This window comes from Enterobacter sp. 04-C-12-SI-ECC (assembly GCF_047530715.1).
Taxonomy (GTDB): Bacteria; Pseudomonadota; Gammaproteobacteria; order Enterobacterales; family Enterobacteriaceae; genus Enterobacter; species Enterobacter bugandensis.
Genome location: NZ_JBLKDI010000005.1, coordinates 115,343 through 173,013, shown reverse-complemented (window position 1 = coordinate 173,013; position 57,671 = coordinate 115,343). Strand labels below are relative to the sequence as shown.

Below are 57,671 nucleotides of genomic sequence, written 5' to 3'. Positions count from 1 at the left end.
GCGTTGGTAATAAAGCGCAGGCGGGCCAGACCGCTGAGATCCTCGCTCCAGTGATTCGGCATATCGCCGTACATGGCATCAAGGAAGAAGGGGTACGAGTCGCTCGCCAGCACCGCCTCAACGTCACGCGCGCAGGTTTTAGCCGTCTCAAGATCCCATTGCGGGGTGATCCCGGCATGAGCCATGACCAGCTTTTTCTCCTCATCGACCTGCAGTAAAGGCTGGCGGCGCAGCCAGTTAATCAGTTCGTCCGCGTCTGGCGCATCCAGCAGGGGAGAGAGACGATCTTTAGGTTTGTTGCGGCTGATCCCGGCAAAGACGGCCAACAGGTGAAGATCGTGATTGCCCAGCACCATGCGCACGCTGTCGCCCAGAGATTTGACGAAACGTAAAACCTCAAGCGAGCCCGGGCCACGCGCGACTAAATCGCCCGTCAGCCAGAGCGTGTCCTGTCCTGGCGTAAAGTCGACCTGTTTTAACAATGCGATCAGTTCATCGTAGCAACCGTGAACGTCGCCAATCAGATATGTAGACATTAGATTAATGAATGAGTGTGGTTACGGCGAGACGGAACACAGGAATAGCAACGTGGAACACATTGCCATCGACGTCGACCATTTCATAATGGCCTTGCATGGTACCCAGCGGCGTTTCAATTACCGCGCCGCTGGTGTACTGATACTCTTCGCCAGGGGCGATGTGGGGCTGTTCACCGACCACACCTTCACCCTGAACTTCAATTTCGCGGCCATTGCCGTTGGTGATAAGCCAGTAGCGCCCGCGCAGCTGCACAGGCATCCGCCCCAGATTGCGAATGGTCACGGTGTAAGCAAAGACAAAACGCTCTTCATCCGGCGAGGATTGCGATTCAACATAGACGCTTTGTACATGGACACATACGCGGGGCGAATCAATCATGGCTTAACTCTCCTTCGGCGGCGCATTTTCGCTGATGTAATTAGCCAGCTTGCAGTACTGCTCTACGGAAATGTTTTCCGCACGCATTGCCGGGTCGATCCCCAGCTCTGCTAACACCTCAACGGTAAACGAATTGCTGAGGCTGTTACGGATCGTTTTACGGCGCTGGTTAAAGGCTTCCGTGGTGATGCGGCTCAGTACACGCAGATCTTTAACCGGATACGGTTTCGTTTTGTGCGGCACAAGGCGCACAACCGCAGAATCTACTTTCGGTGGCGGCGTGAACGCTGATGGCGGTACTTCGAGTACCGGGATCACGTTGCAGTAATATTGTGCCATCACGCTTAAACGACCATACGCTTTACTGTTCGGCCCTGCAACCAGACGGTTAACAACCTCTTTTTGCAACATGAAGTGCATGTCGGCAATGGCATCAGTATAGCTAAAGAGGTGGAACATTAGCGGCGTGGAGATGTTATACGGCAGGTTGCCGAACACGCGCAGCGGCTGGCCCATTTTTTCCGACAGTTCGCCAAAGTTCATGGTCATGGCATCCTGCTGATAGATGGTCAGCTTTGGTCCGAGGAACGGGTGCGTTTGCAGGCGTGCGGCCAGGTCACGGTCCAGTTCGATAACGGTCAGTTCGTCGAGGCGTTCGCCTACTGGCTCGGTCAGTGCGGCAAGGCCCGGGCCGATTTCGACCATAGCCTGACCCTTCTGCGGATTAATAGCAGAGACGATGCTGTCGATCACGAACTGATCGTTGAGAAAGTTTTGCCCGAAGCGTTTACGGGCTAAGTGGCCCTGATGGACTCGATTAGTCATTGAGTATTAACAATCATTTTGATGGCGAGATTAAGCGCCGTAATAAAACTGCCGACATCCGCTTTCCCGTGGCCTGCCAGATCCAGCGCAGTGCCGTGGTCAACGGACGTTCGAATAAAGGGTAAACCGAGGGTGATATTCACCCCGCGGCCAAAGCCCTGGTATTTTAGCACGGGCAGACCCTGATCGTGGTACATCGCGAGGACGGCGTCGGCATTATCCAGGTATTTTGGCTGGAATAGGGTGTCCGCAGGCAGCGGCCCGCTGAGATTCATCCCTTTGGCGCGCATTTCTTCAAGCACCGGAATAATGGTGTCGATCTCTTCGGTGCCCATGTGACCCCCTTCACCCGCGTGCGGATTCAGGCCGCAGACCAGCACATGCGGCTGCGGGATCCCGAATTTTGTCTGCAGATCGTGATGCAGGATCCCGATGATCTCCCGCAGCAGTTCCGGGGTGATGGCATCAGGAATGGCCTTGATCGGTAGATGGGTGGTCACGAGAGCAACGCGCATCGCTTCCGTCGCCAGCATCATCACCACTTTCGGGCTGTGCGAGCGCTCTTCGAAAAACTCGGTATGCCCGGTAAACGGTATGCCCGCTTCGTTGATGACGCCCTTATGCACGGGGCCGGTGATCAGAGCGGCAAATTCCCCCTTCAGGCAACCGTCGCAGGCGCGGGCAAGGGTTTCCACGACGTAGTGGCCATTTTCCGTGCTGAGCTGGCCTGGAACAACGGGAGTACGAAGGGGAACAGAAAGAAGAGTGAGCGTACCGGCCTGCTGTGGTGCGGGCTGTTGGCCTTCAACGTAAGGGATGAGCGTTAAGGGCAGACCGAGCAGATTCGCCCGGTCTTGTAACAGTGTTGCATCCGCGCAAACAACCAGTTCTACTGGCCAGCTGCGCTGGGCGAGCTGGACAACGAGGTCAGGCCCAATCCCGGCTGGTTCGCCGGGAGTGATAACAACACGATGCTGTTTCATTAGTTGCTCAGGACTTTCACGTAAGCACTGGCGCGCTGTTCCTGCATCCAGGTTGCCGCTTCTTCGGAGAACTTACGGTTAAACAGCATACGGTAGGCTCTGTCTTTCTGCGCCGCATCCGTTTTGTCCACGTTGCGGGTGTCCATCAGCTCGAGGAGATGCCAGCCAAATGAAGAGTGAACCGGGGCACTGATCTGGCCTTTATTCAGCTTCATCAGCGCATCGCGGAAGGCAGGATCGTAAATGTCCGCAGCCGCCCAGCCCAGATCGCCGCCCTGGTTCGCAGAGCCAGGATCCTGAGAGAACTCTTTCGCTGCATTGGCAAACGACGTTTTACCGCTCTTAATATCTACGGCAATTTGCTCCAGCTTCGCACGCGCCTGATCGTCAGTCATGATCGGTGACGGCTTCAGCAGAATGTGGCGAGCGTGAACTTCAGTCACGGAGATATTCTGGCTCTGACCGCGCAGATCGTTCACTTTCAGAATGTGGAAGCCCACCCCTGAACGGATTGGACCGACGATATCGCCTTTCTTCGCCGTGCTCAGCGCCTGAGCAAAGATAGATGGCAACTCCTGGATACGTCCCCAGCCCATCTGGCCGCCTTTCAGGGCCTGTTGGTCAGCAGAGTAGGTGATAGCCAGCTTGCCAAAGTCGCCGCCGTTACGCGCCTGGTCGACAATTGAACGTGCCTGACTTTCTGCTTCCGCAGCCTGATCGGACGTTGGGTTCTCTGGCAGTGGGATCAGAATGTGGCTCAGGTTCAACTCTGTGCTCGCATCGTTCTGGTTGCCCACCTGTTTTGCCAGCGCATCCACTTCCTGCGGCAGGATCGTGACGCGACGACGCACTTCGTTGTTACGCACTTCTGAAATCAGCATCTCTTTACGGATCTGGTTACGGTAGGTAGCGTAGCTGATGCCGTCATAGGCCAGACGGCTGCGCATCTGGTCCGGCGACATGTTGTTCTGCTTTGCAATGTTAGCGATAGCCTGATCGAGCTGCTCGTCAGTCACCTTCACGCCCATTTTCTGACCCATCTGCAGGATAATCTGATCCATGATCAGACGCTCCAGAATCTGGTGGCGCAGCGTGGCGTCATCCGGAAGTTGCTGACCCGCTTCGCCCGAATTGAGCTTCACGGATTTCATCAGACCATCAACGTCACTTTCGAGCACGACGCCGTTGTTAACGACAGCGGCGACCTTATCAACAACCTGGGGGGCCGCGAAGCTGGTATTCGCAACCATAGCGACACCAAGCAGCAGCGTTTTCCAGTTCTTCATACTTTTTCCATTTCAATTAACCGCAAAGCGGATTACGTTGTAAATCAAGCACATTACAAAGAACTACTGTACGGCAGAATGTTCGAACGCAGCATCTGATGCGTACCCAGGCCGTAGTTGGAGCTCAGGCCGCGCAGTTCGACATTAAAGCCAATCACGTTATCGTATTTGCTCTGATTGTTTACAGTGTTCCAGCCGTTCAGCTTACGCTCGTAACCGACGCGCAGCGCGTAACAGCAGGAGTTATATTGCAGACCTACCATCTGGTCCGCTGGCTTATTCGCATTAGTGTCAAAGTAGTAAGCGCCTACGATTGACCAGCGGTCGGCGATAGGCCAGCTTGCTGCACCACCAACCTGCGAGATGCCGTCTTTATACTGTTCTGCGCCTGCATAAGAAGGCAATGTTGCCTGAATATATTCCGGGCTGGCATAACGATACGTCAACTGTACCATGCGGTCTTCATCGCGACGGTACTCAATAGCGGCACTGCTTGTGGCGATATTATCGAGGCGAGTGTCATATTGCACACCACCGCGCAGGCCCCAACGGTCAGTCATGCGCCAGTACGTATCTCCCGCCCATACCAGCGATCCCGTTTTGTTGTCTTTCTCCCACTGAATGTTGTCATCGCCGGTGCGAGACTCGGTGAAATAGTAGATTTGACCAACAGAAACGTTAAAACGTTCAACGGCGGCATCATCATAAACGCGCGTTGTGACGCCAGTCGTTAACTGGTTAGCGGAGGCGATACGGTCCAGACCGCCGTAAGTACGATCGCGGAACAGGCCGCTGTAGTCAGACTGCAGCAAAGACGAGTCGTAGTTTTGAATATTGCTCTGATCGCGATACGGCACGTACAAATACTGCATACGCGGCTCAAGCGTCTGGGTATAACCATCCGCCAGCAGGCCCATATCACGCTCGAAGATCAGCTTCCCGTCCATTTTGAACTGCGGGAGCGTTCGGTTAACCGACTCTTCCAGATGCGCATTGTTCGTGGTGTTGTAATTATCAACATTTTTTTGCTGATAGTGGGTCGCCATCAGCTTGGCTTCGGTATTCAGGCTTGCCCAGTCGTTAGACCACGGCAGATTGATCGTCGGCTCCAGGTGAACACGCGTAGCTTCCGGCATGTCCGAATCCGTGTTCACGAAATGTACCGCCTGAGCGTAAACCCGGGTGTCGAATGGACCTACATTATTCTGATACCAGTTAACGTCCAGCTGCGGCTCTGCACCATAGGTAGGCGTGGACTGGTCAGAGAATACCTGGAACTGTTTGGTTGAGACGGTTGCATCAAAGTTCTGCACCGCATAGCCTACGCTGAACTTCTGCGTGGCATAGCCATCCGTGCTCGAACCGTATTTAGACGAGAAGTCGTTAAAATAAGATGAGTCGCTAACTTTGGTATAGTCAACGTTAAAGCGCCACACCTGATCCATCACTCCGGCATGCTGCCAGTAGAATAGCCAGCGGTGTTTATCGCCTTCTGTAGGGTGCTCATCCTGGAAGACCTTATCCGACGGCAGATAATCCAGCTCCATCAGGCCAGCACCGGCCTGAGTCAGATAGCGGAACTCGTTTTCCCACATGATGTTGCCGCGCTTGTGGATATAGTGCGGCGTGATCGTGGCGTCCATGTTGGGCGCGATGTTCCAGTAATACGGCAGGTAGAACTCAAAGTAGTTCGTGGTGCTGTATTTGGCATTCGGGATCAGGAAGCCCGAGCGACGCTTGTCACCCACGGGAAGCTGGAGATAAGGGCTGTAGAATACCGGCACCGGACCCAGCTTAAAGCGTGCGTTCCAGATCTCTGCGACCTGCTCTTCACGGTCATGGATAACTTCGCTCCCGACCACGCTCCAGGTATTTGAACCTGGCAGACATGATGTAAAGGAGCCATTCTCCAGAATCGTATAGCGGTTTTCACCGCGCTGTTTCATCAGGTCTGCTTTACCGCGTCCCTGGCGACCCACCATCTGGTAATCACCTTCCCAGACGTTAGTATCTTTGGTATTCAGGTTTGACCAGGCTTTCGGACCTTTCAGGATGACCTGATTGTCGTCATAGTGCACATTACCCAGCGCATCCACCGTTCGTACCGGCTCGACCGCGCCTTCCGGCTGCTTCTGGTGCAACTGCACTTCATCAGCCTGCAGGCGGCTATTGCCCTGGTTAATATCCACATTGCCCGTAAACGTGGCATTGTCAGGATAAGTACCTTTGGAGCTATCGGCAGTAATGGTTACCGGCAAGCTATTTGTATCGCCCTCCACCAGTGGGCGATTATAACTTGGGACGCCAAGCATACACTGCGAGGCGAGATCGGCCGCCAGCCCCTGTTGACTGTACAGGGCGGAGCCAATCATTGTGGCCAGGAGGGTGGGGATACGTTTTTTCATACGTTATATTTTATTGTTCCGTCATCAGTGGCTACGGCTTACAAACGCTCAGAGACTATCTTACTCATCAGCGCAGTACCAGCGTTAATCCTGCCCGTTTGCGCGCCAGAGTGTTAGGCTCGCTATCGAATGACGAGTATGATAAAGCAAATTATAGGCGATGTCCTTCAATTGACCGTGGCTTGAACACTGTGATGATGACGTTGCGTCGGCAGGGAATATGACTATCCGGGGAGTATATGCAGTATTGGGGTAAAATAATCGGCGTTGCGTTCGCCATCATCATGGGTGCCGGGTTCTGGGGAATTGTGCTTGGGCTTATCATTGGCCATATGTTTGATAAGGCACGCAGCCGCAAAATGGCCTGGTTTGCCAATCAGCGCGAGCGCCAGTCGCTCTTTTTCTCCACCACCTTTGAGGTCATGGGGCACTTAACCAAATCCAAAGGCCGCGTGACCGAAGCGGATATTCAGATTGCCAGCGTTTTTATGGATCGCATGAACCTGCATGGTGAGTCCCGCCTGGCGGCGCAGAATGCGTTTCGCATCGGTAAATCTGATAACTATCCGCTGCGTGAAAAGATGCGCCAGTTCCGTAGCATTTGCTTCGGACGTTTTGATTTAATTCGGATGTTTCTGGAAATCCAAATCCAGGCGGCGTTTGCCGACGGCTCGCTTCACCCCAATGAACGCGATGTCCTGTACGTTATTGCGGAAGAACTGGGTATCTCCCGTATGCAGTTTGACCAGTTCCTGCGCATGATGCAGGGCGGCGCCCAGTTTGGCGGCGGCTATCACCAGCAGTCTTCCGGCGGTGCATGGCAGCAGGCGCAGCGTGGCCCGACGCTGGAAGATGCCTGCAACGTGCTTGGCGTGAAGCCCACGGACGATCAAACCACGATTAAACGTGCCTACCGTAAGCTGATGAGCGAGCATCATCCTGACAAGCTGGTGGCGAAAGGTTTACCGCCGGAAATGATGGAGATGGCGAAGCAAAAAGCGCAGGAAATCCAGAAGGCGTACGAGCTCATTAAAGAGAAGAAAGGTTTCAAATAAGAAAAAGCCCGACAATGTCGGGCTTTTTTTTCAGAAGTCCACCGGGGCTTTAAACGTCATCGCGTTACCGAAAGTAGGGTGGGTGATGGTGAGCGTCTGCGCATGGAGCTGCAGGCGTGGCGCTAACGCCAGGGCCTCTGGCGGGGCGTAGAAGCGGTCACCCAGAATCGGGTGACCCAGCGCAAGCATATGCACGCGCAGCTGGTGTGAACGTCCGGTAATCGGCTTAAGCATGACGCGCGCGGTGTTATCCGGCGCGTACTCCAGCACTTCATATTCGGTTTGCGCGGCCTTGCCGGTTTCATAACACACCTTCTGCTTTGGCCTGTTCGGCCAGTCGCAAATCAGCGGTAAATCCACCAGCCCTTCCGCCTGCGCCGGGTGGCCCCAGACGCGGGCAACATACTGCTTCTTCGGCTCGCGCTCGCGGAACTGACGCTTCAGCTCGCGCTCCGCCGCTTTATTCAGCGCCACCACAATCACGCCGCTGGTGGCCATGTCCAGGCGATGGACGGACTCGGCCTGCGGATAATCGCGCTGAATGCGCGTCATCACGCTGTCCTTGTGATCATCCAGACGGCCCGGCACGGACAATAGGCCGCTCGGCTTGTTGACCACCATAATGTGTTCATCCTGATACAGAATGACCAGCCAGGGATCCTGCGGCGGATTATACGGCTCCATCACCATCTTGCGCTCCGTTTACTGATGCGTCACAACGATAAGACGCAGGGCGTCGAGACGCCATCCCGCCTGATTCAGGCTTTCCAGCACCTGCTGACGGTTGCTTTCAATTGCTGCCAGTTCGTCGTCGCGGATGTTCGGGTTGACCGCTTTTAACGCTTCCAGACGGGACAGCTCGGCAGACAGTTTCTCGTCGGCTTCATTGCGCGCGGCGTCAATCAGGTCTCGGGCCGCTTTTTCGATCTGGATTTCGCCCTGCTGGAGAATGGCGTGCACGTCCTGCTGCACCGCGTTCACCAGCTTGCTGCCGGTATGGCGGTTCACCGCGCTCAGCTGGCGGTTGAAGCTTTCGAACTCCACCTGTCCTGCCAGGTTCGTACCGTTTTTATCCAGCAGCAAACGCACCGGCGTTGGCGGAAGGAAGCGGTTGAGCTGCAGCTGTTTCGGCGCCTGCGCTTCCACAACATAGATCAGCTCCAGCAGCAGCGTGCCTACGGGCAGCGCCTTGTTTTTCAACAGGGAGATGGTGCTGCTGCCGGTATCACCGGAGAGGATCAGATCCAGCCCGTTGCGGATCAGCGGGTGTTCCCAGGTGATGAACTGAGCATCTTCGCGGGACAGCGCCACGTCACGCTCGAAGGTGATGGTACAGCCATCTTCCGGCAGACCCGGGAAATCGGGCACCAGCATGTGGTCTGATGGGGTTAACACGATCAGGTTCTCACCACGATCGTCCTGGTTGATGCCGACGATATCGAACAGGTTCATCGAGAAGCCGATCAGGCTGGTGTCGTCATCTTGTTCTTCAATGCTCTCGGCAAGCGCCTGCGCTTTTTCGCCACCGTTGGAGTGGATCTCCAGCAGGCGGTCGCGGCCCTGTTCAAGCTGCGCCTTCAGCGCTTCATGTTTCTCGCGGCAGGATTTAATCAAATCGTCAAAACCGTCGGTATTTTCCGGCGCGGCCAGGTAACCGATCAGATCGCCATGCACCTGGTCATAAATGGTGCGACCCGTTGGGCAGGTATGCTCAAACGCATCCAGACCTTCGTGATACCAGCGAACCAGAACGGACTGGGCGGTTTTCTCCAGATACGGAACGTGGATCTGAATATCATGCGCCTGGCCGATGCGATCCAGACGTCCGATACGCTGCTCCAGCAGATCCGGGTTGAACGGCAGATCGAACATCACCAGATTGCTGGCGAACTGGAAGTTACGCCCTTCAGAACCGATTTCGGAGCACAGCATCACCTGCGCGCCGCTGTCCTCTTCACTGAACCACGCCGCCGCGCGGTCGCGCTCGACGATGGACATGCCTTCGTGGAACACGGCGGCACGAATGCCTTCGCGCTCGCGCAGAACTTGTTCCAGCTGCAGCGCGGTGGCGGCTTTGGCGCAGATCACCAGCACTTTCTGGGAGCGGTGCGCGGTCAGGTAACCCATCAGCCACTCCACGCGCGGGTCGAAGTTCCACCAGGTGCCGGTATCGCCTTCAAATTCCTGATAAATCTGTTCCGGGTAGAGCATGTCACGCGCGCGCTCTTCCTGAGTTTTGCGCGCGCCCATAATGCCGGAGACTTTAATCGCCGTCTGATACTGCGTCGGCAGCGGAAGCTTGATGGTGTGCAGTTCGCGTTTTGGGAACCCTTTCACGCCGTTACGGGTGTTGCGGAACAGCACGCGGCTGGTGCCGTGACGGTCCATCAGCATGTCGATCAGCTCTTTACGCGCGGATCCCGCATTCTCGCTGTCGCTGTTCGCAGCCTGCAGAAGCGGTTCGATATCCTGCTCGCCAATCAGATCGCTCAGGGTGTTGAGTTCATCGTTTGAGAGACGTTTACCCGCCAGCAGCAGCGCGACGGCATCCGCAACCGGACGGTAGTTGTTCTGCTCTTCCACGAACTGAGCGAAGTCGTGGAAACGGTTTGGATCGAGCAGGCGCAGACGGGCGAAGTGACTTTCCAGACCGAGCTGCTCCGGCGTTGCGGTCAGCAGCAGGACGCCGGGCACGCGCTCGGCAAGCTGTTCAATCGCCATATATTCGCGGCTTGGGGCATCTTCGCTCCACACCAGGTGGTGCGCTTCGTCGACGACCATCAGGTCCCATTCGGCATCGCACAGATGCTCAAGGCGCTGCTTGCTGCGGCGCACGAAATCCAGCGAGCAGATCACCAGCTGTTCGGTTTCAAACGGGTTGTCCGCGTCGTGCTGCGCTTCGGCATAGCGCTCGTCGTCGAACAGGGAGAAGCGCAGGTTAAAGCGGCGCAGCATCTCCACCAGCCACTGGTGCTGGAGGGTTTCAGGCACGACAATCAGCACGCGCTCGGCAGCGCCAGAGAGCAATTGCTGGTGCAGGATCATGCCTGCTTCGATGGTTTTGCCCAGGCCCACTTCGTCGGCAAGCAGCACGCGGGGCGCATGGCGACGGCCCACGTCATGGGCGATATTCAGCTGGTGGGGGATCAGGCTGGTGCGCTGACCGCGCAGGCCACTCCACGGCATGCGGTACTGTTCGCTCTGGAACTTACGCGCGCGGTAGCGCAGGGAGAAGCGATCCATACGGTCGATTTGCCCGGCAAACAGGCGGTCCTGCGGCTTGCTGAACACCAGTTTGCTGTCGAGCAGTACTTCACGCAGGATGACGTTCGTCTCGTCGGTATCAAGACGCGTTCCGATGTAGGCGAGCAGTCCATTCTCTTCTTTTACGTCTTCAACCTTTAGCTGCCAGCCTTCGTGGCTGGTCACGGTGTCGCCCGGATTGAACATTACGCGGGTCACAGGGGAGTCATTGCGAGCGTACAGGCGGTTTTCACCGGTAGCAGGGAAGAGGAGGGTAACCATGCGCGCATCAACGGCAACGACGGTTCCTAATCCAAGTTCGCTTTCTGTATCGCTGATCCAGCGTTGACCAAGTGTAAAAGGCATAGTTGTTCGGCTCTAATCTTTAATTGCAGGCAATAGTTCGACCCCCGTCAAAAAAGACGGTCATCGAAAAATGGGTCCGGGAATGGAAAGGGCGCTATGGTACTGGATGGCAGCCATTTCGTCACGCGTCAAAATAGGCCAAGTTGCCCTGTCACAAGTGTAGCAAAATCGTCGTCGATGAACGGTAAAATTCCCTCCGCAACCGGCTGAAGCTGGCGGGTCAGGTAGTGATCGTAATCGAGAGGCGACTGCTGGTAATCAACGGGCTCCGGCCCGTTCGTTGTCCAGACGTATTTTATCGTCCCCCGGTTCTGATACTGTGGCGCGCGGCCACGGCGTACATTCTCTTCGTCCGCCAGGCGCGCGGCGCGCACGTGGGGCGGAACGTTGCGCTGGTACTCCGCCAGCGGGCGGCGCAGGCGCTTGCGATACACCAGCTGGTCATCCAGCTCGCCGGCCATCAGGCTGGCGATCGTTTCGCGCACGTAGTCCTGATACGGCTCATTGCGAAACACCCGCAGATAGAGCGTCTGCTGGAACTGCTGGGCCAGCGGCGTCCAGTCAGTGCGCACCGTCTCCAGCCCCTTAAACACCATTCTCTGCTTTTCACCCTCCTGGATCAGTCCGGCGTAGCGCTTCTTGCTGCCCTGGTCAGTACCGCGGATGGTGGGCATTAAAAAGCGGGCAAAGTGGGTTTCAAATTCCAGTTCTAATGCGCTGGTTAACCGCTCTTTTTGCAAATGTTCCTGCCACCAGTCGTTTACGAAGGCCACCAGCTCTTTGCCGATTCGTGAGGCGTCGTCTTCTGAATGTGCGCCCTTAAGCCACACAAAGGTTGAATCCGTGTCGCCGTAGATAACGTCATAGCCCCGGGATTCAATCAGCGCTTTGGTCTGACGCATGATGTCGTGTCCGCGCATGGTGATGGACGACGCCAGACGCGGATCGAAGAAGCGGCAGGCGCTGGTACCCAGCACGCCGTAGAAAGCGTTCATAATAATTTTCAGGGCCTGCGAGAGCGGCTTGTTGCCATGACGTTTCGCCTCGTCGCGGCCGTGCCAGATGTTCCCCACAATCTCCGGCAGACAGTGTTTTTCGCGCGAGAAGCGTGCTCCGAGAAAACCTTCGGTGCTGTGCGCGTCGTCTGGCTGCGCCATCCCCTCCACCAGCCCCACCGGGTCAATAAGGAAAGTGCGGATAATTGACGGGTAGAGGCTTTTGTAGTCCAGCACCAGAACCGAGTCATACAGTCCTGGGCGGGAGTCCATCACGTAGCCGCCGGGGCTGGCCTGCGGCGGTACGTCCCCGAGGTTGGGCGCAACATAGCCCGCACGGTGCATTCGTGGGAAATAGAGGTGGCTAAAGGCGGCTACCGAGCCGCCGTGCCTGTCAGCCGCGAGGCCATTTATCGTCGCGCGCTCCAGCAGGAACGGCATGATCTCGGTTTTGTGGAATATCAGCGTCACCAGCTCGCAGTCTTTCAGGTTATAAGTGGCGAGCGCCGGTTTGTCTTCGTTGAAGCGCCGGTCAATCTCGTCCATGCGGTCCCACGGATTGTCGATGGATTTGCCTTCACCGAGCAATTCCTGCGCTACCGCTTCCAGAGAGAAGGAGGAGAAATTCCAGAACGCGGATTTCAGCGCCTCGATGCCGTCGATAATCAGGCGGCCGTTGGCCTGCGCAAAGAACACACCGTTCTTAAAGCCGTGCTCGCGCCACTCCAGCTCCGTATTTCCGCGCCCGAGCATCAGTGGGATGCGATACCGCTCTGCGTGTTTTTGCAGCACGCGCAGGTCAAACTGCACCACGTTCCAGCCGATCAGCACGTCCGGGTCGTGCTCGGCAAACCACTGGTTAAGCTTCTCCAGCAGCTGCGGTCGGCTGTTGACGTACTCAAGCTGAAAATCGAGCGCGGACGCATCGCCGTTCGGCGGTCCGAGCATATAGACAACCCGCTGCCCGCAGCCTTCCAGGCCGATGCAGTACAGCTCGCCGTGACGGGTGGTTTCGATATCCAGGGAAACCCACTTTAGCGGGGGGCGATAATGCGGATTAGGCTTCAGGCGAGCGTTGATAAGGGTGCCGTTTTGCTCAGCGCCGTCAACCCAGACGGGGGCGGTAATAAACCGCTCCATCAGAAAGCGTTCCGGCGGACGAATGTCCGCTTCGTAGAGCGTCACGCCCGCTTCGCGTAGTAATTTTTCGTAGCGCATCAGCTGGCGATGGGCGCGGCAGTATAGGCCATACACCGGCTGACGATGGAAATCTTTTAGCTCAAGAGGAGTGAGGCGCCAGCCGTTCTCATCGCGCAGCAGTTGTTTTACCTTCTCGACGTAATGTTCAGGGATAAACGCCACGGATTCCTGAGGAGGAAGCGTAACGTGCAGCGGGCCGTTATCTGTCGCCAGCCAGAACGCAACCTCGGTGCCCTGAGGGGTATCCCGCCAGTGTCGGGTCAGTAAAAAGCCTTCTTGCGCCTGTGCCACGCCGCCATCCCATAAAACAAAACCAGGCCTGATTATAGCCTGGTTGAATGTTTTATGCTGGGGATATATACAGTTTATTGTCCGTAATAGGCCTTCGCGCCGTGCTTGCGCAGGTAGTGTTTATCCAGCAGGGTTTGCTGCATATCCGGCAACTGCGGTGCCAGCTGGCGGCAGAAGATCCCCATGTAGGCGATTTCCTCCAGCACTATCGCGTTATGCACCGCGTCTTGCGCGTTTTTACCCCAGGCAAACGGGCCGTGGGAGTGCACCAGTACGCCGGGCATTTGCGCCGCGTCGATCCCCTGTTTTTCAAAGGTTTCGACGATCACGTTACCCGTTTCCCATTCGTACTCACCGTTAATCTCCGCATCGGTCATCAGACGCGTGCAGGGAATGGTGCCGTAAAAGTAGTCCGCGTGGGTGGTGCCGGTGGCCGGAATGGACTGGCCCGCCTGCGCCCAGATGGTCGCGTGACGCGAATGGGTATGCACGATGCCGCCGATAGTCGGGAAGGACTGATACAGCAGACGGTGGGTGGGCGTATCGGACGACGGTTTTTTGTTACCTTCCACCACTTCACCCGTTTCGATGCTGACCACGACCATATCCTCTGCGGTCATCACCGTGTAATCCACGCCCGAAGGCTTGATCACGAATACCCCTTTTACCCGGTCAACGGCGCTGACGTTGCCCCAGGTCAGGGTCACCAGGTTATGTTTTGGCAGCGCCAGGTTGGCTTCAAGTACCTGACGTTTGAGATCTTCTAACATCGTTGTCTCCCTGCCCGGCGAGCGCAGCGCCACCGGGCATTACGTACTTAGCGTTTTGAACCGTAATAGACTTCGTTCCAGCGCAGCACATCTTTAAAGGCTGGCAGACGGGTGTCGTTATCAATCACGGTCAGCTCGATATCGTGCAGCTCGGCAAACTGGCGCATATCGTTCAGGTCCAGCGCGTGGCTGAAGACGGTGTGGTGCGCGCCACCCGCCAAGATCCACGCCTCTGACGCGGTTGGCAGGTCCGGCTGCGCTTTCCACAAGGCATTGGCAACCGGCAGCTTCGGCAGAGAGTGCGGGGTTTCAACCGCATCGACGCAGTTCACCAGCAGGCGGAAGCGGTCGCCCAGATCGATCAGGCTGGCGTTGATGGCCGGGCCGGTACGGGTATTGAAGATCAGACGCGCCGGATCGGCTTTACCGCCGATGCCGAGGTACTGCACGTCAAGGATCGGCTTTTCCTCTACCGCGATGGAAGGACACACTTCCAGCATGTGCGAGCCGAGCACCAGATCGTTGCCGTTCTCGAAGTGATAGGTGTAGTCCTCCATAAAGGAGGTGCCGCCCTGCAGACCGGTCGACATCACCTTCATGATGCGAAGCAGAGCGGCAGTTTTCCAGTCGCCTTCGCCGGCAAAGCCGTAGCCCTGCTGCATCAGACGTTGTACTGCCAGACCCGGCAGCTGTTTCAGGCCGTGGAGGTCTTCAAAAGTGGTAGTAAAAGCATGGAAGCCGCCCTGTTCCAGAAAACGCTTCATGCCCAGCTCAATGCGTGCGGCATCCAGCACGTTCTGGCGCTTGTCGCCGTTAATTTGCGCCGCAGGCGTAAGGCGGTAGCTGCTTTCGTACTCTTCCACCAGCGCGCTCACGTCGCCGTCGCTGATTTCATTTACCACCTGCACCAGGTCGCCCACCGCCCAGGTATTGACGGAGAAGCCGAACTTGATCTGCGCCGCGACTTTATCGCCGTCGGTCACCGCCACTTCACGCATGTTGTCGCCGAAACGCACCACTTTCAGGTGGCGGGTATCCTGCTTAGAGACCGCCTGACGCATCCAGGAGCCAATGCGTTGTTGCGCCTTGCCGTCCTGCCAGTGGCCGGTGACCACAGCGTGCTGCTGGCGCATGCGCGCGCCGATGAAGCCGAACTCGCGGCCGCCGTGCGCGGTCTGGTTCAGGTTCATGAAGTCCATGTCGATGCTGTCCCACGGCAGGGAGGCATTGAACTGAGTGTGGAACTGCAGCAGCGGTTTGTTGAGGATTGCCAGGCCGTTGATCCACATTTTGGCCGGTGAGAAGGTGTGCAGCCACACGACCAGTCCGGCGCATTTGTCGTCGTAGTTGGCGTCACGGCAGATATTGGTGATTTCGTCCGGCGTCGTACCCAGCGGCTTCAGCACCAGTTTGCACGGCAGTTTGGCTTCCGCGTTCAGCGCGTTAACCACGTGCTCCGCGTGTTTCGTTACCTGCTGCAGCGCTTCCGGTCCGTACAGATGCTGGCTGCCAATCACAAACCACACTTCATAATTATTAAAAATGTTCATCATCGTGTCCTTAATGGGTCAGGGTTGCCGTAGTTTCCGCGGTGCTTTTGGCCGGGGCGGCGACAGGGAGATAGTGAAGCTCGGCGCTTTTTGCCCATTGCTGGTAGCGCTGATAAAGCTGTTCAAAGCGTCGTGCCTGCTGGACACGCGGCTGGAGCGTGTTTTCGACGGCGCTTGCCATATGCTGCTGCGCGGTCGGGATATCCGGATGAACGCCTGCGGCCACGGCAGCGAAAATCGCGGCGCCCAGCGCGCAGCACTGATCGGAGGCCACAATCTGCAGCGGACGGTTCAGCACGTCGCAGCAGGCCTGCATAATCACCGGGTTTTTACGGGCGATACCGCCCAGCGCCATCACGTTGTTCACGTCGATGCCCTGTTCGGTGAAGCACTCCATAATGGCGCGCGCGCCGAACGCGGTGGCGGCAATAAGACCGCCGAACAGCGCCGGGGCATCGGTCGCCAGATTGAGATCGGTAATCACCCCCTTCAGGCGCTGGTTGGCAAATGGCGTGCGGCGACCGTTAAACCAGTCCAGCACCACCGGCAGGTGGTCGAGGGATGGATTTTTTGCCCAGGCTTCGGTGAGCTGCGGCAGAAGCTGTTTTTTGCTCGCGGTAATCTGCGTTTTCAGCTCAGGATGCGCGGCAGCCAGCTGATCCAGCGGCCAGCCGAGCACCCGGCCAAACCAGGCGTAGATATCGCCAAATGCGGACTGACCGGCTTCGAGGCCGATAAAGTCCGGCACCACGCTGCCGTCAACCTGGCCGCAGATCCCTTTCACCGCGCGGTCTCCGACGCTGGTTTTATCTGCCGTCAGGATGTCGCAGGTGGAGGTGCCGATCACTTTCACCAGCGTGTTAGGCTGCGCACCCGCGCCCACGGCGCCCATGTGGCAGTCGAACGCGCCGCCGGAAATGGTCACGTTTTGCGGCAGGCCGAGACGCGTCGCCCACTCTTCGCAGAGCGTGCCGACCGGAATATCGGCGGTGAAGGTGTCGGTAAAGAGCGGGTATTTCAGGTTGTTGTTGATGATCGGGTCAAGTTCATCGAAGAACGCTGCCGGAGGAAGACCGCCCCAGCCTTCATGCCACAGGGATTTATGCCCGGCGCTGCAGCGGCCGCGGCGGATATCCTGCGGGCGAGTGGTGCCGGAGAGCAGGGCGGGAACCCAGTCGCACAGCTCAATCCATGATGCTGCGGCCTGGGCGACCGAAGCGTCCGCGCGGGTAACGTGCAGGATTTTGGCCCAGAACCATTCGCTGGAGTAGATGCCGCCGATGTAGCGCGAGTAGTCGGTTTTGCCCGGCTGATGGCATAAGCGGGTGATGGCTTCCGCCTCTTCCACGGCGGTATGGTCTTTCCACAGCACGAACATGGCGTTCGGGTTGTCGGCAAACTCCGGGCGCAGCGCCAGCACGCGGCCTTCAGCGTCCACCGGGGCTGGCGTTGAACCGGTGCTGTCGACGCCAATCCCCACGACGTCGGCCCGCTGGGCGTCAGTCAGTTCAGCCAGCACGGTTTTGATCGCCGCTTCCATCGATTCAATGTAATCGCGCGGGTGGTGACGGAACTGGTTGTTTGGCGCATCGCAGTAGCGCCCCTCTTGCCAGCGCGGATACCACTCAACGCTGGTTGCTATCTCCTGGCCAGTCGTACAGTCCACTGCCAGCGCGCGAACCGAGTCGCTGCCAAAATCGAGGCCAATTGCAATTGCCATGGTGTTGCTCCATCCGAAACAGGTATGGAAGAACATTAGAGACTGGGGATAAAAATCGTCAGGCAGGATCCGCTAATCTTATGGACTAAATTGCTGTTACGACGGAAAGTGTGACGCCGTGCAAATATTCAATGTGGACATTTCTGCCGCACTTATAGACACTTTTGTTACTGCTTCTCTGCCCGTGCCGGCAGAAAAATCAGGGGAAAAGGCTGAAACATGGCGGACGTAAAAGAGGCGTGATGCTTTTTGGATCTTTTCGCAGGCCATTTTTATACTGCTTTTAACGATATGGACAAATGGTTTCCTTCAGGACCCTTGGGAGAACTGAATCTATGGCCGAACCGCAAAACGATCCCCTGCTGCCGGGATACTCATTTAACGCCCATCTGGTGGCGGGGCTGACGCCAATTGAGGCCGAGGGGTATCTCGATTTTTACGTCGACCGGCCGCTCGGCATGAAAGGGTATATTCTGAACCTGACCGTACGCGGGGAAGGGGTGATAAAAAACGGCGATCGGCAGTTTGTTTGCCGCCCGGGCGATATGCTGCTGTTCCCGCCGGGGGAGATCCACCACTACGGGCGTCACCCGGATGCCAAAGAGTGGTATCACCAGTGGGTCTATTTCCGCCCGCGTGCCTACTGGCAGGAGTGGCTCTCATGGCCGGCTATTTTCGCGCAAACCGGTTTTTATCGTCCGGATGAGGCGCATCTGGCGCAGTTTCGTGAACTGTTTGCACAAATTATTGAGGCGGGGCAGGCGGGCGGGCGCTATGCCGAACTGCTGGCGATCAACCTGCTTGAGCAGGTGCTGCTGCGCCGCATGGAGGCGATCAACGAGTCGCTTAACCCGCCGCTGGATAACCGCGTCCGCGACGCCTGCCAGTACATCAGCGACCATCTGGCCGACAGCCAGTTTGATATCGCCAGCGTTGCCCAGCACGTCTGTCTTTCGCCATCCCGCCTGTCACACCTGTTCCGCCAGCAGCTTGGCGTGAGCGTGCTGAGCTGGCGTGAGGATCAGCGCATCAGCCAGGCAAAGCTGTTGCTCAGCACCACCCGGATGCCTATCGCGACCGTCGGACGCAACGTGGGCTTTGAAGATCAGCTCTATTTCTCTCGAGTGTTTAAGAAGTGCACCGGCGCCAGTCCCAGTGAATTCCGCGCGGGATGTGAATAAACGGTAAACATTCAGGTGAACTTCATGAGCATCCTGTAAACTATTCAGACAATTGATGCCTTGACGCGGTGCGGGGCGCTAAGCAGAATCGCTGATTCGTTTTCTGACCGGAATAGTTATGCAGGCATTGCTGGAACACTTTATTACCCAGTCCGTTATGTACTCGCTCATCGCCGTGGCGCTGGTGGCGTTTCTGGAATCGCTGGCGCTGGTTGGGCTGATCCTGCCTGGCACCGTGATGATGGCGGGGCTTGGGGCGCTGATCGGCAGCGGTGAGGTCAATTTCTGGCAGGCGTGGCTGGCCGGGATTATCGGCTGCCTGCTGGGGGACTGGATCTCCTTCTGGCTGGGCTGGCGCTTTAAGAAGCCGCTGCACCGCTGGTCGTTCATGAAAAAGAACAAAGCGCTGCTGGATAAAACCGAACATGCGCTGCACCAGCACAGCATGTTCACCATTCTGGTAGGCCGCTTTGTCGGGCCAACGCGTCCGCTAGTGCCGATGGTGGCGGGGATGCTGGATCTGCCCGTCGCAAAATTCGTGGTGCCGAACATTATCGGCTGCGTATTCTGGCCGCCGTTTTACTTCCTGCCGGGGATCCTCGCGGGTGCGGCCATTGATATCCCTGACGGTATGCAAAGCGGTGAGTTCAAGTGGCTGCTGCTGGGAACGGCGGTGCTGCTGTGGCTGGCGGCCTGGCTCTGCTGGCGGCTATGGCGCAGCGCGAAAGCCAGCGTCGATCGCCTGACGCGCTATCTCCCGCGCGCGCGCCTGCTCTGGCTGGCCCCGCTGACGCTGGGCGTGGCGGTGGTGGCGCTGGTCGCGCTGATTCGTCACCCGCTGATGCCGGTGTACGGCGAGATCCTGCTGAAGGTGGTGAGCCGTTAAGGTGTTTTCCCTCTCCCCGTGGGAGAGGGCCAGGGTGAGGGCGTCAGACCGCACGAATGCCCAACAATGAAGACGCCCCCGTGTTACCACTCAGAAGTTCTTCTGTTTCTCCATCCCACAAAATCCGTCCCTCCGCGATCACTACCGATCGCGGCGCAATGCGTGCGGCATCTTCAATGCTGTGCGAAACCATCAGCATCGTGATCTGCTGGCGCTGGCAAACCTCTTCCACCAGCGAGAGCATCTCCTGGCGCAGGGCCGGGTCGAGTGCCGAGAAGGGTTCGTCGAGCAGCAGCAGCGGCTGTTCGCGCACCAGACAACGTGCCAGCGCCACGCGCTGACGCTGGCCGCCGGAAAGCTCACCGGGCAGTCTTGAAATCAACGCGGACAGGCCCATTTGTTCGGCAATCGCCTCCAGCTTCTGACGCTGCGCAGCATTGAGTTTTAACCCCGGATCGATTCCCAGCGCGATGTTCTGCCACACCGTAAGGTGATTAAACAGATTGTTTTCCTGAAACAGCATCGACACCGGGCGCTTAGCCGGCGGAGCGTAGGTATACTCGCCATTATCAATGAATATCGACCCGCTGACAGGCTGCAAAAAACCGGCAATCAAATTGAGCAGGGTACTTTTACCGGCCCCGCTTGGGCCAAGCACCGCAATTCGCTCTCCCTGACGAACAGAGAGGGTAAAACGCATCGGCAGATGCTGGTAAAGCCAGGTTACATCAGTCAGTTTTAACATCACGCCCCGGGAGTTTTTCGATAACGGTAAATAACGCAAAGCACAGCACCAGCAGTAAAAGTGCCGTGACCGCGCCGTCCTGGCTGCGATAGGAGCCAATTTGCTGATAAAGCCAGAACGGCAGCGTGCGGAAATCCTCGTTGCCAAAGAGGGCCACCACGCCAAAATCCCCAATCGACAGCACGCAGGCGAAGGCCATCGCCTGGGCGAGCGGCCGCTTCAGGGCGCGTAGTTCGACCACTTTCAGCCGCCGCCAGCCCATAATGCCAAGGGACTGGCACAGGGCGCTGTACCGGCTGTTAACATCCCGCATCGGGTTTTCCAGCACCTTCAGCGCGTACGGTATGGCCATTAAGGCGTTGGTAAAAATGACGATGCCGTCGGCGCTTTCCGGCAGGCCGATGGTGCTGTTAAACATTAAAAAGAAGCCGGTCGCCAGCACAATGCCCGGCATCGCCAGGATCAGCATGCCCGTCAGTTCCAGCGCGTGTCCGGCTTTACGGGCATGTCGCGCGTACAGCTCGCGGCTGCTCCAGAGCAGCATCATGGTCAGCGCCACGCAGATTAGCCCGGCTGCCAGCGCGATACGCAATGAGGTCCATGTGGCTTGCCACAGGACCGGCTGTTGAAGTACCGATACCACATTCCTGTTGAGGCCATCGGCGATCACGGCCAGCAGCGGCGGCAGCAGAAGCAGGAGCGCCAGCGCAATCAGCATCACGTCCGAGATGCGGCTGTGCAGGCTGTCCTGCGGATCGCGCCAGCCAGAAAGATTATTGCTTCCTGCGGGGATCGCTTTGCTCAGCCGCTGGCTGAGTAACACCAGCGCCAGGCAGCACACCATCTGTACGATCGCCAGCAACGCGGCGCGGCCCGGATCGTAGTCGTAACTTAATGCCTGATAGATCGCCAGCTCAATGGTGGTGGCCTGCGGGCCGCCGCCGAGAGAAAGCACGGTCGCAAAGCTGGCGAAACAGAGCATAAAGATCAGCGCGGCCACCGGGGCAATCTGGCGTCGCAGCCACGGCCATTCGACAAAGCGGAAGAATGACCATCCGCGCATGCCGAGCTGGGCGGCAATCTGTCGCTGCTCGCCGGGAATGTTCTCCAGCGCCTGTAAAAACAGGCGCGTCGCCATCGGCATATTGAAGAAAATGTGTGCCAGCAGGATGCCCTTCAGGCCGTAAGGGGAGAAGGTCCATTCCAGACCAAGCAGGTTGAAGAGGGAGGCCAGCCAGCCCTGACGACCGTAGACGCTCAGGATGCCAAAGACGGCCACCAGTACGGGCAGGATCAGCGTCATGGCGCACAGGCGCAGCAGTGCCAGCCTGCCGGGGAAACGTCTGCGATAGAGGGCGCGCGCAAGGAAAATGGCCGGGATGACTGACAGCAGCGCGGAAAGAAACGCCTGCCAGAAGGAGAAACGGATGACGTGCCAGAGATAGCTATCGTGCCAGAGCGCGAGCAGATCGCTCTCTGGCGCGTTAAACCACAGCGCCAGAAACGCTCCCAGACTGACGACCACCATCAGTATGGCGGCAATCAGTCCGGGAACTAACCAGCCGGGGATCAGCGGCTGACGGCGCGTTGCCATTCGCTTATCCATGCGGCGCGCTGCGCGGCAACCTGCTGCGGCGTAAATTCCAGCGCGGTCTGCGGTTTGTTCAGCTGCTCAAAGCCTGCCGGCAGCGCCGCGTCGGTAACCGGGTACATCCAGTTGCCCGTCGGAATGGCGTTCTGGAATGCCGGGGAGACCATAAATTTCAGGAACTTCTCGGCCAGTTCCGGCTGCTTGCTGGCAGCGGTCCGCGCCGCCACTTCCACCTGGAGATAATGCCCTTCGGCAAAGTTCGCGGCGGCGTAGTTGTCTTTCTTCTCGGCAATAATATGATAGGCCGGAGAGGTGGTGTAGCTCAGCACCAGATCGCTTTCGCCTTTCAGGAACAGGCCGTAGGCTTCGCTCCAGCCTTTAGTGACCGTAACGGTTTTCGCAGCCAGCTTTTGCCACGCCTCCGGCGTTTTGTCGCCGTAGACTTTCTGCATCCACAGCAGCAGGCCCAGACCCGGCGTGCTGGTGCGCGGATCTTCGTATATCACGCGCCATTTCTGGTCGCTTTCGACCAGCTCTTTCAGGCTCTTCGGCGGGTTCTTCAGCTTGTTTTTATCGTAGACGAACGCAAAGTAGCCGTAATCGAAGGGAACGAAGGTGTCGTTTTTCCAGCCGCCCGGCACGTTTACGGCATCTGCCGCCACGCCGCTTTTGGCAAACAGTTTAGTTTGCGTGGCGGCTTCCAGCAGGTTGTTATCCAGCCCGAGCACCACGTCGGCCTTGCTGTTTTTCCCTTCCATGCGCAGGCGGTTAAGCAGCGACACGCCATCTTCCAGCGCCACGAACTTCAGCTCGCAGTTGCAGTCGGCTTCAAAGGCTTTTTTAACCACCGGGCCGGGGCCCCAGTCGGCGGAGAAGGAGTCGTAGGTATAGACCGTCAGAACAGGCTTAGCAAAAACAGGCAGCGCAACCAGCGCCAGCAGAGGAAGAACGTTTTTTAACACTTTGCACCTCAGGGTTGAGTGGCAAAGGATTTTGAGAAACAGCCTCAAATCCCTTCGCCGGCGTTATCCGGATCAGGTTCGACGGGTATTATCTCAGCGCACATCTGTGATGCAGCACCCCGTTGAGAACGGCGCTATTGTAATGATTTGGTGAATATTACGAAAGCGTTATGGCTCCGGCGGCGCAAACCAGGCGGATTTAAAATCAAACCAGCCCAGGGTATTCATCCGCAGGCCGCGCATGCTGCGCTGTCCCTGGATCAGCAGCCAGTGGTGGATCAACGGTACGATCGTCTGCCCGGCCAGCAGCTCCTGGCACCACGCGGCCAGATCCATCTCTCCTGCCCGCCACTTCGCGGCGTCCTGCTGCCAGTCCCGGCTGATGCAGTACTGAATGAGAGGCACTTCATACAGGTGTGAAAAGAGCGAGAAATCAAGCGGCAGCGTGAAGTTGGCGCTGTTGAGCCAGATATCGCTGACGACATCCCCGCGGTGCCATTCATCATAATCGACTTCCTGTATCGCCAGCGTCACGCCCTCGGCTGCCAGCAGCTTACTCATGATCCTTGCGATAAACCGGTGCTCAATGTGATCGCGATAGTAGCTGAGGGTGATGGTCTCCAGCCCGGCGGGTTTTTCACTGCGCACCGGCTGAGCATGGTGCCAGCGCGGAAGCAGGCCATAGGCCGGAAACCACCAGGTCTGGTATTGCTCTTCAGCGTGATAAATCAGGTTCGCCGGGGCCAGAATATGGCTGATCCACTTGCGGACGTCGTGGTTCGCCCCGCGGTGGCTGCGGCTGTCAAAAAGAAGATAGTAGCAGCCCTCCTCCAGGCGACTCTCGAACGCCTTTTCGCTGGTTGTTGGCCCCTCCAGGGTGAGGCCTGCGCTCAGCTCTTCGTTGAGGTCCGGTAACACCCAGACGTTCACTTCGTCGATCAGCGCCCGATAGCCGAAATAGTCATCGAAGGCGCGGATCTTCAGCTGATTGCTGTTATTGCGCGTAACGGAGTAGGGGCCTGTACCGATCGGCTGGCTGGAAAAATTGTTCAGGGATCGCCACTCGGCAGGCAGGATCATTGAGGGCACATAGCCCAGCAGCCACGGCAGCCATCTGTCCGGCTGGGACAGCTCAATGTCCAGCGTCCAGGCCGTTGGGGAGTGGATCCGCGTGATATGCGAATAGAGCGGCAGCGTGCGGGCGCGCTCTAAAGAAGCGATGACGTCACGCATCTCCAGCTCGCGGCCATGGTGGAAGTGAATGCCCGGGCGTAAAAAGAAACGCCAGTGCAGGGGGGAAAGCTGCTGCCAGTGATGGGCGATATCCGCTTCCAGTTCCCCGTTTTCCTCATTTATTTTCGTCAGGCCGCTGAATATCTGTCGGGCCATGTGGGTTTCAGAGCGACGCAGCGCCGTACCGGGCAGCAGATTTTTCATTGGGCGGTAGTAAAGCACCCGCAGAATGTGGCGTCCCTGACGAAAGCTGCGTCCCAGGTGCGAGACCAGCATCTGGCGCACGGCGGCTTTGTCGCCCACCAGCTGGACCAGCTGATCGATGCGGTCCTGCTCCAGCAGATCCTCCGCCCGCTGCTGCTGCAGCGCCAGGCCGGTATACAGGAAGGTCAAGCGTGAGCGCTTGCCGCGTCCCGCCTCGGCCTCCCAGCTTAGCCAGCCCTGCTGCTGCATAGTGTTGAGTAACGTGCGCATATGGCGGCGAGAGCAGTTGAGGAGTTCTGCCAGCTCGTTAAGCGTTGTCTCCTGCGATTGACCCTCGCAGCACTGCCACAGGCGGATAAATTGTTGTTGCAGTCGACCGGATGGCATAAAAGAGGAACTCCTGACAAAAAATCAGCAATTTATTAATCCCTATATTAAGCCAATAATGCTTCCCGATGAAGTGAGGAGGTAAATTATGAAGAGGTCTACCGCACGTCAGTTTTATCAGCAGTACTTTTCAGCGACAAAGGGAGTGTCCTGGCTGGCCCGCCAGTGTGCAGAGCACCGGCTGAGAATCCTGGAAGATCTGATGCAGTGGGACGTTACGAAACCGACCTCTTCTCGCTAACTCGCCTCGATCATGTGTGACTGAGTATTGGTGTTTATCACCCGCCAGCAAAATGTTTTTGCTGGCTTTTTTCGTTTATTCTTTCACCCAATTTCGATTCGCTTTCACAAGGACTTGCGCATGCTGTGGTTGATGACGATGGGGCGCCGCCTGAACGGCGTGTACGCCGCTTTTATGCTGGTGGCCTTCATGATGGGCGTGGCCGGTGCGCTACAGGCACCGACGCTGAGCCTGTTTCTCAGCCGCGAGGTGGGGGCGCAGCCGTTTTGGGTGGGCCTGTTTTATACCGTTAACGCGATTGCCGGGATCCTCGTTAGCCTGGGGCTGGCGAAACGATCCGACAGCCAGGGCGATCGCCGCAGGCTGATCCTCTTTTGCTGCGCCATGGCCGTGGGCAACGCGCTGCTTTTTGCCTTTAACCGTCATTACCTGACGCTCATCACCTGCGGCGTGCTGCTGGCCTCTCTGGCGAACACTGCCATGCCGCAGCTGTTCGCGCTGGCCCGTGAATATGCCGACAGCTCGGCGCGAGAGGTGGTGATGTTCAGCTCGGTGATGCGCGCACAGCTCTCGCTCGCGTGGGTCATCGGTCCGCCGCTGGCCTTCATGCTGGCGCTGAACTATGGCTTTACGGTCATGTTTTCTATCGCGGCAGGCATTTTTATTATCAGTCTGGCTCTGATTGCCTTTGCGCTGCCGTCTGTCGCCCGGGTTGAGCAGACGACGGATAAGCCGATCACTCAGGTGAGCGGCTGGCAGGATAAAAACGTGCGGATGCTGTTTATCGCCTCCACGCTGATGTGGACCTGCAACACCATGTACATTATTGATATGCCGCTGTGGATCAGCAGCGATCTAGGCCTACCGGACAAGCTTGCGGGGATCTTAATGGGGACCGCCGCCGGGCTGGAAATTCCGGCGATGATTCTGGCGGGGTATTACGTTAAGCGCTTCGGAAAGCGTCGGATGATGATTGTTGCCGTGGCGGCCGGGGTGCTGTTCTACGCGGGACTGCTACTTTTCCATTCGCGTGAAGCGTTGCTGGCGCTACAGCTGTTTAATGCCGTGTTTATTGGCATCGTTGCCGGGATCGGCATGCTCTGGTTCCAGGATCTCATGCCCGGCCGCGCCGGCTCTGCGACTACGCTTTTTACCAACAGCATTTCGACGGGCGTTATTCTGGCGGGGGTGATTCAGGGCGCGCTGGCGCAAAGTTATGGTCATGCCTCGGTTTACTGGATGATTGCGGCGATTTCAGTGGTAACGCTTGGGCTGACCTGCCGGGTCAAGGATGTTTGATTCTGGAAGGTGGCTTCACGAAATGAAACGATTTTCTGACAGATACAGAGAAGGCGCATAGAGTGCGTGACGGGTGCTTGAGGCTGTTTGCCTCAGGCTTTCGCAAGAGGCAAACAGTGGAGAGTCCCACATCAAAAAACTGATGGGGAGACAAACTTCACAACCAACATTGCGAGGTTAGTCTCTTCATTGCCGAAAAGCAATAAGGAGGCTGGAATGCCAAAACGTACTCTGCTGTTAGGTTTGTTTCTGATCTGTACGACGCTATTGATCTTCACCTGGATGGTGCGTGATTCGCTGTGTGAGTTGCACTTCAGACAGGAGAAAACAGAGCTGGCGGCAGTGTTGGCTTACGAAGCGAAACGTTAGCGGTATTGGCGGGGGAAGTGTCCCCGCCTCTCCAGAGTGGTTGAGCCTCAACGCACCCTTATCAATGGCCCGCGCCCTGCGGGCCATTGCCTTTAGCCCATAAACGCAGGCTGTTTTTTCTCGTACGCTGAGATGGCGTCCTCGTGCTGGAGCGTCAGGCCAATGCTGTCCAGACCGTTCAACATGCAGTGGCGACGGAAGGCATCAATGCTGAAGCTGTAGGTCTTATCCCCGGCTTTCACCACTTCCGCTTCCAGATCCACCTCAAACGCCATCCCCGGATTTGCCTTAACCAGCGCGAACAGTTCATCGACCTGCTCGTCGCTCAGCGTCACAGGCAGCAACTGGTTGTTGAAGCTGTTGCCATAGAAGATATCCGCGAAGCTCGGGGCGATAACCACCTTAAAGCCGTAGTCGGTCAGCGCCCAGGGCGCATGCTCACGCGAGGAGCCGCAGCCGAAGTTTTCCCGCGCCAGAAGAATGGATGCACCTTTGTATTCCGGGAAGTTCAGGACGAACTCCGGGTTTGGCACTTCGCCTTTGTCGTCCAGAAAACGCCAGTCGTTGAACAAGTGTGCGCCAAAACCGGTGCGGGTCACTTTCTGCAAAAACTGCTTCGGAATGATCGCGTCCGTATCGACGTTAGCGGCGTCCAGCGGGACAACACGGCCCGTATGTTGGGTAAATTTCTCTGCCATGATTGTCTCCTTATTTCAGGCTGCGAATATCGGCGAAATGGCCGGTGACTGCCGCAGCGGCGGCCATTGCCGGGCTGACCAGGTGGGTGCGTCCACCCCGGCCCTGACGGCCTTCAAAATTACGGTTGCTGGTGGAGGCGCAGCGTTCGCCCGGATTCAGGCGGTCGTTGTTCATCGCCAGACACATGGAGCAGCCCGGCAGACGCCATTCGAAGCCTGCTTCGATAAAGATCTTATCCAGTCCTTCCGCTTCCGCCTGGGCTTTCACCGGACCGGATCCAGGAACCACCAGCGCCTGCACGCCCGGCGCCACTTTGCGGCCTTTGGCAATCTCTGCCGCCGCGCGTAAATCCTCGATACGGGAGTTGGTGCAGGAGCCGATGAACACCTTATCAATGTTCACGTCGGTCAGCGGTACGCCGGGTGTCAGCCCCATATAGGCCAGCGCTTTTTCCGCGCTGGCGCGTTCGACCGGATCGGCGAAGGAAGCCGGGTCAGGAATGCTGTCGTTGACGGAGATGACCTGGCCAGGATTGGTACCCCATGTGACTTGCGGCGCAATCTCTTCCGCCTGCAGCGTGACAACGGTATCAAAGGTGGCACCGTCGTCAGTTTTCAGGGTTTTCCAGTACGCGACCGCGTCGTCAAAATCCTGACCTTTCGGCGCGTGCAGACGGCCTTTCACATAGTTGAAGGTGGTTTCGTCCGGTGCGACCAGGCCTGCTTTAGCGCCCATCTCAATAGCCATATTGCACAGGGTCATGCGACCTTCCATGCTCAGCGCCTGAATGGCTTCACCGCAGAATTCCACCACGTGACCGGTACCGCCTGCGCTGCCGGTTTTGCCGATAATCGCCAGCACGATATCTTTCGCAGTGATACCCGGCGCGGCTTTGCCCTTCACCTCAATCTTCATGGTTTTGGCGCGGCCCTGTTTCAGAGTCTGCGTCGCCAGAACGTGCTCAACTTCCGATGTGCCGATGCCGAACGCCAGCGCGCCAAACGCGCCGTGGGTCGCGGTATGGGAGTCGCCGCAGACGATGGTCATGCCCGGCAGCGTAATACCCTGCTCAGGTCCCATCACGTGGACGATGCCCTGATACGGGTGGTTCAGATCGTACAGCTCCACGCCAAATTCGTTGCAGTTCTTGATCAGCTCCTGCATCTGGATGCGCGCCATCTCCCCGGAAGCATTGATGTCTTTGGTCTGGGTGGAGACGTTGTGATCCATCGTGGCAAAGGTTTTACCCGGCTGGCGCACCGGACGCTTGTGTGCGCGCAGGCCGTCGAAGGCCTGTGGAGAGGTCACTTCGTGCACCAGGTGGCGGTCAATGTACAGCAGCGGGGTTTCGTTTGGCGCCTCGTAGACAACGTGCGCATCAAACAATTTTTCATATAACGTCTTGGCCATGATTACACCCCTTCAGCGACATAGCGGGCAATGATGTCGCCCATTTCATCAGTACTGACTGCTGCCGTGCCGCGCGCTAAGTCACCGGTACGGACGCCTTCTTCTAACGCCCGGTTAATGGCGTTTTCAATTGCGGTTGCTGCGTCGCCTGCATCGAGGCTGTAGCGCAGCAGCAGGGCCAGGGAGAGGATCTGCGCAATCGGGTTCGCAATGTTCTTGCCTGCGATATCCGGCGCGGAACCGCCCGCCGGTTCGTACAGGCCAAAGCCTTCTTCATTCAGGCTGGCGGATGGCAGCATGCCCATAGAGCCGGTGATCATCGCGCACTCGTCAGACAAAATATCGCCGAACAGGTTGGAGCAGAGCAGCACGTCAAACTGGGACGGATCCTTAATCAGCTGCATGGTCGCGTTGTCGATGTACATATGCGACAGCTCAACGTCCGGGTACTGCTTAGCGACTTCACTGACGATCTCGCGCCACAAAATGGACGACTGCAGCACGTTCGCCTTATCAATGGAGGTCACCTTATGGCGGCGCTTGCGTGCAGATTCAAAGGCGATATGGGCGATACGTTCAATTTCGAAACGGTGGTACACCTCGGTATCAAACGCTTTCTCGTGCTGCCCGCTGCCTTCGCGACCTTTTGGCTGACCGAAGTAGATCCCGCCCGTCAGCTCACGCACGCACAGTATGTCGAAACCGTTGGCCGCGATATCCGCGCGCAGCGGACAAAACTCTTCCAGCCCCTGATACAGCTTAGCCGGACGCAGGTTACTGAACAGCTTAAAATGTTTACGCAGCGGCAGGAGCGCGCCGCGCTCTGGCTGCTCTGCCGGCGGCAGGTGTTCCCATTTTGGGCCACCGACGGAGCCAAACAGCACGGCATCGGCATTTTCGCAGCCTTCAACGGTGGTTTTCGGCAATGGCGTTCCGTGGTTATCAATCGCAATACCGCCCACGTCGTAGTGGCTGGTGGTAATTTTCATCGCAAAACGCGAGCGAACGGCTTCCAGTACTTTCAGCGCCTGTGCCATCACTTCCGGACCAATACCGTCACCCGGCAACACAGCAATATGGTAGTTCTTCGACATTACACGGTTTCCTTGTTGTTCTCTTTATTCTGAGCTTTGCGTTGCAACTCTTTTTCGACTTCAGCGGCGCGCCAGATGTTGTTCAGGACGTGCACCATCGCTTTCGCGGAGGATTCGACAATATCCGTCGCCAGGCCCACACCGTGGAAACGGCGGCCATTATAGTTGACGACGATATCCACCTGACCCAGCGCGTCTTTACCGTGCCCTTTCGCCGTCAGGTCGTATTTCACCAGCTCTACGTCGTACTCGGTAACGCGGTTGATCGCCTGATAGATGGCATCCACAGGGCCGTTACCGTTGGCGGCTTCCGCTTTGATTTCATCACCGCAGGCCAACTTGACCGAGGCGGTAGCGATGTCGCTGGAGCCGGACTGCACGTTGAAGTAGTCCAGACGGAAGTGCTCTGGCTCTTCCTGCTGCTTGTTGATGAAGGCCAGCGCTTCCAGGTCGTAATCGAATACCTGGCCTTTCTTGTCGGCCAGCTTCAGGAACGCGTCGTACAGCTGATCCATGTTGTAATCGCTGTCCTGATAGCCCATCTCTTCCATCCGGTGTTTCACTGCCGCACGACCGGAACGGGAGGTCAGGTTCAGCTGAACCTGGTTCAGGCCGATGGATTCCGGAGTCATGATTTCGTAGTTTTCACGGTTTTTCAGCACGCCGTCCTGGTGAATACCGGAGGAGTGGGCGAACGCGCCGGTTCCAACAATCGCCTTGTTAGCCGGGATCGGCATGTTGCAAATCTGGCTGACGGTCTGGCTGGTGCGCCAGATTTCATTGTGATTGATGCGGGTGTGCACGTTCATGATGTCTTTGCGGACCTTGATGGCCATGATCACTTCTTCCAGTGAACAGTTGCCCGCGCGTTCACCGATACCGTTCATTGCACCTTCTACCTGACGTGCACCGGCGTGCACCGCAGCGATGGCATTGCCTACGGCCAAGCCCAAATCATCATGGGTATGTACTGAGATGATTGCTTTATCAATGTTAGGTACGCGCTCATACAGGCCGGTAATGATGTTGGAGAACTCAAACGGCATGGTATAGCCGACGGTGTCCGGGATGTTGATGGTTTTAGCGCCCGCGTTGATGGCGGCTTCGACTACGCGCGCCAGGTCTTCAATCGGCGTACGGCCCGCATCTTCACAGGAGAATTCAACGTCATCGGTGTAGTTGCGTGCGCGCTTAACCATGTATACCGCGCGTTCAATGACCTCATCCAGCGTGCTGCGCAACTTGGTTGCGATGTGCATTGGTGAGGTTGCAATAAAGGTATGAATACGGAAGGCTTCGGCCACCTTCAGCGACTCAGCCGCAACGTCAATGTCTTTCTCTACGCAGCGCGCCAGACCGCACACGCGGCTGTTTTTAATGGTGCGGGCGATAGTCTGTACGGATTCAAAATCACCCGGAGAGGAGACGGGGAAACCGACCTCCATCACGTCGACGCCCATACGCTCGAGAGCCAGCGCAATCTGCAGTTTTTCTTTTACACTCAGGCTTGCCTGTAATGCCTGTTCACCGTCACGTAAAGTAGTATCGAAAATAATGACTTGCTGGCTCATGGGTTAGGTCCTTGTCAGTCTTAGGGCGCCTTGCTACGAGCATAAAAAAACCCGCGCAGTGGCGCGGGTTTTTAGTCTTACTGGTGACGATTCAACGCTGAATTTCGCCCGCCAGTCTACCGCGCACAGTGGATGCGTTTAGTAGTAGTAGACCGATGAAACGAATGGTGCGTGTCATGAATCGTGCTCCGTTAAATTCAATATGCTTTTAGTGGTACTGGATACAGCTGGGCATGTCAACCCCTGATGGTAAAAACGGCCCCAGAAGGCTAAACAGAGAGGGTGTGTTGTTTAGCTTATTGTGCTGGGTTTTCGATTTTTAACTTAACTAATTGTCTATTTTTGGACTTAAAAAACATTTGCAGAAACGAATAAACATAACTGGTATTTTTCAGGTGACGCAGTCCTCACAAATGCTTTCTCTTTAAACCGTTTTACTATCATCGAGTTATCTTTTTTGAGAGAACTTTTTCTCCCTTCAAATAGAATCATTGATAACAGATTGTTAACTTAATTCTGCTCAATGTCGATAACAGTTTAATTATACTTAAGTCATCCTTAACTGGATGGTTATTGTATATTGATTTGGTTTATGGTTTCATTCAAACACTAAAGTTAAGCATATCCTTTGTGCCGTTTTGTATTATAGCATTATTAGATAATCTTTATATATTCCGATTTTTAAACAATTTTCTTTCGCTGGTCGTATCTGCATGGTAAATCATATTTTTCGAAATTATTACAGTGCGTTGGCGAAGGGAGTGTAGCGTGACAGTGGAGTCAGAAGTGCCAGAAAATAATATTAAACAACCACAGATTACTGATGGAATTAAACCACAGTTACGCACGGTGGATCTTAATCTACTGACGGTGTTTGATGCTGTCATGCAGGAGCAGAATATCACGCGTGCGGCACAAGCCCTGGGGATGTCACAGCCTGCCGTAAGTAATGCCGTTGCCAGGCTTAAGGTTATGTTCAACGACGAATTGTTTGTTCGTTATGGAAGAGGGATCCAGCCTACAGCGCGGGCTTTCCAGCTTTTCGGCTCCATCCGCCAGGCGCTGCAGCTGGTGCAAAATGAGCTGCCGGGCTCGGGCTTTGAACCCTTAAGCAGTGAGCGAGTATTCCATCTCTGCGTCTGCAGTCCATTAGATAATTATCTGACGTCAATTATTTATAATAAAGTTGAAGAGATCGCACCTAATATTAATCTCGTCTTTAAATCGTCCTTAAATCAAAACACCGAACACCAGTTACGTTACCAGGAAATCGAATTCGTCCTGGGTTATGAAGAATTCCGCCGTCCTGAATTTTCCTGTGTACCGCTGTTTAAAGATGAAATGGTGCTGGTTGCCAGCAAAAAACATCCACGACTGAATGCGCCGTTACGTGAAAGTGACGTTTATAGCGAACAGCATGCCGTTGTTGCGCTCGACAGATATGCCTCCTTTAGCCTGCCCTGGTACGACACTGCGGAGAAACAGGCGAGCGTGGCTTATCAGGGGATGGCCATGGTCAGCGTGTTAAACGTCGTTTCCCAGACGCAGCTGGTGGCAATTGCCCCACGCTGGCTGGCAGAAGAGTTCTCTGGCGCGTTAAATCTGCAAATTTTGCCTCTGCCGCTCAAGCTAAATAGCCGCACCTGCTATCTCTCCTGGCATGAAGCTGCTGGACGGGATAAAGGACACCAGTGGATGGAAGAGCTACTTATTAGCATCTGCCGTCGGTAATCGAGTCAGGATAAATTGCATCTTTGCATGTGATTTATCCTGGTTTTGTTTCTTTTATTAATATTTTGTTCTGTTACGTATTTTATCTGGCGCCTGCCAGGCCCGTAAAAATAGATGATTTTCTACATCGCCGCGCTTTTCAGCGATGATTTATCATCTCATCCCCTAATTTCAGATGAATTAACCATATCCTCTGACAATGTCTGTTTTTTCTGCTTTCACGGCCTCTTCTCTCTCCTGGTTTGCGAATTGCCTGCCTCATAACGAGCGGTTAAGGTAAGTATCACTCTGCAAAATAGAAGACGGGTTCATCCCGATCGCAAGACGGTGCGGAAATGAATTCGGCGGTCCGTCTATAACAAAATGCCTGGAGGCAAAGCATGGAGATGTTGTCTGGCGCGGAAATGGTCGTCCGGTCGCTGATCGATCAGGGCGTAAAGCAAGTGTTCGGCTATCCTGGCGGCGCGGTCCTCGATATTTATGACGCACTGCATACGGTAGGGGGTATTGACCATGTGCTGGTACGCCATGAGCAGGCGGCGGTACATATGGCCGATGGCCTGGCGCGTGCGACGGGTGAAGTGGGCGTGGTCCTGGTCACGTCGGGGCCCGGTGCGACAAACGCCATTACCGGCATTGCGACCGCGTACATGGACTCTATTCCGCTGGTGATCCTTTCCGGACAGGTCGCGACATCACTGATTGGCTATGATGCGTTTCAGGAGTGCGACATGGTCGGGATTTCGCGTCCCGTCGTGAAGCACAGCTTCCTTGTCAAGCAAACCGAAGACATTCCTGGCATTCTGAAGAAGGCGTTCTGGCTGGCGGCAAGCGGGCGCCCGGGGCCGGTGGTGGTCGATCTCCCTAAAGATATCCTGAACCCGGCAAACAAGCTGCCTTATGTCTGGCCGGAATCGGTGAGCATGCGCTCTTACAACCCAACAACGCAGGGCCACAAAGGTCAGATCAAACGCGCGCTGCAAACGCTGCTGGCCGCTAAAAAACCGGTGGTCTATGTCGGTGGCGGGGCCGTCAATTCAGCGTGTGAGGCACAGCTTCGTGAACTGGTTGAAAAGCTCAATCTTCCTGTTGCGTCATCGCTGATGGGACTCGGAGCGTTTCCCGCTACCCACCGACAGGCGCTCGGCATGTTGGGTATGCACGGTACCTATGAAGCCAACATGACGATGCATCATTCTGACGTCATCTTTGCCGTTGGCGTGCGTTTTGACGATCGTACCACCAACAACCTGGCGAAGTATTGCCCGAACGCCACCGTGCTGCACATTGATATCGATCCGACGTCAATTTCAAAAACGGTGTCTGCTGATGTACCTATCGTCGGCGACGCGCGACAGGTCCTTGAACAAATGCTGGATCTGCTGGCGCTGGAAAACACAGCGCAGCCGCTGGATGAAATCCGTGACTGGTGGCAGCAAATTGAGCAATGGCGCGCGCGGCAGTGTCTGAAATATGACACCCAAAGCGAGCATATTAAGCCGCAGGCGGTCATCGAAACGGTATGGCGACTGACGAAAGGCGACGCGTATGTGACCTCTGACGTGGGCCAGCATCAAATGTTTGCCGCCCTCTATTATCCGTTTGATAAACCGCGTCACTGGATCAACTCGGGAGGTTTAGGCACGATGGGCTTTGGCCTGCCTGCCGCGCTGGGCGTGAAGCTGGCGCTGCCCAATGAAACCGTCGTCTGCGTGACCGGAGACGGCAGTATTCAGATGAACATTCAGGAACTTTCCACCGCGATGCAATATGAGCTGCCGGTACTGGTGCTCAACCTTAATAACGGCTATCTCGGTATGGTGAAGCAGTGGCAGGATATGATCTACTCGGGCCGCCACTCTCAGTCATATATGAAATCGCTGCCGGATTTTGTTCGTCTTGCTGAAGCTTACGGTCATATAGGGATGCGGGTGACCGATCCGGCTGAGCTGGAAACGAAGCTCGCCGAAGCGCTTGAGCACGTTAAAAACAACCGTCTCGTCTTTATGGATGTCATCGTTGATGGAACCGAGCACGTTTATCCGATGCATATTCGCGGCGGCGGTATGGACGAGATGTGGTTAAGCAAAACGGAGAGAACCTGATATGCGCCGGATATTATCGGTATTACTGGAAAACGAGTCTGGCGCACTGTCGCGCGTCATTGGGCTTTTTGCGCAGCGTGGCTATAACATTGAAAGCCTGACCGTGGCGCCAACGGACGATCCGACGCTGTCGCGTATGACGATTCAGACCGTTGGCGATGCCAAGGTAATTGAGCAGATCGAGAAACAGCTGCATAAGCTGGTCGATGTGCTGCGCGTAAGCGAGCTAGGGCAGGGCGCTTACGTTGAGCGTGAGGTCATGCTGGTCAAAATACAGGCCAGCGGTTACGGGCGCGAAGAGGTCAAACGCAATGCGGATATCTTCCGCGGACAGATCATCGACGTCACGCCTTCTCTTTATACGGTTCAACTGGTCGGAACCAGTGACAAGCTGGACGCTTTCCTGGCATCCGTGCGGGATGTAGCAAAAATTGTTGAGGTGGCGAGATCGGGGATCGTTGGTCTGTCACGCGGCGAGAAAATCATGCGGTAGTTGTTAAAAAGGTTCGCCTCTTTCAGCCCGGTCACCAAAGCCGGGCTTTTTTTTGCGTAATCAGCCGACAACGCAGATAAAAGCGGTTGCCGCGAAGGCTTTTCTGCGTTTAGATGTTAAAAGATTTAACCATAACCTTGACAGGGCCATGGACTCTTTTCTTTTTTTAAGGGGCAATTGTGAAACTGGATGAAATCGCCCGGCTAGCCGGCGTGTCACGAACAACGGCCAGCTATGTGATTAACGGCAAAGCAAAGCAGTACCGCGTCAGCGATAAGACCGTTGAAAAAGTTATGGCGGTGGTTCGTGAGCATAACTACCATCCGAATGCTGTCGCTGCCGGCCTGCGTGCCGGGCGCACCCGCTCTATTGGTCTGGTGATCCCGGATCTGGAAAACACCAGCTATACCCGTATCGCCAACTATCTCGAACGTCAGGCCCGCCAGCGCGGTTACCAGCTGCTGATAGCCTGTTCTGAAGACCAGCCCGATAACGAGATGCGCTGCATTGAACATCTGCTCCAGCGTCAGGTCGATGCCATCATCGTCTCGACCTCCTTACCGCCGGAGCATCCGTTTTACCAGCGCTGGGCGAACGATCCGTTCCCCATCGTGGCTCTGGACCGCGCGCTCGATCGTGAGCATTTCACAAGCGTAGTGGGTGCCGATCAGGATGACGCGGAAATGCTGGCCGCTGAGCTGAGAACCTTCCCCGCTGAAACGGTGCTGTATCTTGGCGCGCTGCCCGAGCTTTCCGTAAGCTTCCTGCGTGAGCAAGGGTTCAGAACCGCCTGGAAAGACGATCCGCGTGAAGTCCACTATCTCTATGCCAACAGCTATGAACGCGAAGCCGCTGCGCAGCTGTTCGAAAAATGGCTGGAGACGCACCCGATGCCCCAGGCGCTGTTCACCACGTCATTTGCCCTTCTGCAGGGGGTAATGGATGTCACCTTGCGTCGTGAAGGCAAGCTTCCCTCTGACCTGGCGATCGCCACGTTTGGGGATAACGAGCTTCTCGATTTCCTTCAGTGCCCGGTGCTGGCGGTGGCCCAGCGTCACCGAGATGTAGCGGAACGCGTCCTGGAGATTGTTCTGGCGAGCCTGGATGAGCCGCGCAAACCGAAGCCGGGTCTGACGCGTATCAAACGTAATCTCTATCATCGCGGAATTTTGAGCCGTCATAAATGAAATGACGGGGCGGCGAAAAACCGCCCCTTTTTACTGGAATAATTGGCCGAGTTAATTCCCGCAATGAAATTAGGATAATTCTTGAGAGTTCCTAATCTACTATTTTTCTTAATTCATTTTGCCGTTTAAAATGGTCCTTAAAGAATCATGAAGCGATTTTTAAAAGCCTCTCTTTGTATTACTTTGTTACAAACCCTCTTCGGTCGATGAATATTCAGACGTTTTTCCTTCCCCCCGACCGGCCAGCAACGCAACCGCCGCTTCTACCGACCGATTGAGCGAATCTGGCGCTGTCATCCCCTGACAATCTGTCATAAAATGCTGCCCGCGTCGCAAACTGACACTTTATATTTATCTGCGATGATATTGAGTGAGCCTTAACGCTAGTGTGCATATTCGGTTTTTTTCTTACAAATATTCATAACGTTAATTTTGCCTCGCCAGTTGTGCAGTTATTAACCGGGACTGTTTATCTCTGTAAATAGTGGGCATACAGCCTCGTATAGGGAGAGTCCTGGCTTGACAAGCTTTTCCCTCGCTCCGTAAACTCCTTCAGGTGGGAATTTGTGGGTTAAAGTGGTGAGGAGGGGTGAGACTGGCATGTTCCGTGGAGCAACGTTAGTCAATCTCGACAGCAAGGGGCGTTTATCGGTACCAACCCGATACCGCGACCAGCTGATTGAGAATGCTTCGGGTCAAATGGTTTGCACCATTGACATTAACTCCCCCTGCCTGCTGCTTTACCCCTTGCCTGAATGGGAAATCATTGAGCAAAAGCTGTCGCGACTGTCGAGCATGAACCCGCAGGAACGCCGCGTGCAGCGGCTCTTATTGGGACATGCCAGTGAATGTCAGATGGATAACGCCGGGCGATTACTGATTGCTCCTGTGTTGCGGCAACATGCCGGTCTGACCAAAGAAGTGATGCTGGTCGGGCAGTTCAACAAGTTTGAACTGTGGGACGAAACGACCTGGTATCAACAGGTCAAGGAAGATATCGACGCTGAGCAGTCTGATTCCGCAACTTTATCGGAACGGCTGCAGGACTTGTCTCTATAAATATGATGGAAAATTATAAACATAAAACCGTGTTACTGGACGAGGCCGTGAACGGCCTGAATATTCGTCCGGATGGCATCTACATTGATGGCACGTTTGGTCGCGGTGGTCACTCGCGTTTGATCCTCTCCCAGCTTGGAGAGGAAGGACGCCTGCTGGCAATCGATCGCGATCCGCAGGCGATTGCCGTTGCACAGACCATCAATGACCCACGCTTTTCCATCGTGCATGGACCTTTCTCTGCGCTCGCGGATTACGTGGCCGAGCGCGATCTTACGGGCAAGATCGACGGGATTCTTCTCGATCTTGGCGTCTCTTCACCCCAGCTTGATGATGCAGAACGCGGCTTCTCCTTTATGCGCGATGGTCCGCTGGATATGCGGATGGACCCGACGCGCGGCCAGTCTGCCGCCGAATGGCTACAGACCGCTGACGAAGCAGATATTGCCTGGGTGATCAAAACCTTCGGCGAAGAACGTTTTGGCAAGCGCATTGCGCGCGCCATCGTTGAGCGCAACCGCATTGAGCCGATGACCCGCACCAAAGAGTTGGCCGAGGTGATCGCGGCGGCAACGCCGGTGAAGGATAAGCACAAACATCCCGCGACCCGTACCTTTCAGGCGGTTCGCATCTGGGTAAACAGTGAACTGGAGGAAATAGAGCTGGCGCTAAAAAGCTCGCTCGACGTGCTGGCCCCGGGTGGGCGGTTATCCATCATCAGCTTCCATTCGCTGGAAGACCGCATTGTAAAACGCTTCATGCGTGAACAGAGCCGCGGTCCTCAGGTTCCAGCGGGGCTGCCGATGACGGAAGAACAACTCAGGAAGCTGGGGGGCCGTCAGTTGCGAGCATTAGGCAAGTTGATGCCGGGCGAAGAAGAGGTGGCAGAGAATCCACGTGCCCGTAGTTCAGTGCTGCGAGTTGCAGAGAGGACGAACGCATGATCGGCAGAGTGACAGAAACCCTAAGCAAAGTTAAGGGATCGTTAGGAAGCAACGAGCGCCATGCCTTGCCTGGCGTGATCGGCGACGATCTTTTGCGATTCGGGAAACTGCCACTCTGCCTGTTCATTTGCATCATTGTTACGGCAGTTACGGTGGTGACCACAGCTCACCATACACGTTTATTGACTGCGCAACGCGAGCAACTGGTGCTGGAACGCGATGCGCTGGATATTGAATGGCGAAATCTGATCCTTGAAGAAAACGCGCTCGGCGATCACAGCCGGGTTGAACGGATCGCAACGGAAAAGCTGCAGCTGCAGCATGTTGATCCTTCCCAGGAAAATATCGTAGTACAAAAATAAGGGAACACGCGACGCATGAAAGCAGCGGCAAAAACGCTTAAACCAAAACGTCAGGAAGAACAGGCCAACTTCATCAGTTGGCGTTTTGCGTTGCTTTGCGGCTGCATTTTACTGGCGCTGGGTTTCCTGCTGGGACGCGTGGCGTGGTTGCAAATCATCGCCCCTGACATGCTGGTACGCCAGGGCGATATGCGCTCCCTTCGCGTTCAGGAAGTGTCGACTTCTCGCGGAATGATCACTGACCGTTCAGGTCGCCCGCTGGCGGTGAGCGTGCCGGTGAAGGCGATCTGGGCCGATCCGAAAGAGCTGCACGACGCCGGTGGCATCACGCTTGATAACCGCTGGAAAGCGCTTTCAGATGCGCTCAAAATGCCGCTGGATCAGCTAGCCTCCCGCGTCAACGCGAACCCGAAAGGGCGTTTTATCTATCTGGCGCGCCAGGTTAACCCTGACATGGCGGACTACATTCGGAAACTGAAGCTGCCGGGCATTCATCTGCGCGAAGAATCCCGTCGTTACTATCCGTCCGGAGAAGTAACCGCTCACCTCATCGGCTTCACCAACGTCGACAGCCAGGGGATTGAAGGCGTTGAAAAAAGCTTCGATAAGTGGCTCACCGGCCAGCCTGGCGAGCGAATTGTGCGTAAGGACCGCTACGGGCGCGTTATTGAAGATATCTCCTCTACGGACAGCCAGGCGGCGCACAACCTGGCTCTGAGTATCGACGAGCGCCTGCAGGCGCTCGTCTACCGCGAGCTGAACAACGCCGTGGCGTTTAACAAGGCAGAATCCGGCAGCGCCGTGCTGGTGGATGTCAGCACCGGAGAAGTGCTGGCCATGGCCAACAGTCCTTCCTACAACCCGAACAACTTTACCGGCACCGCAAAAGATGCGATGCGTAACCGGGCGATTACAGACGTGTTCGAACCCGGCTCCACGGTGAAGCCGATGGTGGTGATGACGGCGCTTCAGCGCGGTATCGTCAATGAAAACACGGTCCTGAACACGATCCCTTACCGTATTAACGGCCACGAGATTAAAGACGTGGCGCGCTACAGCGAATTGACCCTGACCGGGGTGTTACAGAAGTCGAGTAACGTCGGTGTTTCAAAGCTGGCGTTAGCGATGCCGTCCTCAGCGTTAGTAGAGACTTACTCACGTTTTGGACTGGGAAAGGCGACCAATTTGGGGTTGGTCGGAGAACGCAGTGGCTTATATCCTCAAAAACAACGGTGGTCTGACATAGAGAGGGCCACCTTCTCTTTCGGCTACGGGCTAATGGTAACCCCGTTACAGTTAGCGCGAGTCTACGCAACGATTGGCAGCTACGGCGTCTATCGCCCGCTGTCCATCACCAAAGTTGATCCACCGGTTCCGGGCGAGCGTATCTTCCCGGAATCCATCGTTCGTACCGTTGTGCACATGATGGAAAGCGTGGCGCTGCCGGGCGGCGGCGGCGTGAAGGCGGCCATCAAAGGCTACCGCATCGCCATTAAAACCGGTACGGCGAAAAAGGTGGGGCCAGACGGCCGCTACATCAACAAATACATTGCCTATACCGCAGGCGTTGCGCCTGCAAGCAATCCGCGTTTTGCGCTGGTGGTCGTGATTAACGATCCACAGGCGGGTAAATACTACGGCGGCGCCGTTTCCGCGCCTGTGTTTGGCGCCATCATGGGCGGCGTGTTACGCACCATGAACGTTGAACCAGATGCGCTGGCGACGGGCGAAAAAAGTGAATTTGTAATTAATCAAGGCGAGGGTACAGGTGGCAGATCGTAATTTGCGCGACCTTCTCGCTCCGTGGGTGCCAAATGCACCGGAGCGAGCACTGCGAGAGATGGTACTGGACAGCCGCGTGGCTGCTTCTGGCGATCTTTTTGTGGCGGTGGTTGGTCATCAGGCGGACGGGCGTCGTTATATCCCGCAGGCGATTGCGCAAGGTGTGGCTGCCATTATTGCTGAGGCTAAAGACGAGGCAACCGACGGTGAGATCCGTGAAATGCACGGGGTGCCGGTTATCTATCTCAGCCAGTTGAATGAGCGTCTCTCTGCACTGGCAGGACGTTTTTATCACGAACCTTCCGACCAGCTGCGTCTGGTTGGCGTGACGGGCACGAACGGAAAAACCACCACCACGCAGCTGATGGCGCAGTGGGCTCAGCTGCTGGGTGAAACCGGCGCGGTGATGGGGACCGTGGGTAACGGCCTGCTGGGCAAAGTGAGCCCGACGGAAAACACCACCGGTTCGGCGGTTGACGTACAGCACGTGCTTGCCGGTCTGGCAGGGCAGGGGGCAACCTTTGCCGCGATGGAAGTTTCTTCGCACGGCCTGGTCCAGCACCGCGTCGCGGCACTGAAGTTTGCTGCTTCAGTGTTCACCAACCTGAGCCGCGATCACCTTGATTATCATGGTGATATGGAGCACTACGAAGCCGCCAAATGGCTGCTGTTCTCTACTCACCATTACGGCCAGGCCATCATCAACGCCGACGACGAAGTGGGCCGCCGCTGGCTTGCGAAGCTGCCAGACGCGGTAGCGGTGTCGATGGAAGACCATATCAATCCGAACTGCCACGGCCGCTGGCTGAAGGCCGTTGACGTTAACTATCACGACAGTGGCGCGACGATCCGCTTTGCCTCTTCCTGGGGTGAAGGTGAAATTGAAAGCCGCCTGATGGGGGCGTTCAACGTCAGCAACCTGCTGCTGGCGCTGGCAACGCTGCTGGCGCTGGGTTATCCGATGGCGGAACTGCTGAAAACGTCAGCGCGTCTACAGCCGGTTTGCGGCCGTATGGAAGTGTTTAGCGCGCCGGGCAAACCGACCGTGGTTGTCGATTATGCCCACACGCCGGATGCGCTGGAAAAAGCGCTGGAAGCGGCACGCCTGCACTGCACCGGTAAACTCTGGTGCGTCTTCGGCTGCGGTGGCGATCGCGACAAAGGTAAACGTCCCCTGATGGGCGCCATTGCGGAGCAGTTCGCGGACATTCCTGTGGTCACCGATGACAATCCGCGTACCGAAGAGCCGCGCGCCATCATCAACGACATTCTGGCGGGTATGCTGGACGCCGGTCGCGCCCGTGTGGTGGAAGGCCGCGCGGAAGCCGTGACAAACACCATCATGCAGGCAAAAGAAAATGATGTCGTTCTGCTGGCCGGTAAAGGCCATGAAGACTATCAGATTGTTGGCAATCGTCGTCTGGACTACTCCGACCGCGTAACGGCAGCGCGTCTGCTGGGAGTCGTCGCATGATTAGCATTACCTTAAGCCAGGCCGCTGCGGTACTGCACGGCGAGCTGCTGGGCCAGGATCTGACCATTGACGCGGTCACCACCGACACCCGCAAAGTGACCGCGGGCTGTCTGTTTGTGGCGCTGAAAGGCGAACGTTTTGACGCGCATGATTTTGCCGGACAGGCCAAAGAAAACGGCGCTGGCGCGCTGCTGGTCAGCCGCAGGCTGGATATCGATTTGCCGCAGATTGTCGTGAACGATACGCGTCTCGCGTTCGGTGAACTGGCCGCCTGGGTTCGTCAGCAGGTGCCTGCTCGCGTTGTCGCGCTGACCGGGTCATCGGGCAAAACGTCAGTGAAAGAGATGACGGCGGCGATCCTCAGCCAGTGCGGCAATACGCTTTATACCGCGGGCAACCTCAATAATGACATCGGCGTGCCGATGACATTGCTTCGCCTGACCAAAGAGCACGACTATGCGGTGATCGAGTTAGGGGCAAACCACCAGGGTGAAATCGCCTGGACCGTGAGCCTGACTTGCCCGGAAGCGGCGCTGGTGAATAACCTTGCGGCAGCGCATCTGGAAGGCTTTGGCTCGCTGGAAGGCGTGGCGAAAGCGAAAGGCGAAATCTACACCGGTCTGCCTGCTGACGGCATTGCCATTCTCAATGCCGACAACAACGACTGGCTGAACTGGCAGAGCATCATTGGCTCGCGTAAAACCTGGCGCTTCTCGCCGAACGCGGCCAACAGTGACTTTACCGCGACCAATATCCATGTGACGTCGCACGGTACGGAATTCACGCTTGCTACCCCAACGGGTGACGTAGACGTGCTGTTACCGCTGCCGGGACGCCATAACATCGCCAATGCGCTGGCGGCAGCGGCCTTGTCGACGGCGGTGGGAGCGTCACACGAGGCGATTAAAACCGGGCTGGCGAATTTGAAAGCCGTGCCGGGACGCCTGTACCCGATCCCGCTTGCAGAAAACAAATTGCTGCTGGATGACTCCTACAACGCGAACGTCGGCTCAATGACGGCGGCGGTGCAGGTGCTATCTGAAATGCCGGGCTACCGCGTCATGGTGGTTGGCGACATGGCGGAGCTGGGCGATGAAAGCGAAGCCTGTCATACCCAGGTGGGTGAAGCGGCGAAAGCGGCGGGACTGGACTGCGTGCTGAGCGCAGGAAAACTGAGCCAGGCGATTAGCCATGCCAGCGGCGTTGGCGAACATTTTGCCGACAAAGCCGCGTTGATTGAGCGCCTTAAGGCATTAATTACAGAAAAACAAATTGTGACAGTGTTAGTGAAAGGTTCACGTAGTGCCGCCATGGAAGAGGTTGTGCACGCATTACAGGAGAACGGGACATGTTAGTTTGGCTGGCCGAACATTTGGTCAAATATTATTCAGGCTTTAACGTCTTTTCGTATCTGACGTTTCGCGCCATCGTCAGCCTGCTGACTGCGCTGTTCATCTCGTTGTGGATGGGTCCGCGCATGATTGCCCGTCTGCAAAAACTCTCTTTCGGTCAGGTCGTACGTAACGACGGTCCGGAGTCGCACTTCAGCAAGCGCGGTACGCCGACGATGGGCGGGATCATGATCCTGACCGCGATCGTCGTTTCCGTACTGCTGTGGGCTTATCCGTCTAACCCGTACGTCTGGTGCGTGCTGACCGTACTGGTGGGCTACGGCATTATCGGATTTGTGGATGATTACCGTAAAGTCGTCCGCAAAGACACGAAGGGCCTGATTGCCCGCTGGAAGTATTTCTGGATGTCAGTGATTGCGCTGGGCGTCGCCTTCGCGCTGTATCTGGCAGGAAAAGATACGCCCGCCACCGAGCTGGTGGTGCCCTTCTTTAAAGACGTGATGCCGCAGCTGGGGCTGTTCTACATCCTGCTGGCCTACTTTGTGATTGTTGGTACCGGTAACGCCGTTAACCTGACCGATGGCCTGGATGGTCTGGCGATTATGCCAACCGTCTTCGTGGCGGCTGGTTTTGCGCTGGTGGCGTGGGCGACCGGTAACATGAACTTTGCGAACTACCTGCACATTCCTTATCTGCGTCACGCGGGTGAGCTGGTGATCGTCTGTACGGCGATAGTCGGCGCGGGGCTGGGCTTCCTCTGGTTCAACACCTATCCGGCGCAGGTCTTTATGGGTGACGTCGGTTCTCTGGCTTTGGGCGGCGCGCTCGGCATTATCGCCGTGCTGCTGCGTCAGGAGTTCCTGCTGGTGATCATGGGCGGCGTGTTTGTGGTTGAAACCCTGTCGGTGATTTTGCAGGTCGGCTCCTTCAAGCTGCGCGGTCAGCGCATCTTCCGTATGGCGCCGATCCACCACCACTATGAACTGAAAGGCTGGCCGGAGCCGCGCGTGATTGTGCGCTTCTGGATTATTTCGCTGATGCTGGTGCTGATTGGCCTGGCAACGCTGAAGGTACGTTAATCATGGCAGATTACCAGGGTAAAAAAGTCGTTATCATTGGGTTAGGCCTCACTGGCCTCTCCTGCGTGGACTTTTTCCTTGCGCGCGGTGTGACGCCGCGCGTGATGGATACGCGTGTCTCTCCGCCGGGTCTGGACAAGCTGCCGGAACAGGTTGAACGCCACCTTGGTGGTCTGAATGATGACTGGCTGCTGGCAGCCGATCTGATTGTCGCCAGCCCGGGTATGGCGCTGGCGCACCCTTCACTGAGCGCTGCTGCGGATGGGGGCGTTGAGATTGTCGGCGATATCGAGCTGTTCTGCCGCGAAGCGCAGGCGCCGGTTATCGCGATCACCGGTTCTAACGGCAAAAGCACCGTCACTACCCTGGTGGGTGAAATGGCGAAAGCCGCAGGCATGAACGTAGGGGTAGGCGGCAATATCGGTCTGCCCGCGCTGATGCTGCTGGACAAAGGCTGCGAGCTGTACGTTCTGGAACTTTCCAGCTTCCAGCTTGAAACCACCTCCAGCCTGCATGCGGCGGCGGCAACGATCCTCAACGTGACGGAAGATCATATGGATCGGTATCCGTTTGGTCTGCAGCAGTATCGCGCGGCCAAGCTGCGTGTTTACGAAAATGCCAAAGTTTGCGTGGTTAACGCCGACGACGCGCTGACCATGCCGGTGCGCGGCGCGGACGAGCGCTGCATCAGCTTTGGTATCACCATGGGTGATTATCATCTGAACCGCCAGCTGGGCGAAACCTGGCTGCGCGTGAAAGGTGAAAAGGTGCTGAACGTGAAGGAGATGAAGCTTTCCGGCCAGCACAACTATACCAATGCCCTGGCGGCGCTGGCACTGGCAGATGCCGTAGGGCTGCCGCGCTCTTCCAGCCTGAAAGCGTTGACCACGTTTTCCGGCCTGGCACACCGTTTCCAGCTGGCGCTGGAGCATAACGGCGTGCGCTGGATTAACGACTCCAAAGCGACCAACGTGGGAAGCACGGAGGCCGCGCTGAACGGTCTGCACGTTGACGGCACCCTGCATCTTCTGTTGGGTGGCGACGGCAAATCTGCTGATTTCTCCTCCCTGAAACAGTACCTCACCGGCGATAACATCCGCCTGTACTGCTTTGGCCGTGACGGCAGCGAGCTGGCTGAACTACGCCCGGAAGTTGCTGAGCAAACTGAAACGATGGAACAGGCGATGCGCCTGATTGCCCCGCGCGTGCAGCCTGGCGACATGGTTCTGCTCTCCCCGGCGTGCGCCAGCCTCGATCAATTTAAAAATTTCGAACAGCGTGGCGATGTCTTTACCCGCCTTGCGAAGGAGTTAGGCTGATGCGTTTATCTCTCCCTCGCCTGAAAATGCCGCGCCTGCCAGGATTTGGAATTCTGGTGTGGCTGTTTGCGGCGCTGAAAGGCTGGGTGATGGCTTCACGGGATAAAGATTCCGATAGCCTGATTATGTACGACCGCACCCTGTTCTGGCTGACGCTGGGGCTGGCGGCGATCGGCTTTATCATGGTGACCTCAGCCTCTATGCCCGTTGGACAGCGTCTGGCGAACGATCCCTTCCTGTTCGCCAAGCGTGACGGGCTGTACATCATTCTGGCGTTCTGCCTGGCGCTGGTAACGCTTCGTCTGCCGATGGCGTTCTGGCAGCGCCACAGTACCGCGATGCTGATCGCCTCCATTATCATGCTGCTGATCGTGCTGGTTGTCGGGAGCTCCGTTAACGGGGCATCACGCTGGATCGCCTTCGGCCCGCTGCGTATTCAGCCTGCGGAGTTCACCAAGCTTTCGTTATTCTGCTACCTGGCAAACTACCTGGTGCGAAAAGTCGATGAGGTGCGTAACAACCTTCGCGGCTTCTTAAAGCCGATGGGCGTCATTCTGGTGCTGGCGATCCTGCTGCTGGCGCAGCCTGACCTCGGGACCGTTGTCGTACTGTTTGTCACCACGCTGGCGATGCTGTTCCTGGCAGGGGCCAAGCTGTGGCAGTTCATCGCCATTATCGGAATGGGAATATCAGCAGTGGTGCTGCTGATCCTCGCCGAGCCTTACCGTATCCGCCGCGTGACCTCGTTCTGGAACCCATGGGAAGATCCGTTCGGTAGCGGTTACCAGCTGACGCAGTCGCTGATGGCGTTTGGCCGCGGTGAAGTCTGGGGGCAAGGTCTGGGCAACTCGGTGCAGAAACTGGAGTATTTACCGGAGGCGCACACCGACTTCATCTTCTCCATTATTGGGGAAGAACTGGGTTATATCGGTGTGGTATTAGCGCTTTTAATGGTATTCTTCGTCGCTTTCCGCGCCATGTCGATTGGCCGAAAAGCGCTGGAGATCGATCACCGCTTCTCAGGCTTCTTAGCCTGCTCAATTGGTATCTGGTTTAGCTTCCAGGCACTGGTTAACGTCGGGGCCGCAGCGGGTATGCTGCCGACCAAAGGTCTGACGTTGCCGCTGATCAGCTATGGTGGTTCGAGCCTGTTGATCATGTCGACGGCCATTATGTTTTTGTTACGCATAGATTATGAGACGCGTCTGGAGAAAGCCCAGGCGTTTACACGAGGTTCACGATGAATCAACCGAAGCGGTTAATGGTGATGGCAGGCGGTACCGGTGGACACGTGTTCCCGGGGCTGGCGGTTGCGCACCATTTAATGGAGCAGGGCTGGCAGGTACGCTGGCTGGGAACCGCAGACCGCATGGAAGCCGACCTGGTACCGAAGCACGGTATTGAGATCGACTTTATTCGTATTTCCGGCCTGCGAGGCAAAGGCCTCAAGGCCATGCTGCTGGCGCCGGTGCGTATTTTTAATGCCTGGCGTCAGGCGCGCACCATCATGAAGCGCTTTAAGCCCGATGTGGTGCTGGGTATGGGCGGCTATGTTTCTGGTCCCGGCGGGCTGGCCGCGTGGTCGTTAGGCATTCCCGTTGTTCTGCACGAGCAGAACGGTATTGCCGGTCTGACCAACAAGTGGCTGGCGAAAATCGCCACCAAAGTGATGCAGGCGTTTCCCGGTGCGTTTCCGAAAGCGGACGTGGTGGGTAACCCGGTGCGTGTCGACGTGCTGGCGCTGCCTCTACCGGATGCCCGCCTGGCGGGACGTGAAGGCCCGGTTCGTATTTTGGTCGTTGGTGGTTCTCAGGGTGCGCGCATTCTGAATCAAACAATGCCGCAGGTGGCGGCAAAGCTGGGTGATGCCGTGACTATCTGGCACCAAAGCGGTAAAGGCGCTCAGCAGACCGTTGAGCAGGCGTACGCTGATGAAGGCCAGCCGCAGCATAAAGTGACGGAATTTATTGACGATATGGCCGCAGCCTATGCCTGGGCCGATGTCGTGGTCTGCCGCTCTGGCGCGCTGACGGTGAGCGAAATCGCCGCCGCCGGCTTGCCAGCGCTGTTCGTGCCGTTCCAGCACAAAGACCGACAGCAGTACTGGAACGCGCTGCCGCTTGAGAAAGCCGGCGCGGCGAAAATTTTTGAGCAGCCACACTTTACCGCCGATGCGGTCGCCACCACCCTGGCGGGCTGGAACAGAGACGCACTGCTGGAGATGGCACAGCGCGCGCGCGCTGCCGCTATCCCGGATGCGACAGAACGGGTGGCAAAAGAAGTGAGTCTGGCAGCCCAGGCTTAACCCTCGCAGCGCGTGTTGCGCTGCACGAATTTTAAGTAGTCGATGGCGTTTAGAGAATGAATACACAACAACTGGCAAAACTGCGTTCAATCGTGCCCGAGATGCGTCGCGTCCGGCACATTCACTTTGTTGGCATCGGTGGTGCCGGCATGGGCGGTATTGCCGAAGTGTTAGCTAACGAAGGTTATCAGATCAGCGGGTCCGACCTGGCGCCAAACCCTGTCACGCAGCAGCTTGCGTCGCTTGGGGCGACTATCTATTTCAACCATCGCCCGGAAAACGTGCGCGATGCAAGCGTGGTGGTGGTATCGAGCGCCATCTCCTCTGACAATCCGGAAATCGTTGCCGCGCACGAAGCGCGCATTCCAGTGATCCGCCGCGCAGAAATGCTGGCGGAACTGATGCGGTTCCGTCATGGTATTGCGATTGCCGGTACCCACGGTAAAACCACGACCACGGCGATGGTTTCCAGCATTTATGCGGAAGCGGGTCTCGATCCGACGTTTGTCAACGGCGGTCTGGTGAAAGCCGCAGGCGTCCATGCGCGTCTGGGCCACAGCCGTTATCTGATTGCGGAAGCGGATGAGAGCGACGCGTCGTTCCTGCACCTGCAGCCGATGGTGGCGATTGTCACCAATATCGAAGCTGACCATATGGATACCTACCAGGGCGACTTCGAAAACTTAAAGCAGACCTTCATCAACTTCCTGCACAACCTGCCGTTTTATGGTCGCGCGGTGATGTGCGTGGACGACCCGGTGATCCGCGAGCTGCTGCCGCGCGTCGGTCGTCAAATCACCACCTACGGCTTCAGCGAAGACGCTGACGTCCGCGTGGAAGAGTACAAACAGATTGGTGCGCAGGGGCATTTCACTCTGGCGCGTCAGGACAAAGAGCTGCTGCACGTCACGCTGAATGCGCCAGGGCGCCATAACGCACTTAACGCCGCAGCGGCAGTGGCTGTTGCGACGGAAGAAGGCATTGATGATGAGGCGATCCTGCGCGCGCTGGAAAGCTTCCAGGGGACAGGGCGTCGCTTCGACTTCCTCGGCGAGTTCCCGCTGGATGCGGTGAATGGTAAGCCAGGTACCGCGATGCTGGTGGACGACTACGGTCACCATCCGACGGAAGTCGACGCGACCATCAAAGCCGCACGCGCGGGCTGGCCGGAGAAGAATCTGGTGATGATCTTCCAGCCGCACCGCTTCACGCGTACCCGCGATCTGTATGACGATTTCGCCAGCGTGCTGTCACAGGTGGATACCCTGCTGATGCTGGATGTTTACGCCGCCGGCGAAACGCCAATTCCAGGCGCAGACAGCCGTTCCCTGTGTCGTACCATCCGCGGGCGCGGTAAAGTTGACCCTATTCTGGTTTCTGACCCGGCACAAGTGGCGGAAATTCTGGCACCGGTCCTGACCGGTAACGATCTCATCCTGATTCAGGGTGCGGGAAATATCGGCAAGATCGCCCGTACCTTAGCTGAAATCAAACTGAAGCCGCAAACCCAGGAGGATGAGCATCATGGCTGATAAGATTGCAGTCCTCTCTGGCGGCAACTCCGCCGAGCGCGAGGTTTCTCTGAATTCCGGCGCTGCCGTGCTGGCGGGCCTGCGTGAAGGCGGCGTAAACGCACATATTGTCGATCCAAAAGAGGTCGACGTGACGCAATTAAAAGCGATGGGCTTCGATAAGGTCTTTATCGCGTTACATGGTCGTGGCGGTGAAGACGGAACCCTGCAAGGGCTTCTGGAGCTGATCGGCCTGCCTTACACCGGCAGCGGCGTGATGGCATCCGCCATCTCTATGGATAAACTGCGCAGTAAGTTACTCTGGCAGGGAGCGGGTTTACCCGTTGCGCCGTGGGTGGCGCTGACGCGCGGCGAATTTGAATTGGGCCTGTCGGACAGCGTTAATACACGCATTGCGGCACTGGGCTTACCGGTTATTGTAAAGCCGAGCAGGGAAGGGTCGAGCGTCGGGATGTCAAAGGTCGATAAAGCTGAAGATTTAACATCTGCTTTAGCGCTGGCATTTCAACACGATGAAGAAGTTCTGATTGAAAAATGGCTCAGCGGGCCGGAATTTACCGTCGCGATGCTTGGCGAAGAAATTTTACCGTCAATTCGCATCCAACCCGCCGGAGTCTTCTATGATTATGAGGCGAAGTATCTCTCTGATGAGACGCAATATTTCTGCCCTTGTGGTCTTGAAGCAGAGCGCGAAGCCGAATTACAGTCCCTGGTGCTTAAAGCCTGGAATGTTTTGGGCTGCAGCGGCTGGGGACGCATTGATGTGATGCAGGACAATGACGGGCAGTTTTATCTGCTGGAAGCCAATACCTCACCGGGAATGACCAGCCACAGCCTTGTGCCGATGGCGGCGCGTCAGGCGGGAATGAGCTTCTCGCAGTTAGTCGTACGTATTCTGGACCAGGCGGGCTGATATGTCTCAGGCTGCATTGAACACGCGCAACCGCGATGACGAAGAAGAATACACTTCTTCACGCCGGAGTAATGGAACGCGTCTTGCAGGGATAATTTTCCTGCTCGGGGTGCTGTGCACCGTGTTTATCAGCGGCTGGATGGTGCTGGGCTGGATGGAAGACGCACAGCGGTTGCCGCTGTCAAAGCTGGTGGTGACCGGCGAGCGTCACTACACGCGTAACGATGATATTCGCCAGTCTATTCTGGCGCTGGGATCGCCCGGCACCTTTATGACGCAGGACGTCAATATTATCCAGAGCCAGATTGAACGTCTGCCATGGATAAAACAGGCGAGTGTCAGAAAACAATGGCCTGATGAATTGAAGATTCATCTGGTTGAATATGTGCCCATTGCGCGTTGGAATGATCAGCACATGGTTGACGTAGATGGAAATTCCTTTAGCGTCCCGAGCGATCGTGTCAACAAGCAAAATTTACCGATGTTGTATGGCCCTGAAGGCAGCGAAAACGAAGTATTGCAGGGTTTTCGTGAAATGGGGCAGGTGCTGGCGAAGGACAGGTTTACGTTAAAAGATGCTGCGATGACGGCGCGCCGCTCCTGGCAGCTGACGTTGACGAACGGCATTAAGCTCAACCTGGGACGCGGCGACACAATGAAACGTCTTGCGCGTTTTGTAGAACTTTACCCGGTTTTACAACAGCAGGCGCAGGCGGACGGCAAACGGATAAGCTACGTTGATTTGCGCTATGACTCAGGCGCAGCAGTCGGTTGGGAGCCGGCTCCGGTCGAGGAACCTAATCAGCAACAGAATCAGGCACAGGTACAGGCAGAACAACAATGATCAAGGCGACGGACAGAAAACTGGTAGTTGGACTGGAGATTGGCACCGCGAAGGTTGCCGCTTTAGTAGGGGAAGTTCTGCCCGACGGTATGGTCAATATCATTGGCGTGGGCAGTTGCCCGTCACGTGGTATGGATAAAGGTGGGGTAAACGACCTTGAGTCGGTGGTGAAATGCGTACAGCGCGCCATCGACCAGGCTGAATTAATGGCAGATTGCCAGATTTCTTCTGTCTATCTGGCCCTTTCTGGCAAGCACATTAGCTGCCAGAACGAAATCGGTATGGTGCCGATTTCTGAAGAAGAAGTGACGCAGGAAGACGTTGAAAACGTTGTGCATACGGCAAAGTCCGTGCGCGTTCGCGATGAGCATCGCGTGCTGCACGTGATCCCGCAGGAATATGCGATTGACTACCAGGAAGGGATCAAGAACCCGGTTGGTCTGTCTGGCGTGCGTATGCAGGCAAAAGTGCACCTGATCACATGTCACAACGATATGGCGAAGAACATCGTAAAAGCCGTTGAACGTTGTGGCCTGAAAGTTGACCAACTTATTTTCGCCGGTCTGGCGGCAAGTTATTCCGTGCTGACCGAAGACGAACGTGAACTGGGTGTCTGTGTGGTGGATATCGGTGGTGGTACAATGGACATGGCCGTGTATACCGGCGGTGCGTTGCGCCACACCAAAGTGATCCCTTACGCAGGGAACGTTGTGACCAGCGATATTGCTTACGCTTTTGGTACGCCACCGAGCGATGCAGAAGCGATTAAAGTACGCCACGGCTGTGCGCTGGGGTCTATCGTTGGTAAAGATGAGAGCGTTGAGGTGCCGAGCGTGGGCGGCCGTCCGCCGCGTAGCCTGCAGCGCCAGACGTTGGCAGAGGTAATTGAGCCGCGCTATACCGAGCTGCTCAACCTGGTCAACGAAGAGATTTTACAGCTTCAGGAACAGCTTCGTCAGCAGGGTGTTAAGCATCATCTTGCGGCGGGGATTGTATTAACCGGCGGTGCAGCGCAAATTGAAGGTCTTGCGGCCTGCGCTCAGCGCGTGTTCCATACGCAGGTGCGTATTGGTGCGCCGCTGAATATTACCGGTTTAACGGATTATGCTCAGGAGCCGTACTATTCAACGGCTGTGGGCCTGCTCCACTACGGGAAGGAATCTCATCTCAGTGGTGAAGCAGAAGTGGAAAAACGCGTCTCAGTGGGGTCGTGGGTCAAACGACTGAACAACTGGCTGCGAAAAGAGTTTTAATTTTTTAAAGAGACCGGAGAGAATTAGCGGTCTCGGGCGACAGGCACAACGGAGAGAGAAATTATGTTTGAACCTATGGAACTGACCAACGACGCGGTGATTAAAGTCATCGGCGTCGGTGGCGGCGGCGGTAACGCCGTAGAGCATATGGTGCGTGAACGCATTGAAGGTGTTGAATTCTTCGCAGTTAACACCGATGCGCAGGCACTGCGTAAAACGGCAGTTGGCCAGACTATCCAGATCGGCGGTGGCATCACCAAAGGGCTGGGCGCTGGGGCTAACCCGGAAGTCGGTCGCAACGCGGCTGAAGAAGATCGTGAAGCCCTGCGTGCTGCACTGGAAGGTGCGGACATGGTCTTCATCGCAGCAGGCATGGGCGGCGGTACCGGTACCGGTGCAGCACCTGTTGTCGCTGAAGTAGCTAAAGATTTAGGTATCCTGACCGTTGCTGTCGTGACCAAGCCTTTCAATTTTGAAGGCAAGAAGCGTATGGCCTTCGCGGAGCAGGGTATCACCGAGCTGTCCAAGCATGTGGACTCGCTGATCACCATCCCGAACGACAAGCTGCTGAAAGTTCTGGGTCGTGGTATCTCCCTGCTGGACGCCTTCGGCGCAGCAAACGACGTGCTGAAAGGCGCGGTCCAGGGTATCGCAGAACTGATTACCCGTCCTGGCCTGATGAACGTTGACTTTGCAGACGTTCGCACCGTGATGTCCGAAATGGGCTACGCGATGATGGGCTCTGGCGTGGCGAGCGGTGAAGACCGTGCGGAAGAAGCGGCTGAAATGGCGATCTCTTCTCCACTGCTGGAAGATATCGATCTGTCCGGTGCGCGCGGCGTGCTGGTCAACATTACCGCTGGCTTTGACCTGCGTCTGGATGAGTTCGAAACCGTGGGTAATACCATCCGCGCGTTCGCTTCTGACAACGCGACCGTGGTAATCGGTACTTCCCTTGACCCGGAAATGAATGACGAGCTGCGTGTTACCGTTGTTGCGACCGGTATCGGTATGGACAAGCGTCCTGAGATCACCCTCGTGACCAACAAGCAGACTCAGCAACCGGTAATGGATCGTTACCAGCAGCACGGTATGTCTCCTCTGACTCAGGAGCAAAAACCGGCCGCGAAAGTGGTGAACGACCCAACGCCGCAAACGGCAAAAGAGCCAGATTATCTGGACATCCCGGCGTTCCTGCGTAAGCAAGCTGACTAAGAATTGGCTGGAATTTGGGGATTTGCGCTCTTTGTGCTAAACTGGCCCACCGTTAGTGATATACACTCTCGGTTGGATAGTTAATTTGGCGAGATTATACGATGATCAAACAAAGGACACTTAAACGTATCGTTCAGGCGACGGGTGTCGGTTTACATACCGGCAAGAAAGTCACACTGACGTTACGCCCTGCGCCGGCCAATACCGGGGTCATCTATCGTCGCACCGACTTGAATCCACCGGTAGATTTTCCGGCCGATGCCAAATCTGTGCGTGATACAATGCTCTGTACTTGTCTGGTGAACGAGCATGACGTGCGGATTTCTACCGTAGAGCACCTGAACGCCGCCCTGGCGGGTCTGGGTATCGACAACATTATTGTTGAAGTCGATGCGCCAGAAATCCCGATTATGGATGGTAGTGCTGCGCCGTTCGTTTATCTGTTGCTGGATGCCGGCATCGAAGAACTGAACTGTGCGAAGAAATTTGTTCGCATCAAAGAGACCGTTCGCGTCGAAGATGGCGACAAGTGGGCTGAATTCAAACCGTACAATGGTTTCTCGTTGGACTTTACCATCGACTTTAACCATCCGGCGATTGACTCCAGCACCCAGCGCTACGCGATGAACTTCTCTGCTGATGCGTTTATGCGCCAGATCAGCCGCGCACGTACGTTTGGCTTCATGCGTGATATCGAATATCTGCAGTCCCGCGGCCTGTGCCTGGGCGGCAGCTTCGATTGTGCCATCGTTGTTGACGATTATCGCGTACTGAACGAAGACGGCCTGCGTTTTGAAGATGAATTCGTTCGTCACAAAATGCTGGATGCGATCGGCGACCTGTTCATGTGTGGTCACAACATCATTGGTGCATTTACCGCGTTCAAATCCGGTCATGCACTGAACAACAAATTGTTGCAGGCCGTCCTGGCAAAACAGGAAGCCTGGGAATATGTGACCTTTGAAGACGAAGCGGAACTGCCGCTGGCGTTCAAAGCACCGACTATGGTCCTGGCGTAACGGTTAACGCCGTTTCGTAAGAAAAGCGACTGGTTCACCTGGTACTCTCTCCGACCAGGGAAGCCAGTCGTTTTTATTTCTGCCCTTCTTTGATTTGCCCCTCTACTCCCTGGCCATTGTCGGGTGCCGAATAACGGTGTGTTCGCTGCATTATTGACCGTTTTTACCTGCTGCAAGGTGTCATTCCTGCTGCTGCGTATTGGCTTTAGTGGTAATATCTGGGCGCTAAAAAAGAATAATTGAACTCAGCCTGCACTGGCGGGCGATTGTGGTGGAGCAAGTGAGCGGAATACTGACGCGCTGGCGACAATTTGGCAGACGTTACTTCTGGCCGCATCTCTTATTAGGGATGGTCGCGGCGAGTTTCGGCTTGCCTGCGCTCAGCAACAGTGCGGAAGCGGCGACGCCAGCACGTTCCACGACAACTAAACACGATCTCTCGACGCGGGTTAACTTTACTAATCTCGCGTGGCTTGAAGCCAGCCGTCGTCCTAATTTCTCCGTTGATTACTGGCAGCAGCACGCCATCCGCACGGTTATTCGTCATCTGTCGTTCGCGATGGCGCCGCAGACGATGCCTGTTGCTGAAGAGTCGCTGCCGGTTCAGGCTCAGCATCTTGCCCTGCTCGATACGCTTAATGCGCTTCTGACGCAGGATAACCAGCCGCCCGTGACCGTGAGTCAGACGGCGCAAACCTGGTTTGTTCCTCCTGTATCATTCTCCGTTTCGACATGGATTAGCCAGGTTCACGGCATCCGTGCCGGGCCTCAACGCCTCAGCTAAATTAACCTTTTTCAATACCTTAATTTATCTGCCCGTCTGGGGCGTTTGAGAATTTATTATGCTAATCAAATTATTAACCAAAGTTTTTGGTAGTCGTAACGATCGTACCCTGCGCCGTATGCGCAAAGCTGTAAACATCATCAACGGTATGGAACCGGCGATGGAGAAGCTCTCTGATGATGAGCTGAAGGCGAAAACCGCGGAGTTCCGCGCACGCCTGGAAAAAGGCGAAACCTTAGAGAGCCTGATCCCGGAAGCTTTCGCCGTTGTGCGTGAAGCGAGTAAACGTGTGTTCGGCATGCGTCACTTCGACGTTCAATTGCTGGGCGGTATGGTGCTTAATGAACGCTGCATCGCGGAAATGCGTACCGGTGAAGGTAAAACCCTGACCGCAACGCTGCCGGCTTACCTGAATGCACTGACCGGTAAAGGCGTTCACGTCGTTACCGTCAACGACTATCTGGCCCAGCGTGATGCCGAAAACAACCGTCCGCTGTTCGAATTCCTCGGCATGACCGTCGGCATCAACATGTCCGGACTGCCGGCACCCGCCAAGCGCGAAGCCTACAACGCGGACATCACCTACGGCACCAACAACGAATACGGCTTCGACTACCTGCGCGACAACATGGCGTTCAGCCCGGAAGAGCGCGTCCAGCGTAAGCTGCACTATGCGCTGGTGGATGAGGTTGACTCCATTCTGATCGATGAAGCGCGTACCCCGCTGATCATCTCCGGCCCGGCCGAAGACAGCTCTGACATGTACCGTAAAGTCGACAAAATCATTCCACACCTGCTGCGTCAGGAGAAAGAAGACTCCGATACCTTCCAGGGTGAAGGCCACTTCTCCGTAGATGAAAAAGCGCGCCAGGTGAACCTGACCGAACGCGGTCTGGTGAAAATCGAAGAGCTGCTGGTGGCTGAAGGCATTATGGAAGAAGGTGAGTCTCTGTACTCTCCGAGCAACATCATGCTGATGCACCACGTGACCGCCGCGCTGCGCGCCCACGCGCTGTTCACCCGCGACGTTGACTACATCGTGAAAGACGGTGAAGTCATCATTGTCGATGAACACACCGGCCGTACCATGCAGGGTCGTCGCTGGTCTGATGGTCTGCATCAGGCCGTTGAAGCGAAAGAAGGCGTGGACATTCAAAACGAAAACCAGACGCTGGCCTCAATCACCTTCCAGAACTACTTCCGTCTGTATGAGAAGCTGGCGGGGATGACCGGTACCGCAGATACCGAAGCGTTTGAATTCAGCTCCATCTACAAGCTGGATACCGTAGTGGTGCCAACCAACCGTCCGATGATCCGTAAGGATATGCCGGACCTGGTGTACATGACCGAAGCGGAAAAAATTCAGGCGATCATCGAAGATATTCGCGACCGTACTGCCAATGGTCAGCCGGTTCTGGTGGGGACCATCTCCATCGAGAA

49 protein-coding genes and 1 riboswitch (2 of these 50 running past the window's edge) are annotated in these 57,671 nt (G+C 56.3%); of the genes, 28 read left to right on the top strand and 21 right to left on the bottom strand.

What is annotated here, in order from left to right; all coding sequences use genetic code 11:
* The 6 genes in view from apaH to lptD are tightly spaced (at most 53 nt apart) and all read right to left on the bottom strand, a layout consistent with a single transcriptional unit that may run on beyond the window.
* Window positions 1–536, bottom strand: partial view of a bis(5'-nucleosyl)-tetraphosphatase (symmetrical) ApaH gene (gene apaH / locus ACMWL8_RS10445; protein ID WP_028015478.1) — the 5' portion only. Its footprint begins 313 nt before the window's first position; the window shows 536 of its 849 coding nt (coding positions 1–536); it begins with the start codon at window positions 534–536; its stop codon lies off the left edge, out of view.
* A 4-nt stretch (window positions 537–540) separates the two neighbouring features.
* A complete protein-coding gene (gene apaG / locus ACMWL8_RS10440) occupies window positions 541–918 on the bottom strand; it encodes a Co2+/Mg2+ efflux protein ApaG (RefSeq protein ID WP_241276839.1) in 378 nt (125 codons plus the stop codon).
* Between the two features lie 3 nt (window positions 919–921).
* Complete coding sequence (gene rsmA / locus ACMWL8_RS10435) at window positions 922–1,743, bottom strand: 16S rRNA (adenine(1518)-N(6)/adenine(1519)-N(6))-dimethyltransferase RsmA (RefSeq protein ID WP_028015479.1); 822 nt, start codon at window positions 1,741–1,743, stop codon at window positions 922–924.
* Entirely contained in the window at window positions 1,740–2,726 is a 987-nt protein-coding gene (gene pdxA, locus ACMWL8_RS10430; protein WP_045259436.1) for a 4-hydroxythreonine-4-phosphate dehydrogenase PdxA, read from the bottom strand. Before pdxA ends, rsmA begins: the two co-directional genes overlap by 4 nt.
* Window positions 2,726–4,012, bottom strand: a complete 1,287-nt coding sequence (gene surA / locus ACMWL8_RS10425) for a peptidylprolyl isomerase SurA (protein WP_045259437.1) — start codon at window positions 4,010–4,012, stop codon at window positions 2,726–2,728. Before surA ends, pdxA begins: the two co-directional genes overlap by 1 nt.
* Before the next feature lie 53 nt (window positions 4,013–4,065).
* Window positions 4,066–6,417 carry an LPS assembly protein LptD gene (lptD, locus tag ACMWL8_RS10420; protein ID WP_045259438.1) on the bottom strand — a complete coding sequence of 784 codons (2,352 nt, stop codon included), beginning with the start codon at window positions 6,415–6,417 and terminating at the stop codon, window positions 4,066–4,068.
* A 239-nt stretch (window positions 6,418–6,656) separates the two neighbouring features.
* Here lptD and djlA point away from each other — a divergent pair, with 239 nt between their 5' ends.
* Entirely contained in the window at window positions 6,657–7,472 is an 816-nt protein-coding gene (gene djlA, locus ACMWL8_RS10415) for a co-chaperone DjlA (RefSeq protein ID WP_028015483.1), read from the top strand.
* Between the two features lie 30 nt (window positions 7,473–7,502).
* On the opposite strand, the gene rluA is transcribed toward djlA, so the two are convergent.
* The 6 genes from rluA to araB form a co-directional block, all read right to left on the bottom strand.
* Entirely contained in the window at window positions 7,503–8,162 is a 660-nt protein-coding gene (rluA, locus tag ACMWL8_RS10410) for a bifunctional tRNA pseudouridine(32) synthase/23S rRNA pseudouridine(746) synthase RluA (protein WP_045259439.1), read from the bottom strand.
* Window positions 8,163–8,174: 12 nt separating this feature from the next.
* Complete coding sequence (gene rapA, locus ACMWL8_RS10405; protein WP_045259440.1) at window positions 8,175–11,081, bottom strand: RNA polymerase-associated protein RapA; 2,907 nt, start codon at window positions 11,079–11,081, stop codon at window positions 8,175–8,177.
* Window positions 11,082–11,209: 128 nt separating this feature from the next.
* Complete coding sequence (polB, locus tag ACMWL8_RS10400; protein ID WP_045259441.1) at window positions 11,210–13,567, bottom strand: DNA polymerase II; 2,358 nt, start codon at window positions 13,565–13,567, stop codon at window positions 11,210–11,212.
* Window positions 13,568–13,641: 74 nt separating this feature from the next.
* Window positions 13,642–14,337 (bottom strand): L-ribulose-5-phosphate 4-epimerase, encoded by a 696-nt coding sequence (araD, locus tag ACMWL8_RS10395; protein ID WP_045259442.1) that lies wholly within the window; start codon window positions 14,335–14,337, stop codon window positions 13,642–13,644.
* A 47-nt stretch (window positions 14,338–14,384) separates the two neighbouring features.
* A complete protein-coding gene (gene araA, locus ACMWL8_RS10390; protein WP_045259443.1) occupies window positions 14,385–15,887 on the bottom strand; it encodes an L-arabinose isomerase in 1,503 nt (500 codons plus the stop codon).
* A 10-nt stretch (window positions 15,888–15,897) separates the two neighbouring features.
* On the bottom strand, window positions 15,898–17,607 hold the full coding sequence (gene araB, locus ACMWL8_RS10385; protein ID WP_045259444.1) for a ribulokinase: 1,710 nt from the start codon (window positions 17,605–17,607) through the stop codon (window positions 15,898–15,900).
* 335 nt (window positions 17,608–17,942) lie between these two features.
* On the opposite strand from araB, the gene araC reads away from it, so the two are divergent.
* Entirely contained in the window at window positions 17,943–18,788 is an 846-nt protein-coding gene (gene araC / locus ACMWL8_RS10380) for an arabinose operon transcriptional regulator AraC (RefSeq protein ID WP_028015490.1), read from the top strand.
* 118 nt (window positions 18,789–18,906) lie between these two features.
* Window positions 18,907–19,674 carry a DedA family protein gene (locus ACMWL8_RS10375; protein ID WP_045259445.1) on the top strand — a complete coding sequence of 256 codons (768 nt, stop codon included), beginning with the start codon at window positions 18,907–18,909 and terminating at the stop codon, window positions 19,672–19,674.
* A 43-nt stretch (window positions 19,675–19,717) separates the two neighbouring features.
* Here ACMWL8_RS10375 and thiQ read toward each other — a convergent pair whose 3' ends face one another.
* From thiQ to sgrR, 4 genes are all read right to left on the bottom strand, one after another.
* Window positions 19,718–20,419, bottom strand: a complete 702-nt coding sequence (thiQ, locus tag ACMWL8_RS10370) for a thiamine ABC transporter ATP-binding protein ThiQ (RefSeq protein WP_045259446.1) — start codon at window positions 20,417–20,419, stop codon at window positions 19,718–19,720.
* A complete protein-coding gene (thiP, locus tag ACMWL8_RS10365; RefSeq protein WP_045259447.1) occupies window positions 20,403–22,013 on the bottom strand; it encodes a thiamine/thiamine pyrophosphate ABC transporter permease ThiP in 1,611 nt (536 codons plus the stop codon). The genes thiQ and thiP overlap by 17 nt, the downstream gene beginning before the upstream one ends.
* Window positions 21,989–22,972 (bottom strand): thiamine ABC transporter substrate binding subunit, encoded by a 984-nt coding sequence (gene thiB, locus ACMWL8_RS10360; protein ID WP_028015494.1) that lies wholly within the window; start codon window positions 22,970–22,972, stop codon window positions 21,989–21,991. The genes thiP and thiB overlap by 25 nt, the downstream gene beginning before the upstream one ends.
* Window positions 22,973–23,003: 31 nt before the next feature.
* Window positions 23,004–23,104, bottom strand: a riboswitch (TPP riboswitch).
* 36 nt (window positions 23,105–23,140) lie between these two features.
* On the bottom strand, window positions 23,141–24,796 hold the full coding sequence (sgrR, locus tag ACMWL8_RS10355; protein WP_045259448.1) for an HTH-type transcriptional regulator SgrR: 1,656 nt from the start codon (window positions 24,794–24,796) through the stop codon (window positions 23,141–23,143).
* A gap of 88 nt (window positions 24,797–24,884) precedes the next feature.
* Here sgrR and sgrT point away from each other — a divergent pair, with 88 nt between their 5' ends.
* The 3 genes from sgrT to ACMWL8_RS10340 all read left to right on the top strand — a co-directional run bounded on the left by sgrT (window position 24,885) and on the right by ACMWL8_RS10340 (window position 26,705).
* Window positions 24,885–25,037, top strand: coding sequence for a glucose uptake inhibitor SgrT (gene sgrT / locus ACMWL8_RS10350; RefSeq protein WP_032644974.1), 153 nt, complete (start codon window positions 24,885–24,887; stop codon window positions 25,035–25,037).
* Between the two features lie 120 nt (window positions 25,038–25,157).
* Window positions 25,158–26,336, top strand: coding sequence for a sugar efflux transporter (locus ACMWL8_RS10345; RefSeq protein WP_028015496.1), 1,179 nt, complete (start codon window positions 25,158–25,160; stop codon window positions 26,334–26,336).
* Window positions 26,337–26,552: 216 nt separating this feature from the next.
* Window positions 26,553–26,705 carry a Hok/Gef family protein gene (locus ACMWL8_RS10340; RefSeq protein ID WP_010427008.1) on the top strand — a complete coding sequence of 51 codons (153 nt, stop codon included), beginning with the start codon at window positions 26,553–26,555 and terminating at the stop codon, window positions 26,703–26,705.
* A 92-nt stretch (window positions 26,706–26,797) separates the two neighbouring features.
* Here the strand turns inward: ACMWL8_RS10340 and leuD are convergent, their stop codons facing one another.
* From leuD to leuL, 5 genes are all read right to left on the bottom strand, one after another.
* Window positions 26,798–27,403, bottom strand: a complete 606-nt coding sequence (gene leuD, locus ACMWL8_RS10335) for a 3-isopropylmalate dehydratase small subunit (protein WP_028015497.1) — start codon at window positions 27,401–27,403, stop codon at window positions 26,798–26,800.
* Window positions 27,404–27,413: 10 nt separating this feature from the next.
* Complete coding sequence (gene leuC / locus ACMWL8_RS10330; RefSeq protein WP_045259449.1) at window positions 27,414–28,814, bottom strand: 3-isopropylmalate dehydratase large subunit; 1,401 nt, start codon at window positions 28,812–28,814, stop codon at window positions 27,414–27,416.
* Window positions 28,815–28,816: 2 nt separating this feature from the next.
* Window positions 28,817–29,908 (bottom strand): 3-isopropylmalate dehydrogenase, encoded by a 1,092-nt coding sequence (leuB, locus tag ACMWL8_RS10325; protein WP_045259450.1) that lies wholly within the window; start codon window positions 29,906–29,908, stop codon window positions 28,817–28,819.
* Window positions 29,908–31,479, bottom strand: a complete 1,572-nt coding sequence (leuA, locus tag ACMWL8_RS10320; protein WP_028015499.1) for a 2-isopropylmalate synthase — start codon at window positions 31,477–31,479, stop codon at window positions 29,908–29,910. The genes leuB and leuA overlap by 1 nt, the downstream gene beginning before the upstream one ends.
* A 91-nt stretch (window positions 31,480–31,570) precedes the next feature.
* Window positions 31,571–31,657: a leu operon leader peptide gene (gene leuL / locus ACMWL8_RS10315; protein WP_071993742.1), complete on the bottom strand. Its 87-nt coding sequence runs from the start codon at window positions 31,655–31,657 to the stop codon at window positions 31,571–31,573.
* A gap of 608 nt (window positions 31,658–32,265) precedes the next feature.
* Here leuL and leuO point away from each other — a divergent pair.
* From leuO to secA, 22 genes are all read left to right on the top strand, one after another.
* Window positions 32,266–33,210 carry a transcriptional regulator LeuO gene (gene leuO, locus ACMWL8_RS10310; protein WP_041911249.1) on the top strand — a complete coding sequence of 315 codons (945 nt, stop codon included), beginning with the start codon at window positions 32,266–32,268 and terminating at the stop codon, window positions 33,208–33,210.
* 380 nt (window positions 33,211–33,590) lie between these two features.
* Complete coding sequence (gene ilvI, locus ACMWL8_RS10305; RefSeq protein WP_045259451.1) at window positions 33,591–35,315, top strand: acetolactate synthase 3 large subunit; 1,725 nt, start codon at window positions 33,591–33,593, stop codon at window positions 35,313–35,315.
* 1 nt (window position 35,316) lies between these two features.
* Window positions 35,317–35,808 carry an acetolactate synthase small subunit gene (gene ilvN / locus ACMWL8_RS10300; protein ID WP_045259452.1) on the top strand — a complete coding sequence of 164 codons (492 nt, stop codon included), beginning with the start codon at window positions 35,317–35,319 and terminating at the stop codon, window positions 35,806–35,808.
* A gap of 179 nt (window positions 35,809–35,987) precedes the next feature.
* On the top strand, window positions 35,988–36,995 hold the full coding sequence (gene cra, locus ACMWL8_RS10295) for a catabolite repressor/activator (protein WP_014168621.1): 1,008 nt from the start codon (window positions 35,988–35,990) through the stop codon (window positions 36,993–36,995).
* A gap of 600 nt (window positions 36,996–37,595) precedes the next feature.
* Window positions 37,596–38,054, top strand: a complete 459-nt coding sequence (gene mraZ, locus ACMWL8_RS10290) for a division/cell wall cluster transcriptional repressor MraZ (RefSeq protein ID WP_010426995.1) — start codon at window positions 37,596–37,598, stop codon at window positions 38,052–38,054.
* Between the two features lie 2 nt (window positions 38,055–38,056).
* A complete protein-coding gene (rsmH, locus tag ACMWL8_RS10285) occupies window positions 38,057–38,998 on the top strand; it encodes a 16S rRNA (cytosine(1402)-N(4))-methyltransferase RsmH (RefSeq protein WP_045259453.1) in 942 nt (313 codons plus the stop codon).
* Window positions 38,995–39,360, top strand: a complete 366-nt coding sequence (ftsL, locus tag ACMWL8_RS10280) for a cell division protein FtsL (protein ID WP_006173860.1) — start codon at window positions 38,995–38,997, stop codon at window positions 39,358–39,360. The genes rsmH and ftsL overlap by 4 nt, the downstream gene beginning before the upstream one ends.
* Before the next feature lie 15 nt (window positions 39,361–39,375).
* A complete protein-coding gene (locus tag ACMWL8_RS10275; protein ID WP_028015504.1) occupies window positions 39,376–41,142 on the top strand; it encodes a peptidoglycan glycosyltransferase FtsI in 1,767 nt (588 codons plus the stop codon).
* On the top strand, window positions 41,129–42,616 hold the full coding sequence (gene murE, locus ACMWL8_RS10270; RefSeq protein WP_014882540.1) for a UDP-N-acetylmuramoyl-L-alanyl-D-glutamate--2,6-diaminopimelate ligase: 1,488 nt from the start codon (window positions 41,129–41,131) through the stop codon (window positions 42,614–42,616). Before ACMWL8_RS10275 ends, murE begins: the two co-directional genes overlap by 14 nt.
* Window positions 42,613–43,971, top strand: a complete 1,359-nt coding sequence (gene murF / locus ACMWL8_RS10265; protein WP_045259455.1) for a UDP-N-acetylmuramoyl-tripeptide--D-alanyl-D-alanine ligase — start codon at window positions 42,613–42,615, stop codon at window positions 43,969–43,971. Before murE ends, murF begins: the two co-directional genes overlap by 4 nt.
* Window positions 43,965–45,047 carry a phospho-N-acetylmuramoyl-pentapeptide-transferase gene (gene mraY / locus ACMWL8_RS10260; RefSeq protein WP_008501985.1) on the top strand — a complete coding sequence of 361 codons (1,083 nt, stop codon included), beginning with the start codon at window positions 43,965–43,967 and terminating at the stop codon, window positions 45,045–45,047. Before murF ends, mraY begins: the two co-directional genes overlap by 7 nt.
* Before the next feature lie 2 nt (window positions 45,048–45,049).
* Window positions 45,050–46,366, top strand: coding sequence for a UDP-N-acetylmuramoyl-L-alanine--D-glutamate ligase (gene murD / locus ACMWL8_RS10255; protein WP_045259456.1), 1,317 nt, complete (start codon window positions 45,050–45,052; stop codon window positions 46,364–46,366).
* Entirely contained in the window at window positions 46,366–47,610 is a 1,245-nt protein-coding gene (gene ftsW, locus ACMWL8_RS10250; RefSeq protein ID WP_028015508.1) for a cell division protein FtsW, read from the top strand. The genes murD and ftsW overlap by 1 nt, the downstream gene beginning before the upstream one ends.
* The gene (murG, locus tag ACMWL8_RS10245) at window positions 47,607–48,671 is read left to right on the top strand and encodes an undecaprenyldiphospho-muramoylpentapeptide beta-N-acetylglucosaminyltransferase (protein WP_045259457.1); all 1,065 of its coding nucleotides are present in this window, start codon (window positions 47,607–47,609) and stop codon (window positions 48,669–48,671) included. The genes ftsW and murG overlap by 4 nt, the downstream gene beginning before the upstream one ends.
* A 56-nt stretch (window positions 48,672–48,727) precedes the next feature.
* Window positions 48,728–50,203, top strand: coding sequence for a UDP-N-acetylmuramate--L-alanine ligase (gene murC / locus ACMWL8_RS10240; RefSeq protein WP_028015510.1), 1,476 nt, complete (start codon window positions 48,728–48,730; stop codon window positions 50,201–50,203).
* Window positions 50,196–51,116, top strand: coding sequence for a D-alanine--D-alanine ligase (locus tag ACMWL8_RS10235; RefSeq protein ID WP_041911244.1), 921 nt, complete (start codon window positions 50,196–50,198; stop codon window positions 51,114–51,116). The genes murC and ACMWL8_RS10235 overlap by 8 nt, the downstream gene beginning before the upstream one ends.
* Window position 51,117: 1 nt before the next feature.
* Window positions 51,118–51,960 (top strand): cell division protein FtsQ, encoded by an 843-nt coding sequence (gene ftsQ / locus ACMWL8_RS10230; RefSeq protein WP_045259458.1) that lies wholly within the window; start codon window positions 51,118–51,120, stop codon window positions 51,958–51,960.
* On the top strand, window positions 51,957–53,213 hold the full coding sequence (gene ftsA, locus ACMWL8_RS10225) for a cell division protein FtsA (protein ID WP_006173845.1): 1,257 nt from the start codon (window positions 51,957–51,959) through the stop codon (window positions 53,211–53,213). Before ftsQ ends, ftsA begins: the two co-directional genes overlap by 4 nt.
* Window positions 53,214–53,276: 63 nt before the next feature.
* Window positions 53,277–54,428 carry a cell division protein FtsZ gene (gene ftsZ / locus ACMWL8_RS10220; RefSeq protein WP_008501978.1) on the top strand — a complete coding sequence of 384 codons (1,152 nt, stop codon included), beginning with the start codon at window positions 53,277–53,279 and terminating at the stop codon, window positions 54,426–54,428.
* Between the two features lie 101 nt (window positions 54,429–54,529).
* Window positions 54,530–55,447, top strand: a complete 918-nt coding sequence (gene lpxC / locus ACMWL8_RS10215; protein ID WP_006810110.1) for a UDP-3-O-acyl-N-acetylglucosamine deacetylase — start codon at window positions 54,530–54,532, stop codon at window positions 55,445–55,447.
* 280 nt (window positions 55,448–55,727) lie between these two features.
* Window positions 55,728–56,231 (top strand): secA translation cis-regulator SecM, encoded by a 504-nt coding sequence (secM, locus tag ACMWL8_RS10210; RefSeq protein WP_028015513.1) that lies wholly within the window; start codon window positions 55,728–55,730, stop codon window positions 56,229–56,231.
* Between the two features lie 58 nt (window positions 56,232–56,289).
* Window positions 56,290–57,671 carry the 5' portion of a preprotein translocase subunit SecA gene (secA, locus tag ACMWL8_RS10205; protein ID WP_045259459.1) on the top strand. 1,324 nt of this gene lie beyond the right edge of the window, so the window shows 1,382 of its 2,706 coding nt (coding positions 1–1,382); its start codon is at window positions 56,290–56,292; its stop codon lies beyond the right edge, outside the window.

What these genes read in the sequence shown, in the direction of transcription:
- ftsA (WP_006173845.1), top strand. Translation starts at nt 51,957, where the DNA reads ATGATCAAGGCGACGGACAGAAAACTGGTAGTTGGACTGGAGATTGGC.
- ACMWL8_RS10235 (WP_041911244.1), top strand. Translation starts at nt 50,196, where the DNA reads ATGGCTGATAAGATTGCAGTCCTCTCTGGCGGCAACTCCGCCGAGCGC.
- djlA (WP_028015483.1), top strand. Translation starts at nt 6,657, where the DNA reads ATGCAGTATTGGGGTAAAATAATCGGCGTTGCGTTCGCCATCATCATG.
- araA (WP_045259443.1), bottom strand. Translation starts at nt 15,887, where the DNA reads ATGAACATTTTTAATAATTATGAAGTGTGGTTTGTGATTGGCAGCCAG.
- leuD (WP_028015497.1), bottom strand. Translation starts at nt 27,403, where the DNA reads ATGGCAGAGAAATTTACCCAACATACGGGCCGTGTTGTCCCGCTGGAC.
- thiP (WP_045259447.1), bottom strand. Translation starts at nt 22,013, where the DNA reads ATGGCAACGCGCCGTCAGCCGCTGATCCCCGGCTGGTTAGTTCCCGGA.
- leuB (WP_045259450.1), bottom strand. Translation starts at nt 29,908, where the DNA reads ATGTCGAAGAACTACCATATTGCTGTGTTGCCGGGTGACGGTATTGGT.
- ftsQ (WP_045259458.1), top strand. Translation starts at nt 51,118, where the DNA reads ATGTCTCAGGCTGCATTGAACACGCGCAACCGCGATGACGAAGAAGAA.
- ftsW (WP_028015508.1), top strand. Translation starts at nt 46,366, where the DNA reads ATGCGTTTATCTCTCCCTCGCCTGAAAATGCCGCGCCTGCCAGGATTT.
- sgrR (WP_045259448.1), bottom strand. Translation starts at nt 24,796, where the DNA reads ATGCCATCCGGTCGACTGCAACAACAATTTATCCGCCTGTGGCAGTGC.
- rluA (WP_045259439.1), bottom strand. Translation starts at nt 8,162, where the DNA reads ATGGTGATGGAGCCGTATAATCCGCCGCAGGATCCCTGGCTGGTCATT.
- araC (WP_028015490.1), top strand. Translation starts at nt 17,943, where the DNA reads ATGGCCGAACCGCAAAACGATCCCCTGCTGCCGGGATACTCATTTAAC.
- thiQ (WP_045259446.1), bottom strand. Translation starts at nt 20,419, where the DNA reads ATGTTAAAACTGACTGATGTAACCTGGCTTTACCAGCATCTGCCGATG.
- lpxC (WP_006810110.1), top strand. Translation starts at nt 54,530, where the DNA reads ATGATCAAACAAAGGACACTTAAACGTATCGTTCAGGCGACGGGTGTC.
- rsmA (WP_028015479.1), bottom strand. Translation starts at nt 1,743, where the DNA reads ATGACTAATCGAGTCCATCAGGGCCACTTAGCCCGTAAACGCTTCGGG.
- apaG (WP_241276839.1), bottom strand. Translation starts at nt 918, where the DNA reads ATGATTGATTCGCCCCGCGTATGTGTCCATGTACAAAGCGTCTATGTT.
- ilvN (WP_045259452.1), top strand. Translation starts at nt 35,317, where the DNA reads ATGCGCCGGATATTATCGGTATTACTGGAAAACGAGTCTGGCGCACTG.
- araB (WP_045259444.1), bottom strand. Translation starts at nt 17,607, where the DNA reads ATGGCAATTGCAATTGGCCTCGATTTTGGCAGCGACTCGGTTCGCGCG.
- ilvI (WP_045259451.1), top strand. Translation starts at nt 33,591, where the DNA reads ATGGAGATGTTGTCTGGCGCGGAAATGGTCGTCCGGTCGCTGATCGAT.
- ACMWL8_RS10345 (WP_028015496.1), top strand. Translation starts at nt 25,158, where the DNA reads ATGCTGTGGTTGATGACGATGGGGCGCCGCCTGAACGGCGTGTACGCC.
- ACMWL8_RS10375 (WP_045259445.1), top strand. Translation starts at nt 18,907, where the DNA reads ATGCAGGCATTGCTGGAACACTTTATTACCCAGTCCGTTATGTACTCG.
- lptD (WP_045259438.1), bottom strand. Translation starts at nt 6,417, where the DNA reads ATGAAAAAACGTATCCCCACCCTCCTGGCCACAATGATTGGCTCCGCC.
- sgrT (WP_032644974.1), top strand. Translation starts at nt 24,885, where the DNA reads ATGAAGAGGTCTACCGCACGTCAGTTTTATCAGCAGTACTTTTCAGCG.
- leuC (WP_045259449.1), bottom strand. Translation starts at nt 28,814, where the DNA reads ATGGCCAAGACGTTATATGAAAAATTGTTTGATGCGCACGTTGTCTAC.
- mraZ (WP_010426995.1), top strand. Translation starts at nt 37,596, where the DNA reads ATGTTCCGTGGAGCAACGTTAGTCAATCTCGACAGCAAGGGGCGTTTA.
- rapA (WP_045259440.1), bottom strand. Translation starts at nt 11,081, where the DNA reads ATGCCTTTTACACTTGGTCAACGCTGGATCAGCGATACAGAAAGCGAA.
- murD (WP_045259456.1), top strand. Translation starts at nt 45,050, where the DNA reads ATGGCAGATTACCAGGGTAAAAAAGTCGTTATCATTGGGTTAGGCCTC.
- ftsL (WP_006173860.1), top strand. Translation starts at nt 38,995, where the DNA reads ATGATCGGCAGAGTGACAGAAACCCTAAGCAAAGTTAAGGGATCGTTA.
- murF (WP_045259455.1), top strand. Translation starts at nt 42,613, where the DNA reads ATGATTAGCATTACCTTAAGCCAGGCCGCTGCGGTACTGCACGGCGAG.
- ACMWL8_RS10340 (WP_010427008.1), top strand. Translation starts at nt 26,553, where the DNA reads ATGCCAAAACGTACTCTGCTGTTAGGTTTGTTTCTGATCTGTACGACG.
- ACMWL8_RS10275 (WP_028015504.1), top strand. Translation starts at nt 39,376, where the DNA reads ATGAAAGCAGCGGCAAAAACGCTTAAACCAAAACGTCAGGAAGAACAG.
- pdxA (WP_045259436.1), bottom strand. Translation starts at nt 2,726, where the DNA reads ATGAAACAGCATCGTGTTGTTATCACTCCCGGCGAACCAGCCGGGATT.
- ftsZ (WP_008501978.1), top strand. Translation starts at nt 53,277, where the DNA reads ATGTTTGAACCTATGGAACTGACCAACGACGCGGTGATTAAAGTCATC.
- mraY (WP_008501985.1), top strand. Translation starts at nt 43,965, where the DNA reads ATGTTAGTTTGGCTGGCCGAACATTTGGTCAAATATTATTCAGGCTTT.
- murG (WP_045259457.1), top strand. Translation starts at nt 47,607, where the DNA reads ATGAATCAACCGAAGCGGTTAATGGTGATGGCAGGCGGTACCGGTGGA.
- murC (WP_028015510.1), top strand. Translation starts at nt 48,728, where the DNA reads ATGAATACACAACAACTGGCAAAACTGCGTTCAATCGTGCCCGAGATG.
- surA (WP_045259437.1), bottom strand. Translation starts at nt 4,012, where the DNA reads ATGAAGAACTGGAAAACGCTGCTGCTTGGTGTCGCTATGGTTGCGAAT.
- leuL (WP_071993742.1), bottom strand. Translation starts at nt 31,657, where the DNA reads ATGACACGCACCATTCGTTTCATCGGTCTACTACTACTAAACGCATCC.
- leuA (WP_028015499.1), bottom strand. Translation starts at nt 31,479, where the DNA reads ATGAGCCAGCAAGTCATTATTTTCGATACTACTTTACGTGACGGTGAA.
- rsmH (WP_045259453.1), top strand. Translation starts at nt 38,057, where the DNA reads ATGATGGAAAATTATAAACATAAAACCGTGTTACTGGACGAGGCCGTG.
- araD (WP_045259442.1), bottom strand. Translation starts at nt 14,337, where the DNA reads ATGTTAGAAGATCTCAAACGTCAGGTACTTGAAGCCAACCTGGCGCTG.